The 56,281-nt window shown below is 69.5% G+C and carries 57 protein-coding genes and 1 tRNA gene (2 of these 58 running past the window's edge); 38 read left to right on the top strand and 20 right to left on the bottom strand.

Features of this window, described 5'->3' with window-relative positions:
* Positions 1-413, top strand: the final stretch of a protein-coding gene (locus tag AC21LY_RS03385; RefSeq protein WP_489044903.1) for a steroid 3-ketoacyl-CoA thiolase. The gene continues 748 nt to the left of window position 1, outside the view; only the last 413 of its 1,161 coding nucleotides appear in the window; its start codon lies off the left edge, out of view; its stop codon occupies positions 411-413.
* Between the two features lie 5 nt (positions 414-418).
* On the top strand, positions 419-1,393 hold the full coding sequence (locus tag AC21LY_RS03380; protein WP_489044902.1) for an NAD-dependent epimerase/dehydratase family protein: 975 nt from the start codon (positions 419-421) through the stop codon (positions 1,391-1,393).
* A gap of 89 nt (positions 1,394-1,482) precedes the next feature.
* Here the strand turns inward: AC21LY_RS03380 and AC21LY_RS03375 are convergent, their stop codons facing one another.
* Both AC21LY_RS03375 and AC21LY_RS03370 read right to left on the bottom strand, forming a co-directional pair.
* Entirely contained in the window at positions 1,483-2,388 is a 906-nt protein-coding gene (locus AC21LY_RS03375) for an SDR family oxidoreductase (protein ID WP_489044900.1), read from the bottom strand.
* Between the two features lie 28 nt (positions 2,389-2,416).
* The gene (locus tag AC21LY_RS03370) at positions 2,417-3,214 is read right to left on the bottom strand and encodes an SDR family oxidoreductase (protein WP_489044899.1); all 798 of its coding nucleotides are present in this window, start codon (positions 3,212-3,214) and stop codon (positions 2,417-2,419) included.
* Positions 3,215-3,319: 105 nt separating this feature from the next.
* On the opposite strand from AC21LY_RS03370, the gene AC21LY_RS03365 reads away from it, so the two are divergent.
* Genes AC21LY_RS03365 through AC21LY_RS03350 form a run of 4 tightly spaced genes read left to right on the top strand, consistent with a single transcriptional unit; the run spans position 3,320 to position 6,793 of the window.
* Complete coding sequence (locus AC21LY_RS03365; protein ID WP_489044898.1) at positions 3,320-4,123, top strand: enoyl-CoA hydratase family protein; 804 nt, start codon at positions 3,320-3,322, stop codon at positions 4,121-4,123.
* A complete protein-coding gene (locus AC21LY_RS03360; protein WP_489044896.1) occupies positions 4,120-4,998 on the top strand; it encodes a CoA transferase subunit A in 879 nt (292 codons plus the stop codon). Before AC21LY_RS03365 ends, AC21LY_RS03360 begins: the two co-directional genes overlap by 4 nt.
* The gene (locus AC21LY_RS03355; RefSeq protein ID WP_489044895.1) at positions 4,995-5,738 is read left to right on the top strand and encodes a CoA-transferase subunit beta; all 744 of its coding nucleotides are present in this window, start codon (positions 4,995-4,997) and stop codon (positions 5,736-5,738) included. Before AC21LY_RS03360 ends, AC21LY_RS03355 begins: the two co-directional genes overlap by 4 nt.
* Entirely contained in the window at positions 5,735-6,793 is a 1,059-nt protein-coding gene (locus AC21LY_RS03350; protein WP_489044893.1) for an NAD(P)H-dependent flavin oxidoreductase, read from the top strand. Before AC21LY_RS03355 ends, AC21LY_RS03350 begins: the two co-directional genes overlap by 4 nt.
* A gap of 77 nt (positions 6,794-6,870) precedes the next feature.
* Here AC21LY_RS03350 and AC21LY_RS03345 read toward each other — a convergent pair whose 3' ends face one another.
* The 4 genes from AC21LY_RS03345 to AC21LY_RS03330 are packed head-to-tail and all read right to left on the bottom strand — an operon-like array spanning position 6,871 to position 10,632.
* Positions 6,871-8,034, bottom strand: a complete 1,164-nt coding sequence (locus AC21LY_RS03345) for an acetyl-CoA C-acetyltransferase (protein WP_489044891.1) — start codon at positions 8,032-8,034, stop codon at positions 6,871-6,873.
* Positions 8,031-8,636: a TetR/AcrR family transcriptional regulator gene (locus AC21LY_RS03340; protein ID WP_489044889.1), complete on the bottom strand. Its 606-nt coding sequence runs from the start codon at positions 8,634-8,636 to the stop codon at positions 8,031-8,033. The genes AC21LY_RS03345 and AC21LY_RS03340 overlap by 4 nt, the downstream gene beginning before the upstream one ends.
* 50 nt (positions 8,637-8,686) lie before the next feature.
* A complete protein-coding gene (locus tag AC21LY_RS03335; RefSeq protein WP_489044887.1) occupies positions 8,687-9,475 on the bottom strand; it encodes an SDR family oxidoreductase in 789 nt (262 codons plus the stop codon).
* Positions 9,472-10,632: an acyl-CoA dehydrogenase family protein gene (locus AC21LY_RS03330; RefSeq protein ID WP_489044885.1), complete on the bottom strand. Its 1,161-nt coding sequence runs from the start codon at positions 10,630-10,632 to the stop codon at positions 9,472-9,474. Before AC21LY_RS03330 ends, AC21LY_RS03335 begins: the two co-directional genes overlap by 4 nt.
* Positions 10,633-10,744: 112 nt before the next feature.
* Here AC21LY_RS03330 and AC21LY_RS03325 point away from each other — a divergent pair, with 112 nt between their 5' ends.
* The 6 genes from AC21LY_RS03325 (at position 10,745) to AC21LY_RS03300 (ending at position 17,371) form a co-directional block, all read left to right on the top strand.
* Positions 10,745-12,271, top strand: a complete 1,527-nt coding sequence (locus AC21LY_RS03325) for a FadD3 family acyl-CoA ligase (protein ID WP_489044883.1) — start codon at positions 10,745-10,747, stop codon at positions 12,269-12,271.
* The gene (locus tag AC21LY_RS03320; RefSeq protein WP_489044881.1) at positions 12,268-13,179 is read left to right on the top strand and encodes an enoyl-CoA hydratase; all 912 of its coding nucleotides are present in this window, start codon (positions 12,268-12,270) and stop codon (positions 13,177-13,179) included. The genes AC21LY_RS03325 and AC21LY_RS03320 overlap by 4 nt, the downstream gene beginning before the upstream one ends.
* Positions 13,179-14,339: an acyl-CoA dehydrogenase family protein gene (locus AC21LY_RS03315; RefSeq protein ID WP_489044879.1), complete on the top strand. Its 1,161-nt coding sequence runs from the start codon at positions 13,179-13,181 to the stop codon at positions 14,337-14,339. Before AC21LY_RS03320 ends, AC21LY_RS03315 begins: the two co-directional genes overlap by 1 nt.
* Entirely contained in the window at positions 14,336-15,349 is a 1,014-nt protein-coding gene (locus tag AC21LY_RS03310) for an acyl-CoA dehydrogenase family protein (RefSeq protein ID WP_489044877.1), read from the top strand. Before AC21LY_RS03315 ends, AC21LY_RS03310 begins: the two co-directional genes overlap by 4 nt.
* The gene (locus tag AC21LY_RS03305) at positions 15,346-16,386 is read left to right on the top strand and encodes an acyl-CoA dehydrogenase family protein (RefSeq protein ID WP_489044875.1); all 1,041 of its coding nucleotides are present in this window, start codon (positions 15,346-15,348) and stop codon (positions 16,384-16,386) included. Before AC21LY_RS03310 ends, AC21LY_RS03305 begins: the two co-directional genes overlap by 4 nt.
* Before the next feature lie 70 nt (positions 16,387-16,456).
* Positions 16,457-17,371: an SAM-dependent methyltransferase gene (locus tag AC21LY_RS03300; RefSeq protein ID WP_489044873.1), complete on the top strand. Its 915-nt coding sequence runs from the start codon at positions 16,457-16,459 to the stop codon at positions 17,369-17,371.
* A gap of 1 nt (position 17,372) precedes the next feature.
* On the opposite strand, the gene AC21LY_RS03295 is transcribed toward AC21LY_RS03300, so the two are convergent.
* From AC21LY_RS03295 to hsaA, 5 genes are all read right to left on the bottom strand, one after another.
* On the bottom strand, positions 17,373-17,936 hold the full coding sequence (locus AC21LY_RS03295; RefSeq protein WP_489044871.1) for a peroxidase-related enzyme: 564 nt from the start codon (positions 17,934-17,936) through the stop codon (positions 17,373-17,375).
* 86 nt (positions 17,937-18,022) lie between these two features.
* Positions 18,023-18,583 carry a 3-hydroxy-9,10-secoandrosta-1,3,5(10)-triene-9,17-dione monooxygenase reductase subunit gene (hsaB, locus tag AC21LY_RS03290; protein ID WP_489044869.1) on the bottom strand — a complete coding sequence of 187 codons (561 nt, stop codon included), beginning with the start codon at positions 18,581-18,583 and terminating at the stop codon, positions 18,023-18,025.
* Positions 18,583-19,488, bottom strand: a complete 906-nt coding sequence (gene hsaC, locus AC21LY_RS03285) for an iron-dependent extradiol dioxygenase HsaC (protein WP_489044867.1) — start codon at positions 19,486-19,488, stop codon at positions 18,583-18,585. The genes hsaB and hsaC overlap by 1 nt, the downstream gene beginning before the upstream one ends.
* A 17-nt stretch (positions 19,489-19,505) precedes the next feature.
* Positions 19,506-20,375 (bottom strand): 4,5:9,10-diseco-3-hydroxy-5,9,17-trioxoandrosta-1(10),2-diene-4-oate hydrolase, encoded by an 870-nt coding sequence (gene hsaD, locus AC21LY_RS03280; RefSeq protein ID WP_489044865.1) that lies wholly within the window; start codon positions 20,373-20,375, stop codon positions 19,506-19,508.
* Between the two features lie 2 nt (positions 20,376-20,377).
* On the bottom strand, positions 20,378-21,553 hold the full coding sequence (hsaA, locus tag AC21LY_RS03275) for a 3-hydroxy-9,10-secoandrosta-1,3,5(10)-triene-9,17-dione monooxygenase oxygenase subunit (RefSeq protein ID WP_489044863.1): 1,176 nt from the start codon (positions 21,551-21,553) through the stop codon (positions 20,378-20,380).
* Between the two features lie 160 nt (positions 21,554-21,713).
* Between hsaA and AC21LY_RS03270 the strand changes: the two genes are divergently transcribed.
* From AC21LY_RS03270 to AC21LY_RS03240, 7 genes are all read left to right on the top strand, one after another.
* Positions 21,714-23,195 (top strand): FAD-dependent oxidoreductase, encoded by a 1,482-nt coding sequence (locus AC21LY_RS03270; protein WP_489044861.1) that lies wholly within the window; start codon positions 21,714-21,716, stop codon positions 23,193-23,195.
* 222 nt (positions 23,196-23,417) lie between these two features.
* Positions 23,418-23,840, top strand: a complete 423-nt coding sequence (locus AC21LY_RS03265; protein WP_489044859.1) for a hypothetical protein — start codon at positions 23,418-23,420, stop codon at positions 23,838-23,840.
* Between the two features lie 136 nt (positions 23,841-23,976).
* Entirely contained in the window at positions 23,977-25,698 is a 1,722-nt protein-coding gene (kstD, locus tag AC21LY_RS03260; RefSeq protein ID WP_489044857.1) for a 3-oxosteroid 1-dehydrogenase, read from the top strand.
* On the top strand, positions 25,695-26,870 hold the full coding sequence (locus AC21LY_RS03255; RefSeq protein ID WP_489044855.1) for a 3-ketosteroid-9-alpha-monooxygenase, oxygenase component: 1,176 nt from the start codon (positions 25,695-25,697) through the stop codon (positions 26,868-26,870). Before kstD ends, AC21LY_RS03255 begins: the two co-directional genes overlap by 4 nt.
* Before the next feature lie 4 nt (positions 26,871-26,874).
* Positions 26,875-27,189, top strand: coding sequence for a hypothetical protein (locus AC21LY_RS03250; RefSeq protein ID WP_489044853.1), 315 nt, complete (start codon positions 26,875-26,877; stop codon positions 27,187-27,189).
* A 15-nt stretch (positions 27,190-27,204) separates the two neighbouring features.
* Positions 27,205-28,287 (top strand): 2Fe-2S iron-sulfur cluster-binding protein, encoded by a 1,083-nt coding sequence (locus AC21LY_RS03245; RefSeq protein ID WP_489044851.1) that lies wholly within the window; start codon positions 27,205-27,207, stop codon positions 28,285-28,287.
* An 8-nt stretch (positions 28,288-28,295) separates the two neighbouring features.
* The gene (locus tag AC21LY_RS03240) at positions 28,296-29,153 is read left to right on the top strand and encodes a MaoC/PaaZ C-terminal domain-containing protein (protein WP_489044849.1); all 858 of its coding nucleotides are present in this window, start codon (positions 28,296-28,298) and stop codon (positions 29,151-29,153) included.
* A gap of 158 nt (positions 29,154-29,311) precedes the next feature.
* Here the strand turns inward: AC21LY_RS03240 and AC21LY_RS03235 are convergent, their stop codons facing one another.
* Both AC21LY_RS03235 and AC21LY_RS03230 read right to left on the bottom strand, forming a co-directional pair.
* Entirely contained in the window at positions 29,312-29,728 is a 417-nt protein-coding gene (locus AC21LY_RS03235; protein WP_489044847.1) for a nuclear transport factor 2 family protein, read from the bottom strand.
* A gap of 8 nt (positions 29,729-29,736) precedes the next feature.
* A complete protein-coding gene (locus tag AC21LY_RS03230; RefSeq protein WP_489044845.1) occupies positions 29,737-30,603 on the bottom strand; it encodes a TIGR03619 family F420-dependent LLM class oxidoreductase in 867 nt (288 codons plus the stop codon).
* Positions 30,604-30,702: 99 nt separating this feature from the next.
* Here AC21LY_RS03230 and AC21LY_RS03225 point away from each other — a divergent pair, with 99 nt between their 5' ends.
* Genes AC21LY_RS03225 through AC21LY_RS03205 form a run of 5 tightly spaced genes read left to right on the top strand, consistent with a single transcriptional unit; the run spans position 30,703 to position 36,201 of the window.
* Positions 30,703-32,997: an acyl-CoA dehydrogenase family protein gene (locus AC21LY_RS03225; RefSeq protein WP_489044843.1), complete on the top strand. Its 2,295-nt coding sequence runs from the start codon at positions 30,703-30,705 to the stop codon at positions 32,995-32,997.
* Positions 32,994-33,989 (top strand): bifunctional MaoC family dehydratase N-terminal/OB-fold nucleic acid binding domain-containing protein, encoded by a 996-nt coding sequence (locus AC21LY_RS03220; protein WP_489044841.1) that lies wholly within the window; start codon positions 32,994-32,996, stop codon positions 33,987-33,989. The genes AC21LY_RS03225 and AC21LY_RS03220 overlap by 4 nt, the downstream gene beginning before the upstream one ends.
* Positions 33,986-34,402, top strand: a complete 417-nt coding sequence (locus AC21LY_RS03215; RefSeq protein WP_489044839.1) for a MaoC family dehydratase — start codon at positions 33,986-33,988, stop codon at positions 34,400-34,402. Before AC21LY_RS03220 ends, AC21LY_RS03215 begins: the two co-directional genes overlap by 4 nt.
* Complete coding sequence (locus tag AC21LY_RS03210) at positions 34,399-35,571, top strand: lipid-transfer protein (protein WP_489044837.1); 1,173 nt, start codon at positions 34,399-34,401, stop codon at positions 35,569-35,571. Before AC21LY_RS03215 ends, AC21LY_RS03210 begins: the two co-directional genes overlap by 4 nt.
* Before the next feature lie 3 nt (positions 35,572-35,574).
* Complete coding sequence (locus AC21LY_RS03205; RefSeq protein WP_489044835.1) at positions 35,575-36,201, top strand: PaaI family thioesterase; 627 nt, start codon at positions 35,575-35,577, stop codon at positions 36,199-36,201.
* A gap of 9 nt (positions 36,202-36,210) precedes the next feature.
* On the opposite strand, the gene AC21LY_RS03200 is transcribed toward AC21LY_RS03205, so the two are convergent.
* Together AC21LY_RS03200 and AC21LY_RS03195 are read right to left on the bottom strand one after the other, a co-directional pair.
* Positions 36,211-36,903, bottom strand: a complete 693-nt coding sequence (locus tag AC21LY_RS03200; RefSeq protein WP_489044833.1) for a hypothetical protein — start codon at positions 36,901-36,903, stop codon at positions 36,211-36,213.
* Positions 36,904-37,064: 161 nt separating this feature from the next.
* Positions 37,065-37,547, bottom strand: coding sequence for an SgcJ/EcaC family oxidoreductase (locus tag AC21LY_RS03195; RefSeq protein ID WP_489044831.1), 483 nt, complete (start codon positions 37,545-37,547; stop codon positions 37,065-37,067).
* A 275-nt stretch (positions 37,548-37,822) separates the two neighbouring features.
* Between AC21LY_RS03195 and AC21LY_RS03190 the strand changes: the two genes are divergently transcribed.
* The 8 genes from AC21LY_RS03190 (at position 37,823) to AC21LY_RS03155 (ending at position 46,542) form a co-directional block, all read left to right on the top strand.
* Positions 37,823-38,743 (top strand): SPFH domain-containing protein, encoded by a 921-nt coding sequence (locus AC21LY_RS03190; RefSeq protein ID WP_489044829.1) that lies wholly within the window; start codon positions 37,823-37,825, stop codon positions 38,741-38,743.
* Positions 38,743-38,991 carry a type II toxin-antitoxin system antitoxin gene (locus tag AC21LY_RS03185; protein ID WP_489044827.1) on the top strand — a complete coding sequence of 83 codons (249 nt, stop codon included), beginning with the start codon at positions 38,743-38,745 and terminating at the stop codon, positions 38,989-38,991. The genes AC21LY_RS03190 and AC21LY_RS03185 overlap by 1 nt, the downstream gene beginning before the upstream one ends.
* A gap of 92 nt (positions 38,992-39,083) precedes the next feature.
* Entirely contained in the window at positions 39,084-40,073 is a 990-nt protein-coding gene (locus tag AC21LY_RS03180; RefSeq protein WP_489044825.1) for an ABC transporter substrate-binding protein, read from the top strand.
* A 193-nt stretch (positions 40,074-40,266) separates the two neighbouring features.
* Positions 40,267-40,342: transfer RNA gene (locus AC21LY_RS03175), tRNA-Thr, on the top strand.
* 184 nt (positions 40,343-40,526) lie between these two features.
* Positions 40,527-41,162, top strand: a complete 636-nt coding sequence (locus tag AC21LY_RS03170) for a hypothetical protein (RefSeq protein WP_489044823.1) — start codon at positions 40,527-40,529, stop codon at positions 41,160-41,162.
* Positions 41,163-41,240: 78 nt separating this feature from the next.
* Positions 41,241-42,983, top strand: coding sequence for an Hsp70 family protein (locus AC21LY_RS03165; protein ID WP_489044821.1), 1,743 nt, complete (start codon positions 41,241-41,243; stop codon positions 42,981-42,983).
* A gap of 251 nt (positions 42,984-43,234) precedes the next feature.
* Positions 43,235-44,695 carry a GTPase gene (locus AC21LY_RS03160; RefSeq protein WP_489044819.1) on the top strand — a complete coding sequence of 487 codons (1,461 nt, stop codon included), beginning with the start codon at positions 43,235-43,237 and terminating at the stop codon, positions 44,693-44,695.
* Positions 44,692-46,542, top strand: a complete 1,851-nt coding sequence (locus AC21LY_RS03155; RefSeq protein ID WP_489044817.1) for a dynamin family protein — start codon at positions 44,692-44,694, stop codon at positions 46,540-46,542. Before AC21LY_RS03160 ends, AC21LY_RS03155 begins: the two co-directional genes overlap by 4 nt.
* Positions 46,543-46,556: 14 nt before the next feature.
* Here the strand turns inward: AC21LY_RS03155 and AC21LY_RS03150 are convergent, their stop codons facing one another.
* Together AC21LY_RS03150 and AC21LY_RS03145 are read right to left on the bottom strand one after the other, a co-directional pair.
* Entirely contained in the window at positions 46,557-46,772 is a 216-nt protein-coding gene (locus AC21LY_RS03150; RefSeq protein ID WP_489044815.1) for a hypothetical protein, read from the bottom strand.
* The gene (locus AC21LY_RS03145; protein ID WP_489045413.1) at positions 46,769-46,972 is read right to left on the bottom strand and encodes a hypothetical protein; all 204 of its coding nucleotides are present in this window, start codon (positions 46,970-46,972) and stop codon (positions 46,769-46,771) included. The genes AC21LY_RS03150 and AC21LY_RS03145 overlap by 4 nt, the downstream gene beginning before the upstream one ends.
* Between AC21LY_RS03145 and AC21LY_RS03140 the strand changes: the two genes are divergently transcribed.
* The 4 genes from AC21LY_RS03140 (at position 46,931) to AC21LY_RS03125 (ending at position 51,163) form a co-directional block, all read left to right on the top strand.
* Positions 46,931-47,113, top strand: a complete 183-nt coding sequence (locus tag AC21LY_RS03140) for a hypothetical protein (protein WP_489045436.1) — start codon at positions 46,931-46,933, stop codon at positions 47,111-47,113. The genes AC21LY_RS03145 and AC21LY_RS03140 overlap by 42 nt on opposite strands.
* 462 nt (positions 47,114-47,575) lie before the next feature.
* Complete coding sequence (locus tag AC21LY_RS03135) at positions 47,576-48,100, top strand: RNA polymerase sigma factor (protein WP_489044814.1); 525 nt, start codon at positions 47,576-47,578, stop codon at positions 48,098-48,100.
* Between the two features lie 152 nt (positions 48,101-48,252).
* Positions 48,253-48,654 (top strand): hypothetical protein, encoded by a 402-nt coding sequence (locus tag AC21LY_RS03130; protein ID WP_489044812.1) that lies wholly within the window; start codon positions 48,253-48,255, stop codon positions 48,652-48,654.
* Positions 48,587-51,163, top strand: a complete 2,577-nt coding sequence (locus AC21LY_RS03125) for an Hsp70 family protein (protein WP_489044810.1) — start codon at positions 48,587-48,589, stop codon at positions 51,161-51,163. The genes AC21LY_RS03130 and AC21LY_RS03125 overlap by 68 nt, the downstream gene beginning before the upstream one ends.
* Here the strand turns inward: AC21LY_RS03125 and AC21LY_RS03120 are convergent.
* The 3 genes from AC21LY_RS03120 to AC21LY_RS03110 form a co-directional block, all read right to left on the bottom strand.
* Entirely contained in the window at positions 51,097-52,326 is a 1,230-nt protein-coding gene (locus AC21LY_RS03120) for a 4-hydroxybenzoate 3-monooxygenase (protein WP_489044808.1), read from the bottom strand. The genes AC21LY_RS03125 and AC21LY_RS03120 overlap by 67 nt on opposite strands.
* Before the next feature lie 101 nt (positions 52,327-52,427).
* On the bottom strand, positions 52,428-53,006 hold the full coding sequence (locus tag AC21LY_RS03115; protein ID WP_489044806.1) for a hypothetical protein: 579 nt from the start codon (positions 53,004-53,006) through the stop codon (positions 52,428-52,430).
* Between the two features lie 26 nt (positions 53,007-53,032).
* Positions 53,033-53,998, bottom strand: coding sequence for an arsenic resistance protein (locus AC21LY_RS03110; protein WP_489044804.1), 966 nt, complete (start codon positions 53,996-53,998; stop codon positions 53,033-53,035).
* A gap of 42 nt (positions 53,999-54,040) precedes the next feature.
* On the opposite strand from AC21LY_RS03110, the gene AC21LY_RS03105 reads away from it, so the two are divergent.
* Together AC21LY_RS03105 and AC21LY_RS03100 are read left to right on the top strand one after the other, a co-directional pair.
* On the top strand, positions 54,041-55,285 hold the full coding sequence (locus AC21LY_RS03105) for a PucR family transcriptional regulator (RefSeq protein WP_489044802.1): 1,245 nt from the start codon (positions 54,041-54,043) through the stop codon (positions 55,283-55,285).
* Positions 55,286-55,404: 119 nt separating this feature from the next.
* Positions 55,405-56,281: the 5' portion of a flavin-containing monooxygenase gene (locus tag AC21LY_RS03100; RefSeq protein WP_489044800.1), read on the top strand. The gene runs 617 nt beyond the window's last position; 877 of the gene's 1,494 nt are visible here — the first part of the coding sequence; it begins with the start codon at positions 55,405-55,407; its stop codon lies beyond the right edge, outside the window.

Genomic DNA, 56,281 nt, shown 5'->3' with positions numbered 1-56,281 from the left:
TCCTGCTCATGGATTCGGACCGCGCTGCCGCCCTGGGCCTGACGCCCCGCGCCCGCATCGTCTCCCAGGCCCTCGTGGGCGGGGAGCCCTACTACCACCTCGACGGGCCGATCCGCGCCACGCAACGCGTGCTGGAACGCTCCGGCCGCGCGCTGAGCGACATCGACCTGTTCGAGGTCAACGAGGCATTCGCCTCGGTCGTCATGTCCTGGCAGCAGGTGATCGGCCCCGACCCCGACAAGGTCAACGTCAACGGCGGGGCCATCGCCCTCGGCCATCCCGTCGGCTCCACCGGCGCGCGACTCATCACCACCGCCCTGCACGAGCTGGAGCGCCGGGACGCGTCCACGGCTCTCATCGCGATGTGCTGCGGCGGCGCCATGGCCACCGGCACCATCATCGAGCGGATCTGAGGACGATGCGGGTAGCAGTCACCGGCGCGGCCGGATTCGTCGGCGGGAACCTCCTGCAGCAGCTCGTCGACCAGGGACACGAAGTGGTCGCGATCGACCGGGCCTCGTCACCGCACGCGCCCGAGGGCGTGCAGTGGGTCCGGGCGAACGTACTCGAGCCCGCGGAGATGCGCGCCGCGCTCGACGGCGTGGAGGTGGTCTACCACCTGGTCGCCATGATCACGCTGCGGATGCAGGACGAGGCGGCGTGGCGCCTGAACACCGCCGGCGTCCGCGTCGTGGCCCGGGCCGCTCTGGACTCCGGTGTCCGGAAGATGGTGCACCTGAGCTCGATCCATGCCTTCGACCAGGACCTCGTCGATACCATCGACGAGACCGCGCCGCGGTCCGTCCGCCCGGAGATCCCCGTCTACGACCGGTCCAAATGGGCGGGCGAACAGGAGCTCCGCGCGGTCATCGACGACGGGCTCGACGCCACCATCTGCAACCCGACCGGCGTGTGGGGACCCACCGACCACGGCGCCGCGCTCTCGCGGTTGAACCGGCTCGCGTGCACCGCCGCCAAGGGCAGGATGCCGGCCTTCGTCTCCAAAGCCGGGTTCGACCTCGTCGATGTGCGCGACGTGGCCGCCGGAGTGATGCTCGCGGCGGAGAAGGGCCGCACCGGCGAGAACTACCTGCTCGGTGGGGAGTTCACGCCGATCATCGACGCCATGCGCCTGTCCGCACAGGCCGCCGGTCGTTCCGGGCCGCGCGTGGCGGTCCCGATCGGAGCACTCGCCGCGGTCATGCCGGTCCTCGAGCCGATCGGCGCCCGCCTGGGCTCGGACGTGCTCTCCAAGGCGGCGCTCGGCCCGCTGTTCGCCTCACCTCTCGTCGACATCACGAAGGCCCGCAACGAACTCGGCTACGCGCCGCGGCCGATGGCGACGACCGCCGAGGATCTGGTGCGCTTCCTCGCGGAGACCGGCCGGCTGTAGAGCCGCCCACCCGCTCGGCGTCCCGCCGAGACGCGGCCGGCCGCGCGGCGATCCCCTCCCCGCGCGGCCGGCATCGTCGTCTCCGCCGATCAGGCGCCGTACACCGGCTCCGGAACGACGGCCTCATCGACGAGTCCGCGCATTACAGGCCCCAACTCCGCAGGCGCCCACCGGGCGCCCTTGTCCCGCTGCGGGCCGTGCCGCCACCCCTGCGCGAGAGCGACCTTGCCACCTTCCACCTCGAAGACCCGACCCGTCACACCAGCGGAGTCGACGCTGCCGAGCCACACCACGAGCGGCGAGACGTTCTCCGGTGCCATCGCGTCGAAACCGCCCTCGGGAGCGGCCATGTCGTCAGCGAAGGTCACCTCCGTCATCCGGGTGCGGGCTGCGGGCGCGATGGCGTTCACCGTGATGCCGTAGCGCCCCATCTCGGCCGCGGCCTGGATCGTCAGCTCGGCGATCCCCGCCTTCGCGGCGGCGTAGTTGCCCTGCCCGATACTGCCGAGCAGGCCCGCACCGGAGCTCGTGTTGATCACGCGGGCCTCGGGCTGCCGGCCGGCCTTGGATTCGTCGCGCCAGTAGGCGGCCGCGTGCCGCAGCATCGCGAAATGCCCCTTGAGGTGCACCCGAGTGACGGCGTCCCACTCGGCCTCGGACATGTTCACCAGCATCCGATCCCGGAGGAAGCCGGCGTTGTTCACCAGCACGTCCAGGCCGCCGAACTCGTCGATCGCGCTGCGGACCAGCGCCTGTGCGCCGTCCCAGTCCGCGACGTCGGCCGCGTTCGCGATCGCGCGACCGCCGGCCGCCCGGATCTCGTCCACGACCTGCTGCGCGGGGCCCGACGAGGCGTCGGCACCGTCGAGCCCGACCCCGTAGTCGTTGACGACAACGGCGGCCCCCTCTGCGGCGAAGGCCAGCGCGTGCGCGCGGCCGATACCGCGACCCGCGCCGGTGACGATCACGACGCGACCGTCGACGATTCCTGCCATTGTTGTTCTCCTCGTTCGTGATTCGGATCTACCGGGCGGTGCGATGGGCGTTCGCCGCGGCCAGGAAGGCGGGGCGCTCGCCGCCACCGTGGACGAGCAGCGTCGCGCCCGTGACATAGGAAGCGAGCGGCGAGGCGAGGAAGGCCGCGCACGCGCCGATCTCCTCGGGATCGGCCAGCCGGCCGAGCGGCACCGTCGCACCGATCGCCGCGATACCGGCGTCATCGCCGTAGTGCTGCCCCGCGGCCTCGGTACGCACCATACCCACGTCGAGGGCGTTGACCCGCACGGCCGGAGCCCACTCGACTGCGAGGCTCGCGGTGAGCGAGTCGAGCCCGGCCTTCGCGGCGCCGTAGGCCGCAGTCCCGGGCGACGGCCGGGTCGCGCTCACACTCGAGACGTTGACGATCGCGCCGCGCCCTGCGGCCTGCATGACGGTATTCGCATGCTGGGAGACCAGGAGGGGGGAGAGCAGATTGAGCCCGACGACCTTCTCGTGGAACCGCGGCGAGGCCGTCGCCGCGTCGGAGAAGGGCGCACCGCCGGCATTATTGACCAGGACGTCGAGCCGGCCGTGTCGCTCGGCGACACCGACGATCACCCCTTCGACCTGGCCTGGATCACGGACGTCCGCTGCGACGAACTCGGCGACGGCACCGTCGGCCTCCACCCGGCGCTCGGGCTCCCGGCGCGCGCACACGACCACCGTGGCACCGTGCCGGAGGAAGACCCGGGCGATGCCCGCACCGACTCCCCGGACACCGCCGGTGACGAGCACGACCGCGCCCTCCAGTCCCAGTCCGCGCCCTGCAGGTGCGTTCGACACAAGATTCCCCACTTCCCGTTCCGGCCGGCCCGGCTTCGGTGGTAGCGTACCAAGCACTTGCTAGGTTTAGATCACGTTCTACCTGTCTACCTCGAAGGAGTCGGTGTGTCTTCACCGATCACTACCACCGTCGACGAGCCCGGAATCCACACGATCACCGTCGATGCACCGCCCGTCAACGCCCTCACGGTGCAGGGCTGGTTCGACCTCGCGGACGCGATCACGACGGCCGGCCGCGACCCCTCATGTCACGTCGTCGTGGTGCGCGCGTCGGGGCGTGGCTTCAACGCGGGCGTCGACATCAAGGAGATCGACGCAGCGCAGGCCGCAGGCGACGGCTACGGCGCCCTGATCGGCGCGAACCACGGCTGCGCGGCGGCCTTCTCCGCCGTGTACGACTGCGCGGTCCCTGTGATCGTCGCGGTGAACGGCTTCTGCCTGGGCGGAGGCATCGGCCTCGTCGGCAATGCCGACGTGGTCGTTGCCTCCGAGGACGCGACCTTCGGCCTTCCGGAGGTCGACCGCGGGGCGCTCGGCGCCGCAACACATCTGGCACGGCTGGTTCCCCAGCACCTCATGCGGACTCTCTACTTCACCGCCGGGACCGTGACGGCGCAGCAACTGCACCACTTCGGTTCCGTGTACCGCGTGGTGCCGCGCGCCGAGCTCGACGAGGCAGCACTCGAGGTGGCGCGCGCCATCGCCGCCAAGGACACCCGCGTGATCCGCAGGGCGAAGGAGGCGATCAACGGGATCGATCCGGTGAACGTCCACACCAGCTACCGGTTCGAGCAGGGCTTCACCTTCGAGCTCAACCTCGCCGGCTATTCGGACGAGCACCGTCGGGAGTTCGTCGAGTCCGGCCGCACCGTCAGCGAGGCGAACGACGCACAGCAGGAGAACGTATGACCGACAAGACCATGACCGCCGAGCAGGTGGTCGCCGGGCTCGAGGACGGCATGACGCTGGGCATCGGCGGCTGGGGCTCGCGTCGCAAGCCGATGGCACTGGTGCGCGCCATCCTCCGCTCGGACCTCGAAGATCTCACCGTCGTCTCCTACGGCGGACCCGACGTGGGGCTGCTGGCCGCCGCCGGAAAGATCCGGAAGCTGATCTTCGGCTTCGTCACGCTCGACACCGTGCCGATCGACCCGAACTTCGCGCGCGCCAGGCAGTCCGGCGCGATCGAGGTCAGGGAATGGGACGAGGGCATGTTCGCCGCCGGCCTCAAGGCCGCGGTGCAGCGCCTGCCCTTCCTGCCGATCCGCGCGGGCCTCGGCTCATCGGTCATGGACCTCGATTCCGATCTGCGCACCGTCGTCTCGCCCTACTCGGACGGCGAGGAACTCGTCGCCGTGCCCGCTCTGCGGCTCGATGCGGCGCTGGTGCACATGAACCGCGCGGACGCCCGTGGCAACGCGCAGTACCTGGGCCCCGACCCGTATTTCGACGACGATTTCGCCCTCGCCGCCGACCGGTGCTACGTCTCGTGCGAGCGCATCGTGCCGACCGAGGACCTGGTCGGGGGCGGACCGGTCCAGTCCCTCATCATCAATCGCAGTGCCGTCACCGGCGTGGTGGAGACTCCGCACGGTGCGCACTTCACCTCCGCCGTCCCGGACTACGGGCGCGACGAGAAGTTCCAGCGGCACTACGCCGCGAGCGCCAAGGATCCCGCCGCGTGGGCCGCGTTCGAGGAGCGCTTCCTGAGCGGGGACGAGGCGCACTACCAGGCGCAGGTGGCCGCGTGGGCCGCGGAACCGGCTGAGCAGGAGAAGAAATGACCGACGTCACCCGTGCCGAGGTCTGCGTGACCGCGATCGCCGACCTGTTCCGCGGCGACGGCGAGATCACCGCCAGCCCGATGGGCCTGATCCCGTCGCTGGGCGGGCGGCTCGCCCGGCTCACGGTCGCTCCCGATCTGCTGCTCTCCGACGGCGAGGCGTACCTGATCGCCGACGCGGCGAACCCGTCGGCGGGCATCGAGGGCTGGCAGCCCTTCAAGAAAGTGCTCAACGTCGTCGTACCGAACGGCAAGCGCCACGTGATCATGGGCGCCAGCCAGATCGACCGGTACGGCAACCAGAACATCTCCGCGATCGGGGAGCACCGCGCTCCGACTCGCCAATTGCTCGGCGTGCGCGGCGGTCCCGGCAACACCGTCAACAACCGGACCTCGTACTGGATCCCCAAGCACTCGACGCGCGTCTTCGTGGAGTCGGTCGACGTGGTGAGTGGCGTGGGTTACGACCGCGCCCGCGCGGCCGGCCCGTCCGCGTCCCGGTTCCACGACATCCACCGCGTGGTCACCGATCTCGCCGTCCTCGGCTTCGGCGACGACGGTGCCATGACCCTGCTGTCGGTACACCCCGGCGTCACCGAAGAGCAGGTACGCGCGGCCACCGGCTTCGAGCTCGTGGGTGCCGATGTGCCCACGACCAGGGTGCCCACCGCCCAGGAACTCGAGTTGATCCGCACCGTGGTGGACCCGAAGAACCTCCGGAGCAAGGAGGTTCCGGCGTGACCCTGCGGACACGGTTCACCGATCTGGTCGGGGTCGAGCATCCCGTGGTGCAGACGGGCATGGGCTGGGTGTCGGGCGCCCACCTGACCTCCGCCACCGCGAATGCGGGCGGCCTCGGCATCCTCGCCTCCGCCACGATGACCTATCCCGAGCTCGAGAAGGCCATCCGGAAGACGAAGGAGCGCACCGACAAGCCCTTCGGCGTGAACCTCCGTGCCGATGCGGAGGACGCACAACGACGAGTGGATCTCCTCGTCCGCGAGGGCGTGAAGGTGGCCTCGTTCGCGCTCGCCCCCCGGCGGGAGATGATCGCGGAGCTCAAGGATGCAGGGCTCGTCGTGATCCCATCCGTGGGCGCGGCCCGGCACGCGGAGAAGGTCGCGGCGTGGGGCGCCGACGCGGTGATCGTGCAGGGCGGCGAGGGCGGCGGCCACACGGGTGGTGTCGCCACCACCCTGTTGCTGCCGTCGGTCCTCGACGCGGTCGACATCCCCGTGCTCGCCGCCGGCGGCTTCTTCGACGGCCGGGGCCTGGCCGCGGCACTCGCGTACGGCGCCTCCGGTGTCGCCATGGGCACCCGCTTCCTGCTCACCCGCGACAGCCGGGTCCCCGAATCCGTCAAGGCCGAGTACCTCCAGCGCGGGCTCGGCGACACCGTGGTCACCACCAAGGTCGACGGGATGCCCCACCGTGTCCTGCGTACTGCGCTGGTGGATGCTCTCGAGCGCTCACACGGCGTGGCCACCCTGGCGCACGCGGCGCGCAACACCGTGCGTTTCCAGGCGCTGACGGGCGTCTCGTGGAAGGGGCTGATCGCCGAGGGGCTCGCCCTGAAGAAGGGCGGCGATCGCACCTGGAGCCAGCTCATGATGTCGGCGAACACGCCGATGCTGTTGCGCGCCGGGCTCGTCGAGGGCAACACCGATGCCGGTGTCCTCGCATCGGGACAGGTCGCCGGGATCATCGACGACCTGCCGACGGTGGCGGAGCTCATCGAAGGCATCGTGGCCGACGCGGAGGCGCGGCTCGACGAGCTGGCCGGATTGCGGGCCTGACCCGTCACCCGTGACTCGACAGCGGTGGCCCAGCTCGACGAGGGGCCTATCGCTGTTGAGTCACAAGGGGCGGCGAGTCACAGGCGCTCGATGACGGTCACGTTGGCCGTGCCGCCGCCCTCGCACATGGTCTGCAGGCCGTAGCGGCCGCCGCGCCGCTCCAGTTCGTGCAGCAGGGTGGTCATCAGCTTCGCCCCGGTGGCGCCCAGCGGGTGCCCCAGCGCGATGCCGCCACCGTTGACGTTGACCTTCTCGTGCGGGATGCCCAGCTCGTCCATCCACGCCAGCGGCACGGAGGCGAAGGCCTCGTTGCATTCGAAGAGATCGATGTCGTCCACCGTCAAGCCCGTCTTCCGCAGCGCGTGCTGCGTCGCGGGGATGGGTCCGGTCAGCATCCACACCGGGTCCGCCGCGCGGACGGAGAGGTGATGGATCCGCGCTCGGGGCCGCAGGCCGTGGCGGGCCACGAAATCGGCGGACGCCACCATGACCGCCGCCGCTCCATCGGCGATCTGGCTCGCCACCGCCGCAGTGATCGCGGAGCCCTCCGCGAGCGGGGCGAGGCCGGCCATCTTCTCCAGTGTCGTTCCCCGACGGGGTGTCTCATCGACCGCGAGGCCGCCGACCGGGGCGATCTCCGCCTCGAACCTGCCTGCGTCGATCGCGGCCGACGCCCGCTCGTGGCTGGCCAGCGCGAACTCCTCCATCCGCGACCGGGAGATGCCCCACTTCGTGGCGATCATGTCGGCGCTGGTGAACTGGGACACCTCGACGTCGCCGTACCGCTCGCGCCAGCCGACCGAACCGGAGAACGGATCGTCGAAGCCGTATTCGCGTCCTGCGAGCATCGCCGCACTGATCGGGATCGCGCTCATGTTCTGCACGCCGGCGGCGACCACCGCGTCGGCGGTCCCGGACAGGACGGCCTGCGCCGCGAAGTGGACCGCCTGCTGGCTGGAACCGCACTGCCGGTCGACGGTGACGCCCGGAACGTGTTCCGGCAGTCCGGCGGCGAGCCACGAGGTGCGGGCGATGTTGCCCGACTGCGGGCCGATGGTGTCACAGCAGCCCATGATCACGTCGTCGACGAACTCGGGATCCACACCGGAGCGCAGGACGGACGCGCGCAGGACGTGCGCGCCGAGGTCGGCGGAGTGCACCGCCGCCAGCGAGCCACCGCGCTTGCCGGAGGGGGTGCGCACCGCATCGAGGATGTATGCGCCGGGGGCGAGGTCTGTCATGTCTGCTCCTTCTCGGGGCTGGCGATCCCGTGCTCGAGGATCGTGAGGTACTGGTCTGCGACCGTGCCCACGGGCAGGTGCCCGCCGGGCCGGTACCAGCGGACCGCGACCCAGACGGTGTCGCGGAGGAAACGGTAGGTGACGTCGACGTCGAGATCCGCTCGGAAGTCACCGGATTCGATGCCGCGGGTGAGGATGCCGCGCCACATGGCGCGGAACTCCTGCAGGAAATCTGCGATGTAGGCGAAGCGCTCCAGCGTCGCGAGCCCGCGGGCCTCCGCCTGGTAGATGGCGACGGCGTCGGGACTCGTGTCGATCGCGGAGAACGAGGCGATGACGCAGCCGCGCAGCTGTTCCCGCGGCGCGCCCGCGGCGGCGAGGACGGCGCGGTACTCGCCGAAGAGCCTGTCGAGGAAGTCCCGCAGGATCTCGTCGAGCATCGACTCCTTGGAGTCGAAATGGTGGTACAGACTGCCCGAGAGGATGCCCGCTGCATCGGCGATGTCGCGCACCGTCGTCGCGCGGTAACCGTTCTCGGCGAACAGCTTCGCGCTCAGGGCCAGGACCTCCGCGCGCCGCGCGGACGGGTCCGGCTTAGGCATGCTGACTGCTCACCGAGACCACCTCCAAAGTCATGTGGGGAGGGTGGGGACTACGCATGCTGACTGCTCACCGAGACCACCTCGCCGGTCATATAAGAACTGTAGTCGGAGGCCAGGAAGACGATCACGTTCGCGACCTCCCACGGCTCGGCGGCGCGACCGAAGACCTCGCGGCGGGAGAGCTCGTCCAGCAGTTCGTCCGAGGTGACCTTCGCGAGGAAGGCGTGCATGGCGATGCTCGGCGAGACGGCGTTGATCCGCACGCCGTGCGGCGCGGCGTCGACGGCGGAGCAACGGGTGAGCGCCATGACACCCGCCTTGGCTGCGGCGTAGTGTGCCTGTTCGGCCTGCGCGCGCCAGCCGATCACGGACGCGTTGTTGACGATGACGCCGCCCCCGCCCTGCGCGATGAACCGGTTGATCGCGGCGCGGGTGGCGCGGAAGGTCCCGGTGAGAGTCACGTCCAGCACGCGGGACCACTGTTCGTCGGTCATGTCCTGGACGGCGACGCTGCCGCCGAGGCCGGCGTTGTTGACCAGCACGTCGATCCGGCCGTAGCGCTCGGCAGCACCGTCGAGCAGGGCCTGGACCTGTTCCTCGACGGTGACGTCGCAGGCGATCGCGTGCACCCGGTCGCCGAACTCGGCGGCGAGCTCGTCGCGCTTCTCCCCCAGACGGCGCTCGTGCCAGTCGGAGATCACCACGCCGGCGCCCTCTTCGAGGCAACGGCGGGCGGTCGCGGAGCCGATACCGGTGCCGGCGGCCGCGGTGACGACGACGACCTTCCCCTCGACGAGGTTGCGGCCCTGGGGGTACGGCGGTGCGGGAAGGGCGGTCATGGGCGGGCCTCTCTGGGCAGGCCGAGCACGCGCTCGGCGAGGATGTTGCGCTGGATCTCGTTGGAGCCGCCGTAGATCGTGTCGGCTCGGGTGAAGAGGTGAAGACGCTGCCAGTCGTCCAGTTCGGGGTCGGCGAGCAGCCCGGCGGCGCCGCGCACCGTCATCGCTATCTCGCCGAGCCTGCGGTGCCAATTGGCCCACAACAGCTTGGCGATCTCGGCGGTGCCGGCTTGCTCAGAGCCGAGGGTGCGGAGCGCGTGTGCCCGCATGACGTCGAGTTCGGTCCAGGCCCGGCGCAGGGCGTCGGCCACGTCGGGGCGGTCGGTGGCGCCGGAGTCGAGGGCGAGGTCGGTGAGCGCCTGCAGCTCGCGGCGGAAGCCGATCTGCTGGCCGAGGGTGGCGACCCCTCGTTCGAAGGCGAGCGTCCCCATCGCGACGCGCCAGCCCTCGCCGGGGGTTCCGACGACGTTGGCGGCGGCGGTGCGGGCACCGTCGAAGAAGACCTCGTTGAACTCCGAAGTGCCGGTGAGCTGCACGATCGGCCGGACCTCGACGCCCGGCTGGTCCATGGGGACGAGCAGGTACGACAGCCCCTTGTGCCGGGCGGAACCGGGCTCGGTGCGGGCGACGACGAAGCACCAGTCGGCCGCGTGCGCGAGCGAGGTCCAGACCTTCTGCCCGGACACGACCCACTCGTCGCCCTCGAGGCGCGCGGTGGTGCTGACGTTCGCGAGGTCGGAGCCGGCGCCGGGCTCGGAGTAGCCCTGGCACCACAGCTCGCGGACGTCGCGGATCGCGGGCAGGAAGCGGGCCTTCTGCTCGTCGGTGCCGAAGGCGATCAGCGTGGGGCCCAGCAGTTCCTGGCCGAGGTGGGAGACCTTGGCAGGTGCGCCGGCGCGGGCGTACTCCTCGTGGAAGATCACCTGCTGCGCGATACTCGCTCCACCGCCGCCGTTCTCTGCCGGCCAGCCGATGCAGTTCAGGCCCGCTGCGGCCAGGTGCCGCTCCCAGGCGATGCGCTCGTCGAAGAACTCGTGCTCTCGCCCGGGCCCGCCCGCACCGCGGAGCGCGGCGAACTCGCCGGACAGGTTGGTCGCGAGCCAATCGCGCACCCGCGCCCGGAATTCCGCGTCCGTCTCGCCGCTCGCCGTGGCCACGGCACTCCCTTCGCCATCTACCAAGCAAGTGCTTGGTGGAATCAGGTTACACAGACTCGCCCCGCACTGTAACGTGTTCTACCAAGCACTTGCTAGGCAGAAGGGTTTGCGCATGTCACGCACCATCGCAGCGGCTCTGCGCGAGGCCGCGGAGCGGTTCGGCGAGCACCCCTGCGTCGTCGACGGGGACCTGCGGATCAGCTACCGGAATCTGCATGAGCGGGTCCGGGGCGTAGCCCGGGCACTGCTCGCCGAGGGGATCCGGCGGGGCGACCGAGTGGCGATCTGCGCGCCGAACAGCCACGAGTGGATCGAGGCGGCCCTCGGCGCCGCCTACATCGGCGCCGTCCTCGTCCCCGTCAATACTCGGTACACCGGCCCGGAGATCGTCGACCTGCTGGTACGCACCCGCGCGCGGGCCTTCGTGGTCGCCGGACCGTTCCTCGGTGTCGACCGCCTCGAGCTGGTCACCTCGACCCACGGCGGGCTCCCGGCCGATATCGCCTGCATCCTCCAGCTCCCCGAGTGGGACGAGGTGCCCGCCCGCGGCGCGAGGGTCCGGGACGGCGAGCTCGACGAGGCCGTCGCCGCGGTGACGCCCGACGATCCGTCGGACATCTTCTTCACCTCGGGCACGTCGGGCCGGAGCAAAGGGGCGATGAGCACCCATGCGCAGACTCTCGCGAACGCCGCGAACTGGGCCGAGCTGGTGGGCGTCACTGACGCCGACCGCTACCTGATCCTGAGCCCCTTCTTCCACATCTTCGGCTACAAGGCCGGCGTCCTGGCCGCCCTGCAGAGCGGAGCCACCATCTACCCCGCCCAGACCTTCGACGTCACGGCGGCCTTCGAACTCATCCAGCGGGAACGGATCTCGGTCTTGCCCGGCGTGCCGACGGTGCACCAGATGATGCTCGACCACCCCGACCGCGAGCGGTACGACCTCTCGAGCCTGCGCGCCGCGACCACGGGCGCCGCCACCATCCCCGTCGTCCTGATCGATCGCATGCGCGCCGAACTGTACGAACGCGTGCTGACGGCGTACGGCCTCTCCGAGGCCCCGGTCGTGACCATGTGCCGCGCCGACGACGACCCCGAGGTGATCGCCACGACCTCCGGACGCGCCGTGCGCGATATGGAGGTACGGATCGCGGACGACGGCGAGATCCTGGTGCGCGGGCCGAACGTGATCAGCGAATACTTCGAGGATCCCGAGGCGACGGCGAAGGCCTTCGACGCCGACGGGTGGTTCCACACCGGCGACGCCGGATCGATGGACGACGCGGGGAACCTGCGGATCACCGACCGCATCAAGGACATGTTCACCAACGGCGGCTTCAACGTCTACCCGGCGGAGATCGAACAGGTCATCGCGCGGATCCCGGGTGTCGCGGAGAGCGCCGTCGTCGGCGTGCCCGAGCCCCGTCTCGGCGAGGTCGGCAAGGCCTTCGTCGTGCTCACCGCAGGGCGCGAGCTGACCGACGACGCCGTGATCGACCACTGCCGGGAGTTCCTGGCCAACTTCAAAGTCCCCCGCAGCGTGGAGTTCGTGAGCGAGCTACCGCGCAACGCGACCGGAAAGGTGCTCAAGCGCGTCCTGCGCGGTGAGCCCGAGCCTGCAGCAGGAGAGAAGCGATGACCGACAACACGCCCGACCCCGATTCGACCCCCGGCACGGAGGTGGTGACCTACGAGGTCCGCGGCCCCGTGGCCGTGGTCACGATGAACCGGCCCGAGTACCGCAACGCGCAGAACTCGGCGATGACCTACGCCCTGGACGCCGCCTTCGTGCGTGCGGTCGAAGACCCGGCGGTCAAGGTGATCGTGCTGGCGGGCAACGGGAAGCACTTCTCCGCCGGCCATGACATCGGCACACCGGGCCGCGACGTGGACCAGCATTTCGAGAACCGGGCCGTGCTGTGGTGGGACCATGTGGGCCGCGAGGGCGGCGACCAGCGCTTCGCGCGCGAGTCCGAGGTGTACCTCGGGATGTGCCGGCGGTGGCGGGAGATCCCGAAGCCGGTGATCGCCTCGGTGCAGGGCGCCTGCATCGCCGGCGCACTGATGCTCGCGTGGAGCTGCGACCTCATCGTGGCCTCGGACGACGCCTTCTTCTCGGATCCGGTGGTGCGCATGGGCATCCCCGGTGTGGAGTACTTCGCACACCCGTGGGTGATGGGCCCGCGTGCTGCGAAGGAGTTCCTGTTCACCGGTGACCGGTTCTCGGCGAAGCAGGCCAAGGAGTGGGGCATGGTCAATCGCGTCGTACCCCGTGCGGAGCTCGAGGAGGAGACCCTGGCCCTGGCCGAGCGGATCGCGGACATGCCGAGTTTCGGCCTGGCCCTGACCAAGAAGGCCGTCAACCAGTGCGAGGACCTCATGGGCATGCGGGCCGGCATGGACTCGGTCTTCGGCTTGCACCACTTCGCGCACGCGCACAACGCGGAGGTCTCGGGCGGCGATTCACTGGGTGGTCAGAGCGCCAAGTCGATGGCCTCCGGCGCACGCAGCGCGGCCGGTGACGCCGCGGCGGGGAAGGCCGAGTAGTGGACCTGGAATTCGACGACGCCACCGTCGCCTTCCGCGATGAGGTGCGCGCCTGGCTCGCCGCGAACGTGCCGGCCGAGCCGCTGCCCTCCTTCGACACCGCCGAGGGCTTCGCCGCGCACCGCGCGTGGGAGGCGAAGCTCGCCGACGCCGGCCTCGCCGCCGTCTCCTGGCCCGCCGAGTACGGCGGCCGGGACGCGACGCTGCTCCAGTGGGTCGTCTTCGAGGAGGAGTACTACGCCGCGGGCGCGCCGCTGCGGGTGAACCAGAACGGCCTGTTCATGTTGGCGCCCACGCTGTTCAGTCACGGCACCGACGAGCAGCGCACGCGGATTCTGCCCGCGATGGCCCGCTCGGAACGGGTGTGGGCACAGGCGTGGTCGGAGCCGGAGGCGGGCAGCGACATCGCCTCGCTCCGCTCGACCGCAACGCGCGTCGACGGCGGCTGGAAGCTCTCGGGCCAGAAGACGTGGAGCTCGCGCGCGGCCTTCGCCGACGGCGCCTTCGGCCTGTTCCGCAGCGAGCCCGGATCGGAACGGCACCGCGGTCTGACCTACCTGATGTTCGACCTGCGCGCGCCCGGCGTCACGGTGCGTCCCATCCCGCAGCTCGACGGTGAGCCCGGCTTCGCCGAGATCTTCCTGGACGACGTCTTCGTACCGGACGCCGACGTGATCGGCGAACCCGGCCAGGGCTGGCGCGTCGCGATGACCACGGCCAACAACGAGCGCGGCCTGTCGCTGCGCAGCCCCGGCCGGTTCCTCTCGGCCGCGGATGCGCTCGTCGATCTGTGGGAACGTGAGGACGCCGATACGGCGAGCGCGGCGGCACAGCGCGTCGCCGACGCGTGGATCGGCGCGCGCGCCTATCAGCTGTACACCTTCGGCACCGTCACCCGCCTCCAGGACGGCGGCGAGCTCGGCCCGGAATCGAGTGTGAACAAGCTCTTCTGGAGTCGTCTCGACGTGGAGCTGCACGAGACCGCCCTGGATCTCCTGGGTGCTCGCGCCGAGCTGGTGGGCGACGCCGCCCCCGACGCCGGAAGCTGGCCGGCAGGCTACCTGTTCTCGCTGGCGGGACCCATCTACGGCGGCACCGATCAGATCCAGCGCAATACCATCGCCGAGCGTCTCCTCGGCCTACCCCGGGGAGCCCGATGAGATTCGCACCGTCGCAGGAGAACCGGGCCTTCGCCGAGGCGCTGGACGATCTGCTCTCGCAGGCCGGTGTCGTGGCAGCGGCGCGCGCCTGGGCCGGCGGGGACAGCGCCCCCGGCCGGAAGGTCTGGGCCGCGCTCGCCGACCTCGGCGTCAGTGGGCTCACCGTCGCCGAGGAGCACGAGGGCGCCGGCGGCGACGCCATGGATCTCGCGGTGGCGCTGCAGGCACTGGGCTATCACGGCGTGCCCGGCCCGGCGGTGGAGTCGATCGCCGTCCTCCCTGCGCTGCTCACGGATCCCCGACCGCTGGAGGCCCTCGCGGGCGGGGCGATCGGCACCGTCGCCCTGCCTCCACGCACCCCGTTCCTGCTCGACGCGGACGTCGCGGACCTGCGCTTCGTCGTCGCGCCCGACGGCACCGTCGGCGAGGTGGACGCACCGTCGACCGGCCCACTCGCCTCGATCGACCGCACGCGCCGCCTGTTCCCCCTGGAATTGAACACCGTTACGGAGAGAGAAACCGCAGGTCGGGATCTCCATAACGGTGTTCAATCGGGGCAGGTGTGGGGGGCGTTCGGTGTGGCGGCGCAGTTGCTCGGCGCCGGGAGGCGGCTGCTGGACGACACCGTCGAGTACGCGAAGGCCCGCTCGCAGTACGGCAGGACCATCGGCGAGTACCAGGCGATCAAGCATCTCCTCGCCGATGTGGCGACGCGGCTGGAGCTGGCCGCCCCACTGCTGCACGGGGCGGCGGTGGCGCTGTCGGAGAACAACGCCCGGGGTGTGAACCTCGACCCTGTCCGGGACGTGGCGGCCGCCCGCGTCGCCGCCGCGGACGCCGCATACCTCGCCGCCCGTACCGCGCTGCAGGTGCACGGTGCGATCGGCTACACGGCGGAGTACGACCTGGGCCTGTGGATCACCAAGGTCCGGGCGCTGCAGTCGGCGTGGGGGACCCAGGCCGAGCATCGCGCCACCGTTCTGGACGCGATCCGGAAGGCCGCACGATGAATTCGGAACTGGACGATCTGGCGGACGCGGTCCGGAGCGTGATCGACCGACGTTGGTTGCCCGCGGCGCTGCGGACCGCGATCGACAGCCCCGAGGGCTTCGACCGCGGCCTGTGGTCGGTGCTGTGCGAGCAGGTCGGGGTCGCCGCCCTGGGGGTGCCCGAGGCGTACGACGGCGTCGGCGCCGGGGTGCGTGCGTTGCAGGTGGTCGCCGAGGAGCTGGGGCGGCACCTGATCCCATCGCCCTTCCTGGGCTCCGCGGTCCTCGCGACCGTCCTCCTCGCGGAGACGGACGAGGGCGATCTGCTGACCGGACTCGCACGCGGCGAGCGGATCGCCGCCGTCGCCTTCGCGGGAGAGGACTTCACCGAGCGGCCGATCACCGTCACCGGCGGACGACTCTCCGGCACCGCACGTTTCGTGCTCGACGGAGATCTCGCCGACGACCTCCTCGTCGTCGCCGGCGACGAGTTGTACCTCGTCGACGGTGCCGCCGCGAGCCGTCGGCACACCCCGTCGATGGACCCGACGCGACGGTTCGCCGAGGTCACCGTCGACGATGCACCCGCGCGGCGGCTGCGCGACGGGGCCCGTGCCGCGCTGGCGCGGGCGCTCGATGCGAGTTGCGCGGTGCTCGCCGCGGAGCAGGCCGGCGGGGCGGCGCGGGCGCTGGAGATCACCGTCGACTACACCCGCTCCCGCGTGCAGTTCGGACGGCCGATCGGCTCGTTCCAGGCGCTCAAGCACCGCATGGCGGACATGCTCGTGCTCGTGGAGTCGGCTCGCTCCGCGGCCCTCGCGGCGGGCGAGGCGTTCGACCGGAACGATGCGGACGCGGCACTGGCGGTCGCGACGGCGAAGAGCTATTGCTCCGAGGCGTTCGGCAGCGTCGCCGCCGAGATGATCCAACTGCACGGCGGCATCGGCATCACCTGGGAGCACGACGCGCACCTGTACTTCAAGCGGGCGCACTCGTCGTCGCAACTCTTCGGCGATCCTGCTCATCACCTGGCGCGACGGGCGCTGACCCACTCCTGAAACTCGTTCTTGGCAGGAGTCTCGAACCGTTGTATTTTGGTAGACGAACTACTTATGTGGGGAGATGCTGATGCCGAGCAACGCACGTACCGAGGGCGACACCTGGACGATCACCACGAGCGTCGGCTTCACCGCGCTGCTCGTCGCCGCGGCGCGAGCGGTCGAGAGCGAGCGCAGCGACGCCCTCGCCCGGGACCCGCTCGCCCGCGTCTTCCTCGACGCCGCGGGCGAGCCGCGCGCGATCGCACTGGCTGACGCCGGCACCGATGCGGGCAGTCCGATGGCGGCGACCCGGCACCTCGGCGTCCGCACCCGGTTCTTCGACGACGTGGTGCGGGACGCCGTCGCGATCGGCATCCACCAGGTCGTGATTCTCGCCGCCGGACTCGACTCCCGGGCGTACCGGCTCGACCTGCCGGCGGGCACCGTCGTCTACGAACTCGACCAGCCGGAGGTCCTGGCCTTCAAGGAGGAGGCGCTCGCCGCGCACGGGGCGAGCCCCGCAGCCGGGCTGCGGCACGTCCCCGTCGACCTGCGCGACGACTGGCCGGCCGCGCTGCGGTCCAGGGGATTCGACGGTGCCGCACCCACCGTCTGGCTGGTGGAGGGGCTGCTCCCCTACCTCCCCGCCGCGGCGCAGGCCCTGCTTTTCGAGCGGATCGTGGACCTCTCCGCGCAGGGCAGCCGCGTGGCCGTCGAAGGCCAGAGCGGGCCGCTCGACCTCGACGGCTTCCGCGCAGTCACCGAGAAGTACTCGCGGGCAGGCAATCCGCTCGGCGACTTCGACGTGACCGCGCTGTTCGTCGCCGACGAGGACCGCGCGGACCCTGCGGAGTTCCTGGCGACACACGGCTGGACCGTGGAGCATGCGGGCGACCCGGTGGAGCTGGGCCGCCGCTACGGCGTGTTGGGCAGCGTCTCCGCGGACGTCGATCTTCTCTCCCGCGCGATCGGCTACTTCACCGCCTCGCTCCCCAGCCGCTGAGTCAGCGTGCGACGGAGTGGTATTCGGGGTTGGGCCGCATGTCGATCGCCGAGGCCAGCCGGTTGGTCATGTTGAAGAAGGCCGCGGTGTTGGCGATGTCGTAGATGTCGCGATCGGTGAAGCCCACGTCGCGCAGCCGCTGCCGGTCCGGCTCGTCGAGCTTCGACGGTGCCTCCGTGATCTTCTCGGCGAACTCGAGCATGGCCCGCTGCTTCGGCGACAGCTCCGCGGCCCGGAAGTTCATCACGAGCATCTCGCCGAGCGCCGGGTCGGCGGAGAGCTCCCGCACGGCGGCGCCGTGGGCGGTGAGGCAGTAGAAGCACTTGTTGATCGAGGAGACCACCACCGCGATCATCTCGCGCTCCAGCTTGCTCAGGCCGCAATCGCCGAGCATGAGGTCGTTGTAGGTATCGCTGAACGCGCGAAGCTTGACCTCGTCGAAGGTGAGCGACTGCAGGACGTTCGGCACCATGCCCAGCTTCTCGCGACAGATGTCGAAGTACTTCCGCGTGCTCTCGCTCAGCTCTCCCGCGGGCAGATCCAGCGCAGTGATCCGGTCTGTCATACCTACTTCTCCTCCTCGACGACGCTCCCCTCCTGACTACCAGGCATCCGGAGACGCTCGGGCCCCTTCGACGAGATCGGGCGCCGTCAGATCCAGTCGTCGCCGACGGGCCAGGTGAGGAACGAGTCGAGCGAGAGGGCCCGCGGGATGGCCTCGCCGGAGTCGGTCACGGTCTGGGTGTAGCGGCCCTTGTAGAACAGCAGGGGCCGCCCTGCGTTCGGGGCGCTGAGTTCGAGCACCCGGCCGATCACGATGTGGTGGTCGCCGCCCTCGTGGACGGTCTCGACGGCGCAGTCGATCCAGCTCAGGGCACCGTCGAGCAGGGGCGAGCCGGTCCGCGAGGGCTTCCAGCCGACCGCACCGAACTTGTCCGGGTGCCGGGAGCCGAAGACCGAGCTGACATCCTGCTGCCCCTCGCCGAGGACGTTCACGGCGAACCTGCCGGTGCGCTCAATGGTGCGCCAGGCCCCCGAGGTCTTCATGGGACAGAAGAGCACGAGCGGCGGGTCGAGCGAGAGCGCCGAGAAGGACTGACAGGCGAAGCCGACGGGGCCCTCGTCGTCCGCCGCGGTCACGACGGTGACGCCCGTGCAGAAGTGCCCCATGGCGGTCCGGTAGTCGAGCGGTTCGATCACGGGAGCGGTCATCACTGCTCCTTGAAGCCGATGGAGAAGTCGTGGCCCCAGAGGCTGACCGCGGTGGATTCGCGGGCGATCCAGTCGTCGTTCTCGACTTCGAGACCCTCGCAACCGAACTCGATGTCGAAACCGCCGGGGGTCTTCATGTAGAAGGACAGCATCTTGTCGTTGATGTGCCGGCCGAGGGTGGCGGACATCGTGACCTTCCTACGGTTCGCGCGGTCGAGGCACAGCCCGACGTCGTCGGAGTTCTCCACCTCGACCATGAGGTGGACGATCCCCGTCGGGTTGGGCAGCGGGAGGAAGGCCAGCGCGTGGTGGCGGGGGTTGCAGCCGTAGAACCGCAGCCAGGCGGGGTCACCGTCGGCGGGGCGGCCGACCATCTGCGGGGGCAGGCGCATCGAGTCGCGCAGCTTGAAGCCGAGCACACCCTGGTAGAAGTCCTGCGCCGCAGCGTCGTCCGTGCAGGTGAGCACGACGTGCCCGAGCCCCTGCTCGCCGGTGACGAACTTGTGCCCGTACGGGCTGACGAACCGGCGGCCCAGGTACTGGGCGCCGTGGAAGGCCTCGAGCGTGTTGCCGGACGGATCCTGGAACCGGATGAGCCCCTCGACGCGGCGCTCGGCCCTCTCGTCCTTGGTGCCCTCCTCAAAGGAGACGCCCGCGGCGGTGAGGGTGTCGCGGAGTTCCTGCAGCCCGATCGCGTCGGTGACCTCCCACCCGGAGGCCAGGAGCCGGTCCTTCTCGCCGGGGACGATCACCAGGCGCGCCGCGAAATCGTCCATGCGCAGGTAGAGGGAGTCCGGATCATTGCCGGTCCCCTCCATCATCCCGAGCACCTTCAGGCCGTACTCGCGCCAGGCCGCCATATCGGTGGCCTCGATGCGCATGTACCCGAGCGCCTTGATCGCCATGTACCTGTTACTCCCTTTCAGCCGGCCAGGAAATCGGCCGTGAGCCGGTTGAACTCGTCGAACTTCTCCAGCTGTGCCCAGTGGCCGCACTGGCCGAAGACGTGCAGCTGCGCGCGCGGGATCTGCTTGAGCGCGAGGAGGGCACCGTCGAGCGGGTTGACCCGGTCCTCGCGGCCCCAGATCATCAGGACGGGCTGGCGCAGCTTGTACGCGTCGCGCCAGAGCATGCCCTTCTCGTAGTCCGCGGAGGCGAAGGACTTGCCCATGGCCTTGAACGCGGCGATCGCCTCCGGGTCGAGAGCGAGCTCGAAGCGCTCCTCGATCAGCTCGGGCGTGATCATCTTCTGGTCGAAGACCATGATCCGCAGGAAGTCCTCGAGCCGCTCCCTGCTGGGCGCGGCGTAGAACCTCTGCAGGGTGCGCAGGCCCTCGGTGGGATCGGGCGCGAAGGTGTTCACGCTGAGGCCGCCCGGGCCCATGAGCACGAGGCGGCCCGCGCGCTCCGGGAAGTCGAGGGCGAACCGCACCGCGGTGCCGCCGCCGAGCGAATTGCCCACCAGGTGCACGCGTCCGTCGATGCCGAGGGCGTCGAGCAGCCCGGCGAGCGCCGGCGCGCTGTGCACGAAGTACTGCGGGTGCTCGGTCGGCTTGTCGGACCGGCCGAAGCCCGGCTGGTCGACGGCGAGCACGTGGAAGCGCTGCGCCAGCACCGGGATATTGCGCCCGAAATTGCTCCACGAGGACACACCCGGACCGCTGCCGTGCAGCAGGACGACGGTGCCGTTGGCCAGGTTCTCCTCGCCCGCCTCGTGGTAGTGCAGCGTGAGACCGGCTGCCGTGGTGGCGAACTTCCCCTCCTTGAGGACGTCCACTTCCGTATCGGGCATGACTAGACCATCCCGTCCATGACCGGCAGGCCGAACTCGCCGGTGCCGAACATCTTGTAGGCGCGCTCGGGATCGTTGGCGGCGTGCACGCGGCCCGCGTGGGCGTCGCGCCAGAACCGCTGGATCGGCGTGCCCTCGGCCAGCGCGCGGCCACCGGAGTTCTCGAACATGCGGTCCACGGCGAAGATCGCGCGCTCGGTGCCGCGCACCTGGTCACGCCGCACCTTGAGGCGCAGGTTGAACGGGATCTTCTCGCCAGCCTTGACCAGCGCGTACTCCTCGTTGATGTTGGAGATCAGCTGGAGCCAGGCGGCGTCGATCTCACTGCCCGCCTCGGCGACCCGGACCATGGCGAACGGATCCTCCTTCGTGCTCTCACCCGCGTAGGCGGCACGCACCCGATTGCGCTGGTGCTCGACGTGGGCGTCGTAGGCGCCCTGTGCCATGCCGATGATGGGCGCGGTGATGGTGGACGGATGCACCGAGCCGAAGGGCAGCTTGTACAGGGGGCTGGTGTTGACCTCCTGGCCGGGCCCCTTGCACTTGCTGACCAACTGGAAGCTGAGCGCACGGTGCGCAGGGACGAAGACGTCCTCGACCACGATGTCGTTACTGCCCGTGCCGCGGAGGCCGACGGTGCGCCAGACGTCGTTGATGGTGTAATCGCTGATCGGTACGAGGTAGGTGAGGAAATCGACCGGCTTGCCGTCCTTGAACGCCGGGCCGCCGAGCAGCGCCCAGGTGCCGTGGTCGCAGCCGGAGGAGAAGCTCCATTTGCCGGAGAGGCGGTAGCCGCCCTCGACGACCTCGGAGCGGCCCATCGGGGCGTACGAGGAGGAGATCAGCGTGTCCTGATCCTCGCCCCACACCTCCTGCTGGGCGCGATCGTCGAAGAGCGCGACGTTCCAGGGGTGGATACCGAGGATCGAGGAGACCCAGCCGGTGGAGCCGCAGGCGCTCGCGAGCATCTTGACGGCGGTGTAGAAGTGCACCGGATCGGCCTCGAAGCCACCGTAGCGCTTGGGCTGCAACAACCGGAAGAAGCCGCTCTTCTGCAGGGCCTTGATCGACTCGGCCGGGATCCGGCGCGCATCCTCCGTCTCCTGTGCCCGGTCGCGGAGCGTGGGCAGCAGTTCCGCCACTTCCGCCAGCACCGCGTCGACGCTCTGATCGCTCATCTTTCCTCGCCTTCGTCGAGACCCTCCGGCGGACACCGAAGCCTGCCGCTGGACCGATACTAGAACACGTTCTCATTTTCCGGCGCGAAACGCTACATCATAGGTTCCGATCGCCCTATCTTGCTGATGTAACCGGTTATGAGACCGAGCGAGGAGAGCCATGCCCGAGCACCGCCGTCCCGTCCCGTCCGCCGAGGTTCCGTCGTGGGACCTCGACGCCGACGTCGTGATCGCCGGATACGGCATAGCCGGCGTCTGCGCCGCGATCGAGGCCGCCCGCGCCGGCGTAGATGTGCTGGTCCTCGACCGCGCCGGCGGATGGGGCGGCGCGGCCGCCCTGTCCGGCGGGTGGATCTATCTCGGCGGTGGCACCTCGCTGCAACGCGCACTCGGTTTCGCGGACGACGCCGAGAACATGGAGGCGTTCATGACCGCGGCACTGGGCCCGGGCGTCGACGCCGCCAAGATCCACGCCTATGCGCACGGCAGCGTCGAGCACTACGACTGGCTCGTGAGCTGCGGCGTGGTCTTCAAAGAGGAGTTCTGGGGCGAACCGGGCTGGGAGGTCCCGCACGACGAGGGCCTCGGCTACTCCGGTGGCGAGAACGCCGCCCCGTTCACCGAGATCGCCGCTCCGGCGCCCCGCGGTCACGTGCCGCAGATGACCGACAAGCGGACCGGGGTGCGCGGCGCCGGCTACATGCTGATGAAGCCCCTGGTCGAGACCGCGGAGGAGCTCGGGATCCGCGCCGAGTACGACATCCGCGCCCGAGCACTCGTGACCGCGCCCGACGGCACCGTCGAAGGCCTCGTAGCGCGGCGCTTCGGCACGGACCTGTACGTACGGGCCCGACGGGGCGTCGTCCTCGCGACCGGTAGCTTCGCCTACAACTCCGAGATGATCGAGACCTACGCACCGCGGCTCGTCGGGCGCCCCGCGGCCGCGATCGAGGAGCACGATGGGGCCGGCATCCTCATGGCGCAGGCGGCGGGCGCCGCCTTGGCCCACATGGACGCCACCGAGGTCGCGTTCTTCGGCGACCCGCAGCTGATGGCCCGCGGCATCCTCGTCAACGGCCGAGGCCAGCGGTTCATCGCGGAGGACACCTACGGCGGGCGGATCGGACAGGCCGTCCTGATCCAGCAGGACAACACCGCGTACCTGGTCATGGACCTGCAGGCGCACGAGGAGGCACTCGCGACGGAGACCTCGACGCCCTACTTCCGACAGCCGCCGACCTGGGCGGCGGAGACCGTGGCAGAACTCGAATCCGACATGGGGCTGCCCGCCGGGGCCCTGACCGGCACCGTCGAGACGTACAACCGGCACGCCGCGCACGGCGTCGACCCGCTTCTCGGCAAGCAGCCGCGGTGGGTCCGCCCGCTGACCGGCCCTGTGGCGGCCTGGGACATGCGCGGGTTCACCGCGGGCTTCACCCTCGGAGGGTTGCGCACGGACGTCGACTCGCGGGTGCTGCACGTCGACGGTGCACCCATCCCCGGCCTGTTCGCCGCGGGCCGCTGTACCTCGGGCGTGTGCGCCGGCGGGTACGCGAGCGGGACCAGCCTCGGAGACGGGAGCTTCTTCGGCCGTCGAGCCGGCGCCTGTGCCGCAACCTTCGGATCCGAATATTTGCGATAACTATCGAGGGTACGACGTCGTCGACCACCCGACTCCCCCTCACGCACTCGCACATGAATGATTCGCCTTAGCGCATCTGGATCGGCATCCAGAATCACCTGTGCGTCAATCACACTCGGTCATCGACCTATGGACCCGAACGAGGCGCCGGGCTGCGAGGATGAGGGGCATGACTGCCACACCGTCCGCCGCGACCGCGACCGACCGGAGCGGGTGGGAACCATGACCCACCGAGCGCAGAAGTCGGGCTCGGCCCGCCTCAGCGGCTTCACCGGACGCGTCCTCGCCATCGCCGCCGCCGCGGCACTGTGCGTCGCGGCGATCGCCGTCACCGTGAGCATGTGGAGCGGCCCGGCGACCGAGCCTCGACCCGTTCTGGCACCGTCGGGCTCGGTTCCGTCGACCCGGCTCGCGCCGGCCGGCACGTCCTCGACGACGACGCCGACGAGTTCCACAGCCGTGAGCACCGCGCCGCCGCCGAGCTCAGCCCCACCAGCGACGAGTTCGGTCGAGCCCACCACCCCCGTGCGCACCGCCGCACCACCGGCCGCCACGACCCCGCCGGCGCCTCGATGCACACCGCAGCCGAAGTGGGTCTTCCGTCCCAGCACCGGCACGTACGAACGGATCACCATCCCCTGCTGATTCCCGTCGATGCCGGATCACCGCCGAATCCTGGCGAGTGGAACCTGTTCTAGTCTATGCTGCAGTCATAGTGCGTACCTGCTGACTATTGCCGCAGGTGGGACTAGAGAACTTGTTCCATCAACAAGGAGAGTCGATGACGGCGGAAACCACCGAGTACGACGTGATCGTGGTGGGGAGCGGCGCGGCCGGGATGACCGCCGCCCTGAAGGCCGCGGACAGCGGGCTCAGCGTCCTGATCGTCGAGAAGGCGGCGCACTACGGCGGGTCCACCGCCCGCTCCGGCGGCGGCGTCTGGGTGCCCGGCAACGAGGCACTGGTCAAGGCCGGGGTCAAGGACAGCCCCGACGAGGCCCGCAAATACCTGCACGCGATCATCGGGGACGTGGTTCCGGCCGAGCGGATCGACACCTACATCGACCGTGGCCCCGAGGTCATCTCGATGGTGCACCGGATGAGCCCGCTGGAACTGACCTGGGTGCCGGGGTACTCGGACTACTACCCCGAGGCGCCGGGCGGCCGGGCGCACGGCCGCTCCTGCGAGCCTAAGCCCTTCGATGGCAAGCTACTCGGTGAGGAACTGAAGAACCTCGAGCCGGACTACACCAAGGCCCCCATGAACCTGGTGGTCACGCAGGCCGACTTCAAGTGGCTGAACCTGATCATGCGCCACCCGAAGGGGCCCCTGCGCGCACTGCGGGTCGCCGGCCGCTACTACGGCGCCCGGGTTCGCGGCAAGCACCTGCTCGGCCGCGGCCAGGCACTGATCGCGGCGCTGCGCGTCGGCCTGCAGCGCGCGAACGTCCAGCTGTGGCTGAACACCCCCCTCGTCGGGCTCACCGAGGAGGACGGCCGGGTCACGGGCGTCACCGTCGAGCGGGACGGCACGCAGGTGCACCTCACCGCCCGGCGCGGCGTGATCCTGGCGGCCGGCGGCTTCGAGTCCAGCGAGTCGATGCGCGCCCAGTACCAGCGTCAGCCCATCGGCACGGAGTGGACCAACGGCGTGCCGGCCAACACCGGCGACGCGATCCGCGCGGGCGCGGCCGTGGGCGGCGCCCTCGAGTTCATGGACGACGCCTGGTGGGGCCCGTCCATCCAGCTGCCGAAGATGGCCTGGTTCGCCCTGTCCGAGCGCTCTCTGCCCGGCAGCGTCATGGTGAACACCGCGGGCGAGCGGTTCGTCAACGAGTCCGCCCCCTACGTCGAGGCCGTGCACGCGATGTACGGCGGCGAGTACGGCCAGGGTGAGGGCCCCGGCGAGAACGTGCCCTGCTGGCTGGTCTTCGACCAGCGCTACCGCAACCGGTACATGTTCGCCGGCCAGCCTCCGCGCCAGCCGCTACCGAAACGCTGGTTCGAGTCCGGTTGCATGGTCCGGGCGAACAGCCTCGCGGAACTGGCCGAGAAGATGGGCGTGCCGGCCGAGGCGCTGACCGCCACCGTCGAGAGGTTCAACGGATTCGCCCGGACCGGGCGCGACGAGGACTTCCACCGCGGCGAGAGCGCCTACGACCACTACTACGGGGACCCGCGGAACAAGCCGAATCCCAGTCTGGCGGAATTGGCCACCGGGCCGTTCTACGCTGCCCGTATGGTCCCCGGCGATCTGGGCACGAAGGGCGGCCTGCGCACCGATGTCGCGGGCCGGGTCCAGCGCGTGGACGGCACCGTCATCGACGGCCTGTACGCCGCCGGCAACACCAGCTCGCCCGTCATGGGCCACACCTACGCGGGTCCCGGCGCCACCATCGGTCCCGCCATGGTCTTCGCCTACCTCGCCGTCGAGGACATGGCACGCAAGGAATCAGCCCCCGCGGCGGTGGCCCCCGCCCGCGCGGAAGAGGAGATCGCATGAGCAGCACCACCGAAGCGGCGGCCCGCCTGATCGACAGCGGCACCGCACCCACTCGGTACGCCCGCGGCTGGCACTGCCTGGGGCTGCTGAAGGACTTCGCCGACGGGAAGCCCCACGCCGTCGAGGCCTTCGGCACCAAGCTGGTGGTCTTCGCCGGCGAGGACGGCGTCGTTAACGTGCTCGACGGGTACTGCCGGCACATGGGCGGCGACCTGACGCAGGGCACCGTCAAGGGCAACGAGATCGCCTGCCCCTTCCACGACTGGCGCTGGGGCGGCGACGGCAAGTGCAAGGCCATCCCGTACGCCAAGCGCGTGCCGCTGCGTGCCCGCACCCGCACCTGGCCGACCATGATCGAGAACGACCAGCTCTTCGTCTGGCACGACGCGGAGGGCTCCAAGCCTCCGGAGGAGCTCGCCATCCCGAAGATCGACGGTGACGTCGACGGACCGGAGTGGTCGAACTGGGTGTGGAACGAGATCGTCATCGAGGGCAGCAACTGCCGCGAGATCGTCGACAACGTGGTCGACATGCCGCACTTCTTCTACATCCACTACGGCCTGCCCACGTACTTCAAGAACGTCTTCGACGGGCACATCGCCTCGCAGTACCTGGACACCAAGGGCCGCAACGATGTCACCGATATCGGGCTCTCCGGCGGCGACGACGTACTGCTCAAATCGGAGGCCCACTACTTCGGGCCGTCGTACATGATCAACTACCTGCACAACGACTACAAGGGCTTCCAGATCGAGAACATCCTGATCAACTGCCACTACCCGATCGACCAGAACTCGTTCAAACTCATGTACGGCGTGAAGGTCAAGAAGCTCCCCGGCTTCGACGACGAGAAGTCCGACTACCTGGCCGGCAAGTTCGCCAAGAACGTGGGACTGGGCTTCCTGCAGGACGTGGAGATCTGGAAGAACAAGACCCGGATCGACAACCCGCTGCTCTGCGAGGAGGACGGCCCCGTCTACCAGCTGCGCCGCTGGTACGAGCAATTCTACGTCGATGCCGCCGAGGTCTCCGAGGACATGACGCAGCGCTTCGAGTTCGAGATCGACACCACCCACGCCGTCGAGGCGTGGGAGGCGGAGGTCGCGGAGAACATCGCCCGCCAGCAGGCCGAGAAAGCCACTGCCGCCGATGTTTCCGGCGCGGGGGCATGACCCGATGACGGTGACCATGTTCGGCGAGCCGGTCACCCGGCCGGCCACGGTGGCCGACCGTGAGGGCTTCCTCACCGACGGCTTCACCCCGCTGGACTGCGGCACCTGCGGCGTCGCGGTGCAGGTCCGCAAGAACAGCCGCGAGCAGACCTCGATCCAGTGGTGCGGTTCCGCACGCGAGTGCGCGGTCTTCGCGGCCGACGGTGCCGGATCCGCACTGCACGCCACCTGCCCGCGGCTGATGGAATCGATCACGCGCGCCGCCAAACGGGGCGAGATCCCCGTTCCGACGAGTGACGCCTCGTCGGACACCGACTAGGAGAGTGACGAAGAAGTGAGCATCCACCGACTGCTCGTCGCCAAGGTGGTCGCGGAGACGCACGACGCGCACTCCATCGAGTTCGAGGTGCCGGCCGAACTGGCGTCGGCCTTCACCTACAAGCCGGGCCAGTTCCTCACCCTGCGTGTCCCGAGCGAGCGGACCGGATCCGTGGCCCGGTGCTATTCGCTGTGCAGTGCACCGCACGACGACGGTCCGTTGCGCGTGGCCGTCAAGCGGACCGCCGACGGCTACGCATCGAACTGGCTGTGCGACAACGCCACTCCCGGCATGGAGATCGACGTGCTGGTGCCCGCGGGCATCTTCACGCCGAAGTCCGTGGACGTGGACATGCTGCTCTTCGCCGGCGGCAGCGGGGTCACGCCGATCCTGTCGATCCTGCGCTCGGTGCTGGAGACCGGCACCGGATCGGTGGCTCTGATCTACGCCAATCGCGATGCGCAGTCGGTGATCTTCGCCTCCACGCTCGCCGAGTTGACGCGGACGTACCCGGAGCGGCTCGTGGTGGTGCACTGGCTCGAATCGGTGCAAGGCCTGCCTTCTGCTGCGAACCTCGCCGCGCTCGCCGCGCCCTACGCCTCCCGCGAGGTCTTCGTCTGCGGCCCCGGCCCGTTCATGGACGCCGTCTCGGAGGCGATGACCGCGCTCGGCAAGGGACGCCGCGAGGTGCACATCGAGAAGTTCCGCTCCCTGCCGCGCAACCCCTTCGAGGTGGAGGCCGCGCAGGAGGAGGCGGAGGAGAAGGCCGCGATCGCCGAGGCGGAGGCCCCGTCGGCCGACGACGCTCCCGCGCCCGCGGACGACGGGGGCACCGTCACCGTGGAACTGGACGGGACGACCACCGAGCTCGCGTGGCCCGCTGAGAAGAAGCTTCTGGACGTCATGCTCGAAGCCGGTATCGATGCGCCGTACTCGTGTCGCGAGGGCGCGTGCAGCGCCTGTGCGTGCCGTCTCGTCGACGGGAAGGTCGAGCTCGCCCACAACGAGGTGCTCGATCAGGAGGACCTCGACGACGGGCTCATCCTCGCCTGCCAGTCACAGCGCCGCAGTACCGCGGTGCACATCACCTACGAATAGGGAGATCCATGCCCATCGACCCATCGGTCGCGATCGGCGCCGATCTCGGCACCGCCGAGTTCTCGTGGAGCGTATCGGATGTGCTGCTCTATCAGCTGGCCCTGGGCGCGGGCGCCGATCCGCTCGCCGCCCGCGAGCTTCGGTACGCCACGGAGCAGGACACCGTGGTGCTGCCGACCTTCGCGACGGTGGCGCAGAACTTCCACGCCACGGAGCCGCCGACGGTCTCCTTCCCTGGCATCGAGATCGACCTCGCCAAGGTGGTGCACGGCAGCCAGTCGGTGACGGCGCACCGTCCGCTACCCGTCACCGGAACCGCCACCGCGCGTACCCGGATCAGCGACGTGCACGACAAGGGCAAGGCCGCCGTGATCTGGCAGGAGACGGAGGTCGTCGACGAGGCCGGCGCGCCGCTGTGGACCGCTCGCTCCTCCATCTTCGCCCGCGGAGAGGGGGGCTTCGGCGGCGAGCGCGGACCGTCGGAGAGGGTGGCGTTGCCCGACCACGAGGCCGACGTGACGGTGGAGGTCCCGACCCTGCCGCAGCAGGCACTGCTGTACCGGTTGTGCGGCGACCGCAATCCGCTGCACTCCGATCCCGCCTTCGCCCGGGCCGCCGGCTTCGACGCGCCGATCCTGCACGGCCTGTGCACCTACGGGATCGTCGCCAAGGCTGTCACCGACGCCGTGCTCGACGGGGACGCCTCCGCTGTGGGCTCGTGGTCGGCCAAGTTCGCCGGGATCATGCTGCCGGGCGAGACACTGCGCGTGCGGATCTGGCACGACGGCGATCGTGAGCTGGTGACCGCGGAGTCCGTGGAGCGCGGCGCACCGGTGCTCGCCGACGCGGTGTTCACAGCGCGGTAACCGCTTTCTGCGGCCATGCGCGGGACGCATGGACACGAACGCGCAGTCCAGGGGCATGTTTTGAGAAGAGGGGTATGCGAATCACGCATCCCCTCGGTCTCGGCTCACTGTGCGACGTCACCTCGCCGGCGCTGCACCGCCCCTCGTCGCCCCTCCGATCAGGCGCCGACCGCGCGGGCCGTCGCCATGGCGCGGTCGACCTCCCAGAACGCGCGGAGCGCCACGATCTTGCCCGCATCGTCGACCCGATAGGTGAAGACGCCCTCCGCATCGATGACGTGTCCGCCGATGACGGTGCGGATGAGGCCGGTGAAGGCCACCTCGCTCCCGCAGGCGAAACCGTCGTCGAAGAGGAACTCGAGCGAGTCGGCGACGCCGATCGTCTTGTCGTAGAACGCCGCGATCTCCTCGCGGCCGTGGTGCCCCTTGCCCTCGGGATCGAAGCCGGAGGGGCCCACCGGGTCCTCGACAACACCGTCGGCGGCGAACAGGGAGAGCCATTCCTCCTTGCGGTGACCGCTGGCAGCGGCCTGGGAGGCACGGCCGGCCAGGACGGCGGGGTGATCGTCTTTCATGAGGCCTCCTAGAACTTGCTGATCACGGAGTCGGCGTAGCGCCGGAGGTGGTCGATCTTGGGTTGCAACGGCTCGGTGTCCGGTCCGAGCTGATAGGGCAGGCGGAAGCCGACGATGACATCGGTGACCCCCTTGTCCTCGAGCCGTTTGATGCCGTCGACCGTATAGGCGTCCAGCGAGATCACGTGGATCTCGAACTCCTTCTTGTCGTGCTCGGCGCGCAGCGCGTCGATCCGGGCGAGCATCCGGTCGAGCTCCTCGCCGTCGCCGCCGGCGTGCATCCAGCCGTCGCACAGCCGCACCGCGCGGCGCAGCGCGGCGTCCGCGTGGCCACCCACCAGGATGGGCAGCGGCTCCGAGGGCACCGGCGCGATCTTGATCGACGGGATGTCGAAGAACTCGCCGTGATACTCGAAGTACTCCCCTGTCGACAGGCCCCTGATGATCTCGATGCACTCGTCCATCCGCTTGCCGCGCCGCTCGAAGGGCACGCCCATGATCTCGAAGTCCTCGGGCCACGGGCTGATCCCGACGCCCAGCGAGAACCTGTTCCCGCTCATCGACGCGAGCGAGGTTGCCTGCTTCGCGACGAGCACCGGCGGGCGGATCGGCAGCTTGAGCACGAACGGGGTGAAGCGGAGGGTCGTCGTCGACGCCGCGAGCGCGGAGGCGAGCACGAAAGTCTCGACGAATTCCTTGCCGTCCAGGAACTCCCTGCTCCCGTCCGGGGTGTACGGGTACGTCGAGTCGGAGACCTCGGGGTACGCGATGCTGTCGGCGACGCACATGCTGTGGTACCCGGCCTCCTCCGCAGCCCGGGCGAGCGGAACGTAGTACGACGGATCCGTCATCGCCTCGGCGTACGTGAATCGCATGGTCACCCTTTCCTCGAACTGCTTGCGGGCGTTCATCCCACTTGCTAAAAATAGAACACGTTTCACCGTTTGTACGCGGTATCGAGATCAGGAGTGCGCGTGGACTTCCGTCCGGACGAGAACCAGGTGGCCGTGGCCGGCCTTGCGGCCGACGTGCTCGGGCACGCCGCCGCGCGCAGTACGGGAGGTTCCGGCGGCGGGCTCACCCCCGACGACGGTGCCTGGCGCGCGACCTGGGCGGATCTCGCCCGGGCGGATCTGCTCGGCCTTCCCGCCCCGGAGGATCTCGGCGGTGCGGGGCTCGGCGTGGAGGAGGTCGCCGCGGTGCTCACCGAGGCCGGCCGTCTCGCCGTCGCCGCCCCGGTCCTGCCCGGTCTCGCACTGGGCATCCTGCCGGTCGCCGCGCTCGGGACGGCCGCCCAGCGCGAGGCACTGCTCCCCGCGGCCCTGACCGGCGAGGAGCTGATCGTCGGCGCGCTGAGCGAGGCTGGGGCCGCGGTCCCCGTCCGCCCCGCCACCCGCGCCGCGCGCACGGCGAGCGGCTGGACTCTGACGGGGCGGAAGGTCGCCGTGGGCTACGCACAGCACGCGGGGCGTCTCCTGGTCAGCGCCGCCACCGACGACGGGCCGGCCGTCTTCGTCGTACCGGCGTCCGCCCCCGGCGTCACCGTGGTCCCCAGCCCCTCCTCGACCGGCGCGCCGGAGGGCACCGTCGACCTGGCGGGCGTCGAGGTCCCCGCCGACGCCGTGCTGGGCGGGTCGACGGACGGCACCGTCGCGCAGGCGGTGCGGGAGTACGCCCTGGCCGGCGCGGCAGCGGTCGCCGACGGTGCGCTCGCCGGGGCGCTGGCGCTCACCGTCGACCACCTGCGCAAGCGGGAGCAGTTCGGGCGACCACTCGGCGCCTTCCAGGCCGTGGCGCAGCAGATCGCGGATGTCTACATCGCCTCGCGCACCGTACATCTCGTCGCCGTCTCCGCAGCGTGGCGGGTCGGCACCGGCTCTCCCGCCGACGAGGCGACCGCGCTCGCGGCGCACTGGCTGGCCGCGGAGGCACCGTCGGCGGTACGGACCTGCCATCACCTGCACGGCGGCATCGGCGTGGACGCGACCTACCCGCTGCACCGCTTCTCCTCCACGATCAAGGATCTGGCGCGGTTCGTCGGCGGAGTCCCGCAGACGCTGCGCGGTCTCGCCACCGCGCACAGCAACGACGTCACCGGTGCGGACGAGTCCGGGAGATTCCTGACGCTCACGGCGGCGCAGCGCGCCCTGCAGGCCGAGCTGCGCGACTACTTCTCGACCCTGATGACGCCCGAGGAGCGCACCGCGATGCTGGTGCAGCGGCACGGCGACGTCTTCCGAGACGTGGTGCTGCGCATGGGACGCGACGACCGGCTCGGCGTCGGCTGGCCGGTGGAGTACGGCGGCAAGGGCTTCGGACCCATCGAGCAGTACCTGTTCGTCAACGAGGCCGCTCGTGCCGACGTGCAACTGCCCTCGGTGACACTGCAGACCGTGGGACCGACGCTGCAGGCCTTCGGCACCGAGGAGCAGAAGGCGAGGTTCCTGCCGAAGATCCTCTCGGGCGAGGTGCATTTCGCCATCGGCTACACCGAACCGGAGGCGGGCACCGACCTCGCCTCGCTGCGCACCACCGCCGTTCGCGACGGTGACCACTACGTGGTGAACGGACAGAAGATCTTCACCACCGGCGGCCACGACGCCGACTACGTGTGGATCGCCGTCCGCACCGACCCCGATGCGCCCAAGCACAAGGGCATCTCGATCCTCATACTCGACACGAGGGATCCCGGCTACAGCTGGACGCCGATCATCACGGCGGACGGCGCGCATCACGTGAACGCCACGTACTACAACGACGTCCGGGTACCGATGGACATGCTGGTCGGCGTCGAGAACGAGGGATGGAAGCTGATCACCACACAGCTCAATCACGAGCGTGTCATGCTCGGGCCGTCCGGCCGCATCGGCTCTCTGTACGACCGGGTGGCCGCCTGGGCGCGGGAGAAGGGCCTGCTGGACGACCCCGACGTGGCGGGCGCGCTGGCGCGGGTGCGGGCGGCGGAACTGGTCAACGAGCTGCTGAACTGGCAGGTCGCGGCCGCCGAGGCCGGCGGCCCGGTCGACGTGGCCGATGCCTCCGCCACCAAGGTCTTCGGCTCCGACCGGATCCAGGGGCTCACCGCGCTGCTCGAGGAAACGGTCGGGACGCATGGAGATCCGGCGGATCCCGCGACGGCGGAGCTGCTGCACTGGCTCGACGTTCAGGCAAAACGCCACCTGGTGCTGACCTTCGGTGGTGGCGTCAACGAGATCCAGCGCGAACTCATCGCCCTCATGGGCCTGCAGCTGCCACGGGTGCCCCGGTGAGCGCCTCAGGACAGGAGGACGCGACCACCGCAGCCGTCCTCGCCGCGGCGGAACGGATCCGTGCCCTCGGTGACTCCACCCCACGCGCCGGGCGGGACCCGGTGAACCAGCCGATGATCAACAACTGGACCGAGGCCATCGGCGACACCAACCCGCTGTACTCCGATCCCGCGTTCGCGGCGCAGTCGATCTTCGGCGGGCCGGTGGCGCCGCCCGCGATGGCGCAGGTCTGGTCGATGCGCGGGCTGCGCGGCGAGCGCGCCGATGACGATCCGCTGGGCCTGATGACCGCAGCGCTCGACGATCTCGGTTACACGTCCGTGGTCGCCACCAACTCGGATCAGACCTACCACCGGCCCCTGCGGCCCGGCGAGGAGATCACCGCGTCGTCGCGGCTAGAGGACGTGGTGGGACCCAAGAAGACCGGGCTCGGCGAGGGCTGGTTCTTCACGACGCGCACGCTGTGGCGGGTGGGCGAGGAGGTGGTGGCCGAGATGGTCTTCCGCATCCTAAAATTCCGCCCTCCGTCGGCTGATGCGCCCGAGGCCGTCGCACCCGACGCGGGACCGAGCGGACGGATCATCGACGCCTCCGCCTACGCGGGCGGCGTACTGCGACCGGTGATCTCCCGAGACACCGCCTTCTACTGGGAGGGCGCGAAGACCGGTGAGCTGCGGATCCAGCGCTGGGGCGAGACCCTGCGGCACCCACCCGGGCCGATGGACCCGGGCGGCGACCTGTCGCTGACCCCCGACTACATCGTCTCCCCCGGCACGGGCACGGTCTTCAGCTTCGTGGTGCACCACCACCCGAAGGTCCCAGGCAAGCGCCTGCCCTTCGTCGTGGCGCTCGTGGAACTCGACGAGGGCGTGCGCGTGCTCGGAGAGCTCATCGACGTGGATCCCGCGACCGTCGAGATCGGCATGCCCGTCCGCAGTGTCTTCCTCCGCGTCGATGATGATCTGACCCTGCCCGCCTGGGAGGCACGATGAGTCACCCCACCACCCTGCGCACGGAGGCGGTCACCGTCGGTACCCCGCTGCCGCCCATGACGATCCACGCGAGCACCACCTTCGTGGCGACCACCGCGATCGCGACCCGCGACTTCCAGGACGTGCACCACGACCGCGATGCGGCGCACGCGCGCGGGAGCAAGGACATCTTCGTCAACATCCTCACCGACAACGGCCTGGTCCAGAAGTACGTGACCGACTGGGCGGGCCCGGAGGCCTTCGTGCGAAACATCTCCATCCGGCTCGGCGCCCCCTGCTACGCAGGCGACACGCTCCATTTCTCGGGCACCGTCACCGCGGTCGACGGTGCCGCCGTCACCGTCGCCGTGACGGCGAAGGGGGCTCTGGGGGATCACATCTCCGGCACCGCGACCGTGGTGCTGCCGGCATGAGCGGGCTGAGCGGCAGAGCCGCGATCGCCGGCATCGGGGCCACCGAGTTCTCCAAGGACTCCGGTCGCAGCGAACTCCGCCTGGCGGTGGAGTGCGTGCGCGCGGCCCTCGACGACGCCGGCCTCGCTCCGCGGGACGTCGACGGCCTGGTGACCTTCACCATGGACACCAACTCCGAGATCGCCGTGGCCCGCGAGCTGCGGATCCCCGAGCTGACCTTCTTCAGCCGCATCAACTTCGGCGGCGGCGCCGCGGCGGCCACGGTGCAGCAGGCCGCGATGGCGGTGGCGACCGGCGTCGCCGACGTGGTCGTCGCCTACCGCGCCTTCAACGAACGCTCCGGGCATCGCTTCGGTCAGGTATCGAACGCTGCTGCGCAGCAGGTCAACACGAACGGCATCGACAACGCCTTCCACTACCCCGCCGGGATCGCCACCCCGGCGGCCACGGTCGCGATGGCGGCGCGGCGCTACATGCACGACTTCGGCGCCACGAGCGAGGATTTCGGCCGGGTCGCGGTTCTCGACCGGGCGCGGGCCGCCACCAACCCCGCCGCCTGGTTCTACGGTAAACCGATCACTCTGGAGGAGCACCAGGCGTCGCGGTACGTCGCGGAGCCACTGCACCTGTTGGACTGCTGCCAGGAGTCGGACGGCGGTGTGGCACTGGTGATCACGAGCGTCGAACGCGCCCGTGACCTGAAGCGGACCCCCGCCGTGATCGCCGCCGCCGCGCAGGGCAGCGGACCCGATCAGTACGTCATGACCAGCTACTACCGCGACGGCCTCACCGGCCTGCCCGAGATGGGCGTCGTCGCCGGACAGCTGTGGGCGCAGGCCTCGATGGCCGCGTCGGACATGGATCTGGCGGTGCTCTACGACCACTTCACCCCCTACGTGCTCATGCAGCTCGAGGAGCTCGGCTTCTGCGGGCGGGGCGAGGCACCGTCGTACCTGGCGGACGGAACCTGCGAGCTCGACGGAGCCCTCCCCCTCAATCCGCACGGCGGGCAGCTGGGTGAGGCCTACATCCACGGGATGAACGGCATCGCCGAGGCCGTGCGGCAGCTGCGGGGCACAGCGGCGAACCAGGTCGCCGGGGCGGAGCGGGTCGTGGTCACCGCCGGGACCGGGGTTCCGACCAGCGGTTTGGTACTGAGTAAAGTCTGAGGAATGAGCGAGTCGGATTCGGACAAGGTGGACCTGCGGAGCGAGATCCCCCGCTTTCGGCCTGCGACGCCGCCGCCCTCGTTCGGCGATTTCGTCGAGAACATGCGCCGGTTGCAGGACCTCGCGGTGAGTGTCGACGCCCCTGAGGACGTGTACGCGGAGGCTCGCGACCGCGCGGCGGAACTGGTCGAGCTGCTCGCTCCCCATGCGGCGCGCGAGGGCAAGGGTCCGGCGAACCGCAGCATGATGCTGCCCGGACGCGGCAGCCTCCTCATGCCGCCCTTCCGGATCGAGAAGTTCGACGAGGAGTCGGTCGTGGCGCGGGGAGTCCTGCGTCGTTACCACCTCGGCGGCGGCGGGGTGGCGCACGGCGGCGTACTGCCGCTCATCTTCGACGACAACTTCGGCAACGTGGTCTACGCCGCGAAGCGACCCATCAGCCGCACCGCCTATCTGCATGTGAACTACCGCAAGGTGACTCCGCTCGACGTGCCCCTGGTCATTGAGGGCCACGTCGACCGCGTCGACGGACGCAAGACCTTCGTCACCGCCCGCCTCACCGAGGAGGACGGGACGCTGCTCGCCGACGGCGAGGGCCTGATGGTGCAGTTGCTCCCCGGGCAGCCCTGAGGCCGGGCGCTACTTGCGCCCCAGCGCGGCGTCCATGCCACTCACGTCACTGATCTTCCAGTCCTGCTTGGAGTCGATCGTGAGCGTGTAGGTGGCGGTGGAGGGGATCCCCTCCGGCCGCTGCGTGCTCTTGGTGATCATGTTCAGGAAGACGTTGACCATGATCAGGCCGTCCTTGTCGGATGTGACGATGGTGCCGAGCGGAGTCGCGGTGGACTGCCACTGCAGGGGCACGACGATCTGCTCGAACTGGGTAGACGCCTCCCGGAGCTGGTTCGCCAGCTCGTCGGTGGTGTTCGCGGTGAGCGCGGTACGCCACCCGGCCAAGTTCTGGTAGTCGATCGTGGCCGCGCCGATCGCGTACTTCTTCGCGACGTCCTGGGCGCGGGCGTTCGTCTCCTGCGTCCGGGTGACGGCAGCCAGTTGGTCGCGCGCGTCGTCCCGGGCCGAGGCCGCCGACTGCCAGAGGATCCCGAAGGCCGTGGTGGCGACGGCGAGGAGCACGACGACCGCCGCGAGGGTGAGCATGAGCGGGGTGACGACGATGCCGCGGGGGGCCGCCTGCTTGTCGACGGGGGCCTTCGTCGCCGTGGCCGCAGACTTCGTGGTGGACTTCGCCTTCGCCGCGATCTTCCGCGTGACCTCCGGCTCCTCGGTGATCTCGTCGGCCGTCTCGTCGATCTCGGGCTCGGTTACCGCCATGGTGCTATCCCTCTCCCGCAGCGCCGTCGGAAAAGCCCAGGCAGGACAGCTCGACGCTCACGATCTCGTGAGCAGAACTGTAACACGTTCCACTTTACGCGGGAACGGATCGAGCGGGAATGCCCGAGCCGCGCGTCAGCGCACCCGGAACCGAGCGGAGGCTACCCGGCGCGGCGCTGGTGCGCGGCTGGATCGTCGAAGACGGCCGTCGACTGCGCGGCGGCGATGCGCCAGGCCCCGTCGTCCTTGGACAGCACGTAGAGAGGGGCCGCGTCGGGCACAGCGGGGTGCGGCGCACCGTCGGGCCCCAGCGGCCGGACCCGGACACTGACCGCGGCGACGTCCGGGCGGATGAACAACACCCGCTCCACCACGTAGTCGGCGGCGCCGCGCGCCATCGAACCGTGGACCGTGCGCGCCAGGAAGGCGTCGATCGCGGCGCGGCCGTGGAGGCGGCGGCCGTGCGCCGTGGTCCAGACCGCGTCATCGCGGAACAGTGAGCGCACGCGCGGGACGCTGCCGGCGCGTTGCGCCTCGAGCACCTCGGCGACGAAGTCCACGATCGCCGCGGCATCGCCCGGGGCGCCGTCGCCCAGGAAGTCCGGAAGGGCGCGGGAGTGGGCCCGCGCGAGGTCGTCAGCCATGCCTCAAGACTCGTCTATCAACCCCGGTCGAGGTCAAGCCTTCGATTCAGGGCGATTCGATCGCGTCGCCGTCGACGCGCCGGTAGTACAGCTCGTTGACCAGGCGCGTCAGCAGCAGGACACCCGTCACCATCAGCAGGAAGCTCATGACGCGGAACGCTATTGCCGCCTCCGGGCGCCGGGAAGGGGCGTTGACGGAACTCTGACGCGTCCTTGACGCCGCGAACGAAAAACTGATATCACTTAGATAAGTGATATCAGAATAAGGAGGGGTGATGACAGCCATCGTTCAACCCGAGGACACCCAGGTCGCGATCACGGAACGAGCGGCGTGGCACGCCGGGGCGGGCGCGGCAGTGGGGGTCTTCTTCGGCTTCCTCGCGCTCGTCGCGGGGGCCGTCGGCATCGTCGTGCTGTCGATCGCGACGCAGACGCCCGTTCTGATCGTGCTCAGCGTGCTCCTGGTCATCGCGGCCTTGCTGCTGCTCAGCATGATCGTGGTCGTGGCCCCCGGGCACACTCTCGTCGTGCAGCTCTTCGGCCGGTACGTCGGCACCGTGCGCAGCCAGGGCCTCGGCCTCGTCCTGCCGCTCACCACCCGGCAGCGGGTCTCCGTGCGCGTGCACAACTTCGAGACCGCGGAGCTCAAGGTCAACGATTCGACGGGCAATCCCGTGAACATCGCGTCGATCATCGTCTGGCAGGTCGCCGATACCGCCCGCGCCACGTTCGCGGTCGAGGACTACGAGGAGTTCATCGTCTCCCAGGCCGAGTCCGCGCTGCGGCACGTGACCACCAGCCACCCGTACGACGCCGACGACGCCGTCGCCGACGCGACCTCGCTGCGCGGCTCGACCGATCAGGTGGCCGCGGAGCTCGCCGAGCAGGTCGCCGCCCGCGTCGAGCTGGCCGGCCTCGAGATCCTCGAGGCACGCATCTCCGCGCTCGCCTACGCGCCCGAGATCGCGCAGGCCATGCTCCAGCGGCAGCAGGCGTCCGCGCTACTCGCGGCACGCTCGAAGATCGTGGAAGGCGCGGTCGGGCTCGTGGAGAGCGCGCTGACCCGGCTCGAGGCCAACGGCATCGTCGAACTCGATGACGAGCGGCGGGCCGCGATGGTCTCGAACCTGCTGGTGGTGCTGTGCTCCGACAGCCGGACCACGCCCGTGGTGAACACGGGGAGCCTGTACAGCTAGTGGGACCGACCGACTCCCCGGACGCCGGGAGCGACCGTCCGGAGCGGGGCCGTAAGGCGGTCCCGCTCCGGATCGACCCCGAGGTGTACCGCGCCCTCGCGAAATGGGCCGCCGACGATCTGCGCAGCGTCAACGCGCAGATCGAATTCCTGCTGCGCAGGGCGCTCGACGATGCCGGACGGATGCCGGCGAAGGCGCGTCCGATGCGGAGGCCCGGTCGGCCGCCGGCGAACCCGGATCAGTCCTGACCACTGTTGGCAATCCAAGTAAGGTCAGCGTAACCTTCCCTCGCGGTCGTCGCGATTCCCGCGGCGCACGCGGGAGGAAGGACCCGAAACTCATGAAGCTCTCCCTGGCGCGCGCAGCAGTGGTCGCGCTCACGCTCGGCGCGCTCACCGCGTGCGGCAGCGGCGCACCGTCGGACACGACGACGAGTCGCGCCGCCGGCGACGGGTTCCCGCGAACCATCGAGCAGGCGATGGGCAGCACAACGATCCCGAGCCGGCCCCAACGCGTCGCAGCCCTGGATGCCTCCTTCGCCGACGCGACGCTGATGCTCGACACCAAGCTGGTCGCGTTCACCGAGTACAACACCCTGGGCGACAAGCTGCCGGACTACCTCGGGGCGTCGGCAACGAACTACGGCGCGGATGCTGTCAGCGTCGGCAAGCTGGCGTCGCCCTCGCTGGAGAAGATCCTCGTGACCAAACCCGACCTCATCGTGAGCGCGAAGGTCCGGCACGCCAAGGAGTACGCGCAGCTCACCGGCATCGCACCGACTGTCTTCAGTGAGACCACCGGCCCCACCTGGAAGGACAACATCCGGCTGCTGGCGAAGGCCCTCGGCAAGGAGGATCTCGCCGAGCGGCGTCTGGCCGAGTACGAGACGCAGGCTCGCCGCGTCGGGGATGCTGTGAAGGCCAAGTCCGGGCCCGACACCACCATCTCCGTGGTTCGCTTCCTGGACGGTCCCACGCGCCTCTACGCGAAGAAGTCCTTCTCCGGCATCGTGCTGCAGGACGCCGGTCTGGCGCGGCCGGCGTCGCAGAACATCGACGAGTTCATGACCGAGATCAGCGCCGAACGCATCCCGTCCGCCGACGGTACGAAGATCTTCGTGACCACCAACGGCGACAAGGGCGTCGACTCGCTCAACACCTTCCGTCAGAACCCGCTGTGGGCACCGCTCGCGCCGAAGAGCGTCGAGGTCAAGGACGCCGAATGGATGAGCGCCGTGAGCGTGCAGGGTGCCTATCACATCCTCGCCGACATCGCGAAGGCCTTCGACGTGCCCGGTCCCGCGTTCCCCGAGTGGCTCTCGGGGAAGTAGGCCGAGGCGACGGTGCGGACACGCTGGACGCCGATGCGCCGATCGCACGATTCGTACTGTCGCTATGTCACTGTGACCACTGGCGACAAACCGGACGTCACAGTGCGAGACAGCCCCGTTGAGCGGTGAATTTGGTGGGCGCCGGGGCGGTCAGTACACTTGGTCCTCGGTCCTGCACCCCGTGCGGGGTCACGCCGCCTTAGCTCAGTCGGTAGAGCGCTTCACTCGTAATGAAAAGGTCGGGGGTTCGATTCCCCCAGGCGGCTCCAAATTCTGCAGGTCAGGCCGGGTACTTCACCCGGGCCTGACCTGCTCTCGTTTCACGACCGCCGGCACCGGGCGGTGGTTCAACGGGCCGCCTCCCGGCGATCCCTCGGCATTGCCGTAGTCAATCCGCACGGGACAAGTCGATCCGCCCGGGAACAAACGGCTGCACCCGTTCATCAGAGAACCATGACGCAAGAACCGATGGATCTGAACGGTGACGGCTACGCCGAGACGCTGGCCGTGGACACCGATGGAGATGGGTACGCCGAGACGCTGGCGATCGATACCAACGGCGACGGTTACGCCGAGTTCGTCCAGGTCGATACGAATCGCGACGGCTACGGCGAGACGGGGCTGATCGACACGAACGGTGACGGATACTACGAGACGTACATCGTGGATGCCGACGGTGACGGCACAACCGAGACGATGCTCAGCGACACCGACGGTGACGGGTACGCCGAAACTCCGGTCGGTACCGCGAGCGCTCCCACGTACTCGACCCCCGACAGCTCAGCCACGCCTACGGCGGGGGCACCTGCCGCCGAAACGCCGGCGCCGTCGGACACCGTGGCCGACACGCTCTACGGGCTGCTGGAAGATGCCTACGCACGCGACGAGAAGGCCCTGGCGGACTTCCAATCGGACTACGAGAACTCCGGCCCCCACGACGCCCTCACCCAGAACGCCTACTACAACGCGCTGCTGGACCACCAGATCCAGGACACGCACACGGCCGACGTGATTCTCGGCCTCGACCGGGACTCTGATCACGACGGGACCTACGACGGCCTCGACCCGCATCCCTTCACGTACGACTGACGGCATCGAGCCCCGAACAGGAGAACGACGATGGCAGATTCCTGGTCTCTTAGCATCGATTTCGGGACGTCCAATACCGTGGCAGCGGTTCGTGACGGACAGGCCGCGCCACAGACGGTCCGACTGGGTGAGAAGGGCGACCTCCTGCCGTCCGCGGTGTGCTACATCGACGGTGAGTTGATCGTCGGGGCCGCAGCGGTCCGGTCGGCGGCGTTCGCGCCGGAGGGCTTCGAAGCGTCGCCCAAGACGCTGCTGGGCCGCAACACCGCCCGGCTCGGCGACGCCGAACTTGACACGGTGGATCTGGCCGCAGCGGTCCTGCGTGAGGTGCTGGCCAAGGCCCACGCCCGCGCCAATCGGGACTTCGGCGCAGTCGTGCTGACGCACCCCGAGGCGTGGGGCAGACACCGGCGCGATCGGCTGCGGCGCGCCGCGCTGGCGGCCGGAGTGCCCGATTCGACCCTGACCTTGCTCGTCGAGGCACAGGCGGCTGCTCGCTACTACACCCACGAACGCACCGATCTGCCCATAGGGTCCCGGATCGGGGTTTTCGACTTCGGAGCCGGTACCTGTGACGTCGCCCTGCTCGAGCGCACATCGACCGGGTTCCGAGTGGTGGACAGCCACGCCGCCATCGATCTCGGCGGCGACAACTTCGATGAGGCCATCACCACGTGGCTGGCTGGTCAGTACGACGATGCGGGAGTACTGGAGCGGCTCGACGCGGCCGACCGGCTCGCTCTCGCCGATCGGATCCGCGAGGCGAAGGAGGATCTGTCGTCGGCCCCGGTCACGCGGATCCCTGTGCCCGGCGCAGGGTTCAAGGTCCTCACTCGGGACGAGTACGACCGGCTGATCGCCGCCGACGTCGGCCGGGCTGTGGGGCTCGCTCGACGAGTCCTCTCCTCTGGTGGAACCGATCCTCGCTCGGTGACCCTGTATTTGACCGGGGGCAGTAGCCTGACCCCACTGGTCCATTCGGAACTCGCCGGAATCGCCCAGATCGGGCACCTGTCGGTGGACCCGAAGACCGTGGTCGCGACCGGAGCGCTCTACACCCCGGCCGCACCGGTCGGCGACATTCCGGCCACACCGCCCCGCGACATTCCAGCCGCACCGGCCCGCGGCCCGGTGCCGGTGCTGCCCGGCGCACGAGCGGGTTCGGACGAACCACCGAGCCCACCGCGGCCGACGCCGCGTCCGGCTCCGCCTGTACCTCCCGAAGGGCGCCCAGCCGGACACGTGGCGCCAAGACCGGAGCAGAAGCGATCCGATCAGGCGCCCGTGGCCGACGGCCCACCGACGAACAGCGATGTCCCCGTCACCACACCCCCGCGGCCCGCGCCCGCACCTCCGCACACCGGCAACAAGCGAAAGTTCCCCATCGCTGCCGGCGGCCTGGCCGCCCTGGTCATCGGGCTCGGGACGCTCGTCGCGAACGGGGTGCTGGGCAACAGCTCGTCCAGCTCGTCCACCACGACGGCTACGCGAACGACATTCGCGACGACGACCTCGACCGCGTCGATCGAGGCCGGCTACACCCGATGCGGCACCGTCAGCTATCCGGCGGGCACCAGCGGAAGCCTCACCTTCGCATCAGGAACGACCGGACTTGTCGCGTTCCAAGGGAATCTCACGTGTGTCGAGGCCGAGGACGTCGTGGGAGAATTCGTGAAAGCCGCAGCGAACTCCAGCAACGTGCAGACCTCCGTCGGCAGGTGGTCGTGCTCACACAGTTACCCCTACCTCGTGCAGACCGAGCGGATATTGAGCGTCTGTACGCGTGGCTCCAATGACCGGATCCACGTGTACAAGCAATGAGGAATCGCCGTGCGCCCGACCGCCGGGGGTAGTAGGTCGACAGGATCCGTGACGAAGCTCGTCGACTCCGGCGGCGGACGAGCACAGACCGCTTACGATTCGACTGCGGGAGCCGCCTCGCCCCGCGAATGCGACGTCGTCCGCCGGGGCCGAAACAAGGGGGCCGGTCGAGGGATGATGACCTCGGGGAGCGTGGGTGCGCCGGACCGTGGCGTGCGGCATCGTCGGGTCGTGGAAACGACGGCCACCGTATGACCGGCGATCGAACCGCGCTCCGGGCCCGGTTGGAGGAACTGCTCGCCGAGGTGGCGCCGTACCTGAGCACCGATGCCGAACGGGACGTCATCCGGTCGGCCCGTGCCAGGCTGGACGGTGACCTGACCGTGGCCCTCCTCGGCCGGGTCAGTTCCGGCAAGTCGACGCTGCTCAACGCGCTGGTCGGAGACCGCGTCGCTGTGACCGACGCCGGTGAGTGCACAAGGATCGCGACGCTCTACCGGCACGGGTTGCAGGCACACACCGATGTGATCGGGCTGGACGGTACCCGGCAAGTCCTGCCCGGTGTGACCCTCACCGACTATGAGCGCCCTGCCGACGAGATCGACTTCGCGATCGCCTACCACCACTCGCGGGTACTCGCGACCGAATACCGCGTCATCGACACACCGGGGATCAGTTCCGGGTCGGAGGATCCCGCCGCGCAGCGCGCCACCGAACGGGCGATCCTCGGCTCCGGCGGCGAACTTCCGAAGGCGGATGTCACCCTCTTCATGACCCCCGCGACCGGGCCGCGCGAGGACGAATCGGAGTTTCTGCGGTCGATGGGCGCCAACCGGCACAACACCATCTTCCTGTTGCACCACGCCGACCAGGTGGGGTCCGGCGCGTGGGGCGACGAGGACCCGTTCGAGGTCGCAGCCGGGCTGGCCACGAAACTCGCCGTCCGGCACTCCGCTGTCACCGGGGCGGTCCTGCCGGTAGCTGCCCTGTTGGCCGAAACCGCGATCCTGGGCGTGACCGAAACCCAGGCCAAGGACCTGGCCGCTCTCGCCGACCGCGATGACTTCGCCATGGACGTCTTCGCCATGGACGACCTCCTGCAGAACGGTGACGGTGATCCGTGCGTCCACGCCTCCGTGACCGACCTGCACCAACGACTTTCGGACTACGGCCTCCGACACGGGCGCGCCGTCGCCGGTGACGGAGCCGCCGCGCTCAACGACTGGCTGTTGCGCCGCTCGGGACTGCCGGACGTCCGTGCGGCGATCAGGTCCCGGTTCCAGCGGTACAGCTCTGCGATGAAGGCCATCGCGGTGCTCGACGATGTCCGCCGGCTGGCCGGCGGTTCGGCGCACCGACGCGACATCCTCGACGCACTCGATGATGCCGAGCAGAGCGACGAACTGCACATGCTTCGCGCCTTCGATGCACTGGACACCCTGAGCACCTGGCGGCCTACACACCCGTTGGTCACCGAACTCGACCACGTGTGCACAGCGGCGACCGCGCCGGCCCTACTCCGGATGCCCGGCGACACACCGCCCGATGAGTTGGTGAACGCGGCGCTCGATCGGCAACGGGACTGCCAACGACGGAAGGCGTCCGCGCTCGCCGCGCCGGAACAACTCGCACTCCGCGTACTCGAACGCAGCTATCAGCTCGTCGTGACGTCGATCCGTGCCGAACGCGCCACCTCGGAGGGCAGCACATGACTATGACGAACCGCGACCGGAACGCCGAGGCCATGGAGATCCTCGATCGGAGCCAGCAGTTCCTGGAGGCGGTGAAACAAGTATCGACGGTCGCTCGGATGCGCGAGATCCGGGCTCTGCCGACCCCGCCGCCGACGGTGGTGGTGATCGGAGAGGTGAAGCGCGGGAAGAGCTCACTGGTCAACGCACTCACGGGAACGAGCTGGGCTCCCGTGGGGGTGGAGATCACGACGTCCGCCTACATCCGGTTCGAGCCGCCGTTCGGCGGTATCGCGCCGGGCACCGTCCAACTCGAGTTCCTCGACGACCCGTCCGCTCCGGCGGCCAGCCGCGCCGTCGACGGCGACCGCTACCTCATTCCGCGACGGTGGATGACGATCCCGCAGGCCGAACTCGCGGACTGGGTGAGCGTGGACGGTGCGCACGTGCGGGAGTCCGACGCGAACAAGCCGCTCGGCGCGGTCGTGGCCCTCGATCCGGTGAACGCGCCCGGGATCGCGCTGGTCGACACCCCGGGCGTGAACGGGCTGGATCCGGCGCACGCGGAAACCACGCTCCGGGCGACGAAGGGCGAGAGCGTCCTGCTGATGGTGTGCGACGCGAACGCGCCGATCTCGCGCCCGGAACTCGATTTCCTCGCCGGCATCACCACCGACGCTTCGGCGGTCGTGCTGGCGGTCACCAAGATCGACCAGGCACGGACCACGTTCGCGCAGATCATCGATGAGAACCGCGCGCTCCTGGCGGAGTATGCGCCGCGTTTCGCAGGGATCGAGATCGTCGGGGTGTCGAGCGTGTACGCCCAGCAGGCAGCGACGGCCGATCCGGCGCGGCGAGCCAAGGCGATGGAGCGGTCGGGTATCCCTCAGCTGTCGGCCAGGCTCGCCGTCCTCCTGGGAGATCCGCGCCGGTCGCTCACCGTACGGGCGGCGCAGGCCGCGAATCAAGGCATTGAGGCTGCGAAGGGACAGTGGGCGGTTCGCCGGGCGACCCTGGAGCAGGCGCCCGCGGTCGACGCGGACATGACCCGCGAAGCCGCCAGACTCGACGAACTCCGCGCGCGCCAGCGGGATTGGGCTCCGACGCTCAGTAGCAGACTGCAGGCGCTGCAGATCGACACCGACAACGACATCCGGCTACGGCTGGATCAGCTGCGAGCGACGTGGAACCAACAGATCGACCGAATCGGGCTCCAGACGCTGAGCCGGTCCGGGCAGGCCCTGGTCGCGCAGATGACCGCCGACATCGAGGCGATGGCCAAGGCCATCACGGACGACTTCCGCGCCGGCCTGCAGGCGATCGCCATCCCCCTACTCGAGGAGGCGCAGATCAGGTCCGAGTTGATCGACGGCGCGTTCCGCGAGGTTGACTACTCGCTGCGTTCACACGCCGAGTACGCCCCCGGCAAAGGACTGATCGACCCGGCGACGTTGAGCGCCGCGATGTCGGGCGGGCCGCTGCTGGCGCTCGGCTCGGCGGTCGGCATCATGATTCCAGGTGGGCCGCTGGTGGCGGGCGCGCTGTGGGCCGCGGTGGTCGTCGGCTTCAAGGCGACCAGGGGCGGTAAGGAGGCCCTGCACCGGTGGCTCAACGAGTCCGTACGCACCGCACGCGAGGATCTGCAGAACCAGGTGCGCACGGTCATGGTGCAGGTGCCGCACGAACTCCGAACGACCTACAGTCGGCGCCTGGAGGACAACATCGCGGAGGCGAAGAAGCTCCTGGACCAGGCACGCGAAGCCGAGGCTTCGAACGAGACCCGCCAGGCCGAGCTGAGCAAACTGAACCGGTCGATCGCCAAGGCCGAGGAGCTCCAGGGGCAGCTGCGCCCGCACCTGAGGTGGTAGGGGGTCCTCCGGCATCACCCCACGGTCGGGGAGCGAGGCCCGATCCGGGGCACCACTGGAGGGCCGTGATGCTCGGTCTGATCGCCGGGGGTCGACGGTGCCCGCTGAACGGGCGTGGCCGGAGTCACCTCGGTACATTCAGGGTCGCCCGCCAAGACCAGCGCGGCCCCGGCGATCAGCGCGACGAGGCCGGAGGCGACACCGGCGAGCAGCGTCTGAGATCGGGTCATCGGTTCGGATTCCTCTCCTGATCGGAGTCGGCGTACCGCCACACGCTCACCTGCGGCTCACGCAGCACAACGACGCCATCGCACCACCCGGGACGGATCACGGAAGCGATCCTCTTGTGCCGCGCAGGGTCGTCCGTCGGTTCCGTCGCCCTCGCGTCGTGTCGTTCCGCATCGAAGACGGTGCCGACCGGGACATCGATCAGCTCGACACCCGACCGCGCCAGTACCTGCTCGACATGGGCGCTGACCTCCGGGCTACGGCTGAGATCGTGCACCCCGATCAACCCCTCGACGAGTCGGCGATCCGGTGCTCCCTGACCGGTGTCACGGGTCTGCGGTGACCCCGTCGGCGATTCCGGGGCCGACGATGCCGGCGGTCCCGCCTGGGGCGGACGCAAGGGCAGAGGCTGAGGCCAGGAGGGCACCGCGGTGGGTTGCCGGACCGTGGCAGCCGCGATGCAGTAGCCACAGACCGCAGCGCCGACGAACACCGCGAGGACCAGCAGCAGTCGAACCACGAATTCCATCGCACATCCGTCCCCTCGCCCTACGTCCGCCCCCGTGTTGTCGAGAAACGAACTGATCGAACACTTGGAGTCGCGCTGACCGGATATTGTTCCCAGTCGCCCGAAAAGGACTAAAGGGATATTTCTTATAAACCGGTCGAACCGGCCACAATACGGGTATTCAGTGCGGCGAGGATCGGTCCTCTCGATATTGCCGGACGACGACACTCACCCGCCCTATGCTGGGAAGAACCTGAGTCATCGGGGTACCGCGGCCTACAGGAAGCTGGGTCGGAATTGGACGACGAACGTGACCTGATCCAACGGGTACGCACCGGTGACGAGCGTGCCTTCGCCGACCTCGTTGAGCGCAGTCGCGGAGTCACCTGGGCCGTGTGTCTCCGAATCACGGGCAATGCTCATGATGCCGAGGACGCCTTGCAAGACACCCTGGCCGCGGCGTGGACCAATATCCATCACTTCCGCGGCGACTCGCGGTTCTCGACCTGGCTGTTCCGCATCGCCACCAATGCGGCCCTCGCGGTAGTCCGCCGTCGAGAGGTGACCGACGAGCCCGTCGACGGCCCGTCGACCGAGCGCGACCCGGGAGATCGCATCGCTGATCGCGACCGGGTGCAGTCGGCCCTCACCCGACTACCCGAGTCCTTCCGCACTGCGCTCGTGCTGCGCGTCTACGGAGACCTGTCCTATGCCGAGATCGCCGCCCACCAGGGCGTTCCGATCCAGACGGTGAAAAGCCGCATCTCCCGCGCCCGGGCCATGATGAGCGAACTGCTCGCGCCCCCGGACATGACTCGATGAGTACTGTTGCAGTCCGCACTCCGCCGTCATTTTCATCGATGAGCGATCGCTCGGGAACAAAACCCGTGGCTTCCGACTCATACCTCCGAACGGCGTGACCGTCACGCCGACGGCAACGACCGCCGCACAGCGGCTGATCGGGGGCGGCGAGAGTGGACGTACCAGCGGACGACTCGGACGACCGAACATGGTGGCGGGCACTGCTCGACGGCTACGACCGGGCTCTCGACGTCCCGCCTGAAATCTGGAGCCGAGCGGTAGTGACGGCCTTCGACGCGGATCCGACCCAGCACCGGGACCTGATCCCCGATGACGAGTACGCCGATTGGAGCGACGAGGGCACCGTCGAGCCCGTTGCGGACGACCGTCCTGACGGCGAGTGGGACGGCACTTCCGAACCGCACCCGGCCACCGACCACCACGAACCACCAGCTTCCGGTCACGTCACGATCAGCGGCGACGACATCGAGAGCGAGCTCTGGAGCGATGCCGCCGTCACCGACGAGTACATGGATTTCACCGACGATACCGAGCAGTCGGGCGACGGCACATGACCCGGCATCCGTCGTCGACGTAACGAACGCACTGCGTGAAGGACCTGCTTTGAGCGACGAATGGATGTTGAGCATCGATTTCGGAACGTCGAACACGGCTGCGGCGGTGCGCCACGGAGACGCCGAGCCGAGCACCGTCCGGCTGGGAACGAGCAGTGACTTCGTCCCGTCGGCGGTCTGTTTCGACGACGGTGTCCTCCTCGTGGGGGCAGCGGCTGCACGCTCAGCGCTGATCTCGCCGGACGGATACGAGGCCTCCCCCAAATCGCTCCTCGGCCAGGCCACCAAGGACCTCACGGGAACCGAGTTCGACACGGTCGAGCTGGTCGCGGCGGTGCTGCGCGACGTCGTGACGAAAGCACAGGCGCGTGCTCATCATGCGTTCGACAGCGTCGTCATCACCCACCCGGAGCAGTGGGGCAGACGACGGCGGGACCGATTGCGGAGTGCGGCCTTGTCCGCCGGCATTCGTGAGGATGGACTCAGGCTGCTGGTCGAGGCCCAAGCGGCCGCCCGCTTCTACACGGAGAGGCAGCCGGACCTTCCGGTGGGGGCTCGCATCGGGGTGTTCGATTTCGGTGCCGGCACGTGCGACGTCGCCCTGCTTGAGCGAGCACCCGCCGGCTTCACCGTGCTGGCGAGTGACGCCGCGATCGACCTTGGCGGCAACAACTTCGACGAGGCGATCGCCGCGTGGCTCCAGACCCAGTACGACGACCCCGCAGCGTTGGCACGACTCGGCGCCGCCGACCGACTGACCCTGGCCGACCGGATCCGCGAGGCGAAGGAGGACCTGTCCTCGAGCCCGCGCACGTTGATCGCCGTGCCGGGAGGTGGGGGAAAAGTGCTGACGCGCGAGGAGTACCACGGCTTGATCGCCGGCGACGTCGCCCGCCTGGTCGAGCTCACCCGTCACGTCCTGTCCTTCGACGGTGCCGATCCGACCGCCGTCACTCTGTACCTCACGGGTGGCGCCAGCCACACCCCCCTCGTACACAGCGAACTCGCCAGAATCACCACAGTCGGCACCATGCCGGTGGACCCGAAGACCGTCGTCGCGCTCGGCGCGCTCCTCGCGCCGACCGAATCGGTGGAACCGTCCGGGCCGGCGACGCGGACCCCGGGCGGAGCCGCAGAATCAGCCGCCGAAATCTCCGATCCGCAGTACATCCCCAGTGCGGCACAGTCACCCGACAACGACAGGTTCGCATCTGTGCGCGCCGCGGTCGCATCCGCCGCAGACCTCGACCTGCACCGAGCACGTCCTGCGCTGCGACGGCTCATCGCCGACCACACCGCCCGGTTCGGGCCATCGCATCCCGTCGTGCTGATCGCACGGGAACGACTCGCAAACCTGCACACCCACCAGAAGGACGAGGCCATCGCCGAGTACCGCAAGCTGTTGCCCGAGATGCACAGGGTTCTGGGCCCGAACGACGAGGACACGTTGCGAGCGGAAGCGAACTTCATCGAACGGGCGCAGTGGCAGAGGGAGCCGGTACTCCGCGCGCTATCGGACGGAGTCGACGCCGCAGCCCGATGCGCGACCCCGGGTGATCTTCCGTGGTTGCTGCCGATGATCGAATCACGGTACGGCGCCGATCATCCGCTACTCGCGGAAGCACGCGAAGCGGCCGACGAGGCGCGTCGGCGCGCCGAGTTGGATCAGATGCTCGCGGACTTCATCGAGCGGAATCCGTCCACCCAGAGCGCCTCGCAAGCCCCCAGCGCACCGGTCCAGACGACGCTGGCGTTCGGGCAGCTCAACCAAGCCGAGGACGTCGTCGTCGACACGGCGGGCACCGTCTTCGTCGCGGACACGGGGAACAACCGTGTCCTCGCGCTGGCGGTCGGCGACAGGCAGCCGGTCGTCGTACCGTTCGGGAAGCTTCGTGCTCCACGGGCCCTGGCGTTCGATCCGAGTACCGGCACGCTGTACGTCAGCAGTCAACGCTCCCTCAACCAATTACTGTCGTACCGCCCCGAGAACGGCGCCGCACGGGTGCGCGCGGGCTGCTACCTCGCCACCACCTCCGACACGAGAGGGGTCGCGGTCGACGGCAGCGGCACGGTGTACTCAAGCCGCTGGAACGATGGCGTGCATCGGATTCCGCGCAGTGCGGTGCAGTCCGTCCTTCTTCCCTTCGGCTCGAGACTTCTGGACAGCGTGGCAGCTGATGCGGCGGGCGCCGTCTACGCCATCGAGAACGGGACCTGGCGGGTGCTCAGACTGAAGTTCGGCGCAGCCCATCCGGAGGAGCTGCCGTTCGACGGCGCCGCCTCCGGGGGCATCGCAGTGGATCCGTCCGGCGCCGTCTACGTATCCGACTCGGGAGGTGGTCGGGTCTTGAAGCTGTCGCCGGGCGCGGGGGAGCCGGAGGTGCTGCCGTTCCACGACCTACTCTCACCGGCGGGAATCGCCGTCGACGCGGCGGGGGCCATTTACGTCGCGGATCGGGGGAACAACCGCGTCGTGAAGTTGTCTCCCGGCTCGGGCCAGCCGGTGTAGCCCTCGGCGAGGTAGGTCGAGCCCGCCTCCGAGGCGACCAGGGTGTGCAGCTCGCCGAGTTGGCGCTGCTCGTCGAAGTCATCGGCACCGGCCTGCGTGTGCAGCATCGTGGTCATCCAGTAGGAGAAGTGCTGCGCCTTCCACACCCGCGCCAGCGCGCGGTCGGTGTACGAGTCGAGGGCGGCACCGTCGGATCTGGTGAGCGCGAGCTCGATGACCTCGGCGAGCACCCGGACATCGGCCAGCGCGAGGTTGAGGCCCTTCGCGCCGGTGGGCGGGACGGTGTGCGCGGCGTCGCCCGCGAGCAGGAGGTTGCCGTGCCGCATCGGGGTCTGGACGAAGCTGCGGAACGGCAGCACCGTGCGCTCGAGCACCGGGCCCTCCTGCAGGCGGAAGCCGTCGGAGCCGGACAGGCGGGTGCGCAACTGCTCCCAGATCCGCTCGTCGGACCAGGTCGCGGCGTCCTCCGCGGGGTCGCACTGGAAGTACATGCGCTGGACGGTATCGGTGCGCTGGCTGATCAGCGCGAAGCCGCCGGGGCCGCGGGCGTAGATGAGCTCGGGCGCACTGGGCGGGGCCTGCACCATGACCCCGAACCAGGCGAACGGGTACTCCTTGCCCAGCCGCGTGGCCCTGGCGACCAGCGACCGGCAGATGCTCCGCGAGCCGTCGGCGCCCACCACCAGCTCGCCTGTCACGCGATGCCGGCGGCCCTCGGCATCGTCGTACTCCACGACCGGGGTGCCCAGGACGTCCGCGACCGTGGTTCCGGCGACGCCGTACCGCACGTCGCCGCCGTCGCGCACCCGCGCACGGTGCAGGTCGATGAAGACATCGGTCTGCGGGTACAGCCAGCACGACGCCCCGACCAGCCTCTGGAAGTCGATGCGGTGGTTCTCCCCGCCGAACCGCAGGGAGATGCCTTCATGCTCGTGGCCGTCGCGGAGCACTCGATCCGAGACGCCCGACTCGACCAGCAACCGGACACTGTCCCGCTCCAGAATTCCGGCGCGGTGCGTGGTCTCGATCCGCTCGACGGTCCGGTTGTCCAGGACGACGGTGTCGATCCCCGCCACGTGCAGCAGGTGCGAGAGCATCAGCCCGGCCGGGCCGCCGCCCACGATGACGACCTCGGTGGTGGTACTGGTGGCGATCGCTGCCATGGTGATCCGTCCTGCCGGTCAAGTGATCCGATGGGCTTCACCGTACGAGTCGTGGGCCTCGCCCGTAGGTCGTTCTACCTCGACAAGCGCCTGGTAGAAGCTCAGTCGATGAGGACGAACCACCAGTCGTCGGACAGCCGCCGGCCACGCACCTCGCCGCCGAATTCCGGCGAGCTACCGTCCGGCCGGTATTCGAGGGTCGTGACACTGAAGGAACCACCGAAGACGTAGAAGGTGACGGCCCCGTCGGCCTTATCGGTGCTGTACACCTCCTGCGAACCGACTCGCCGGTTGTCCTGGTCGCGAAATTCCGCCCGGGGGTCGGCCAGGGCAGTGCGCGCAGCTTCAGTGAGCCGGGGCTCGTCGAACGCCCAGCGCGCCTTCTGCGGCAGGCCGGTGAACACCGAGGCCAGCGCGAGCAGGCCGATCGCCGGGATGACCAGTAGGTGCCAGGCGAACCGTCGACGACGGAAAGCCCAGGTCACGAGGTAGACGAGCCACGCCACGATGAGAACGACACCACCGAGGAAGCTGAACAACCACCAGCCCAGACCCGCACCGATGGTGTGCGCCCAGGACCAGGCCAGGACGTCGAGGGCGACCAGGACGGCGAGCCCCGTGCCGACACGCTCGAGGAGAATCGGCCGCCGCTCAGTAGCCTGACCTGAATCCGCACTCATCAAGACAGGATAACGATCGCCGAAGACTACGCGATCAGCCGCGGTATCAGGCGGACGAACAGCACCATCACCACCAGTTCGACGAGGGTCTGCGTCACGACGACGAGCGGCGCCAGCGCATACGCGGAGGGCAGGGCGAGGACTAGCGGCAGGATCACGAGCGAGTTGCGGGTCACGCCGCTGAAGACGACGCTCCGGCGGCTCGGCACGTCCAACCGGACGAGCCGGGCCGCCGCCGCGCCCACCGGCGCCATCACCGCCGCGAACAGCACGAAAACGGGGATCGCGAGCAGCAGCGAGGAGAGCCGATCACGGACGCCGGCGATCTGGGAGGTCACCACGACGGCCAGCGTCAGCACCATGATCGGGACCATCGCGCCGGTCACCACCTCCGCGACCACCGCGCCGCGGCGCGTCCGTGCCGCAGCCCACTGCGTCGCCCCCGCGAGCAGCAGGGGCACCACGATGACGAAGCAGAAGGCCAGGACGATGGGCCGGTAGTCGAAGCCGCGCACGACATCCGCGCCGACGAACAGCCACAGGTACACCGGCAGCAGGACCATCTGCGCCGGCATCAGCACCGGCGCGGCCGCGAGCAGCCGGTCCTGCGCGCCGCCGGCGAGACCGCTGAACACGATCACGTAGTCCACGCACGGCGTGAGCAGTACGAACAGCACCCCGACGAGCAGCGCCCGGTCGTGCGCCACCACCCGCGATACGGCGAACACCACGACCGGCACCGCGAGGAAGTTCACCGCCAGCACCGTGCCGAGGAAACGCCAGTCCCGCAGTGCCTCCGCCAGCCGCGCGAACGGGATGCCCAGGAAGGTCGCGTAGAGCAGCACCGCGAGCGCCGGGGTGACGACGTCCCCGGCGGGGCCCGCCACCGTCGGGACCGAGAGCCCGAGGAAGGCCCCGAAAACCAGCCCGGCCAGGTACAACGGGACCTGATGGACCTCCGCCCACCGGGACGCCGCCCGTATTCGCGTCACGGGCACACCCTAGATCCGGCAGCGGGTCAGTAGGGTTCCCCCATGGACACGCCGACGGATGAGGACTGGCCCGAGCCCTCGAGCCGGGTGAAGGAGCTGATCCGGCGCGCCGCGGAGGTCGCCAGCGACGCTCCCGAGGAATGGGTGACCGCGCTGCACGAAGCCACGCTCACCGGCATCATCCTCGCCCCGATCTCCTCGGACCCGAGCCTCGCGGAACTGGTCCGCAACTCCGACACCGCCGTCCTGCTGCACTGGGCCACGCACAACCTGGCGCACCCCGGTCGCCGGGTGCCGCCGAACGCCGATTCCGCGGACACCCTCGCCGTCTCCCGCGACCTCGTCCGACGGGGCCTCGACCTGCAGGGGATCGATGCCTACCGCAAGGGACTCAACTCGGCGTGGACGCTGTGGATGCGGCTGTGCTTCGAGCTCACCGACGATGCCGCCGAGCTGCGCGAGCTGCTGGACGTCTCGTGGACATCCATCTCGACCTACGTCGACGACACCATCGACGCGATCACGATCCGCATGGCCGGCGAACGGGAACAGCTGACCACGGGGACCAACGCGGATCGGCTGGCCGCGGTCACCCTGATCCTCGAAGGCGCCCCGATCACCCGGTCGCGCGCCGAACAGAAGCTGGGGTACCGGCTGACCGGGCCGCACACCGCGGCCGTCATCTGGACCACCGGCGACGTCCGCGACCTGGACGCCGCGGCGCACGCCCTGGCCGGGCGCGCGGGCACCCCGCGGCCGCTGACCGTGGTCGCGAGCGCCTCGGCGCTGTGGCTGTGGCTGCCCGGCACCGTCGTCCTCGATTCCGGTGACCTGGCCCGCGAACTGGCCGATCACCCCGAGGTGCGCGTGGCCATCGGTCGACCTGGCGCCGACCTGGACGGGTTCCGCCGCAGCCATCTCGACGCGACGACCACACAACGCCTGATGACGCGCCTGCGCACCCGCCGGCGGGTCGCGCGGTACGACGACATCGCGCTGATCTCGCTGGTCACGCGCGATACCGGGAAGGCCGACGAGTTCGTCCGCGACACCCTCGGCGACCTGCTGAGCGCCGACCAGGAGACGCGGGAGACCGTCGCCGCGTACGTCGAGGAGCAGTTCAACACCTCCCGCACCGCCGAACGCCTCTACACCCATCGCAACACCGTGATCCGCCGCCTGACCAGGGCGGACGAGCTGCTCCCTCGCCCCCTCGCCGACAACCCCACCGGGGTGGCCGTGGCACTGGACGTGCTGCGCTGGCTCGGCCCCGAGAGCAGCGCGTGACGATGTGCACCAGATCACCCGGCATCCGGGTGCAATCTGTGCTGGTCGCGAACGACCGTCGCACGAGAAAGTAGGTCATCGGTTCGAACACCCCGAACCACGTGGACCAGGAGACAAGCATGACGAACACCACCCCCGAGCACCTCGACATCATCGTCATCGGTGCCGGCATCTCCGGCATCGGCGCCGGTCACTACATCACCACCGAGCTGCCCGGGAAGTCCTTCGCAATCCTCGAGGGCCGGTCGACCTTCGGCGGCACGTGGGACCTGTTCAAGTACCCCGGCATCCGCTCGGACTCCGACCTGCACACCTTCGGCTACGAGTTCAAGCCCTGGGAGGCGAAGGACTCCATCGCCGACGCGCACATGATCCTCGACTACCTGCAGGAGACGATGGAGGAGAACAACCTCGTCGACAAGGTGCGCTACGACCACCGGGTGGTCTCCGCGGACTGGTCGAGCGAGGACGGCCGGTGGACCGTGCAGGTCGACCACGCCGGCGAGCGGATCGTGCTCACCGCGAGCTGGGTGCTCTTCGGCAGCGGCTACTACGACTACGAGCAGGGCTTCACCCCCGAGTTCGCGGGCCGCGAGAAGTTCACCGGGCAGATCGTCCACCCGCAGTTCTGGCCCGAGGATCTGGACTACTCCGGCAAGAAGGTCGTGGTGATCGGTTCCGGCGCGACCGCGGTGACCCTGATCCCCTCGCTCCTGACCAGCGAGAAGCCGGCGGCCCACGTCACCATGCTGCAGCGCACCCCGAGCTACATCATGCCGGTGCCGAAGCAGGATCCGCTCGCGAACCTGCTGCACCGCGCGCTCGGCCACAAGCTGGGGCACGAGATCTCCCGCAAGCGGTTCATCTGGCAGCAGCGCGGCGTCTACGTCTTCGCGCAGCGCTTCCCCGACCTCGCGCGCAAGATCATCCGGCGCGAGAATGCCAAGCGGCTCCCCGAGGGCTACCCGGTGGACGTGCACTTCAACCCGCCGTACA

It is taken from the genome of Tsukamurella sp. II2bb, assembly GCF_057815145.1.
This window is presented reverse-complemented; position numbering and strand designations above follow the sequence as displayed.

Coding starts and splice junctions, on each gene's coding strand:
- AC21LY_RS03270 (WP_489044861.1), top strand. CDS start 21,714: ATGCCCGAGCACCGCCGTCCCGTCCCGTCCGCCGAGGTTCCGTCGTGG.
- hsaA (WP_489044863.1), bottom strand. CDS start 21,553: ATGAGCGATCAGAGCGTCGACGCGGTGCTGGCGGAAGTGGCGGAACTG.
- AC21LY_RS03195 (WP_489044831.1), bottom strand. CDS start 37,547: ATGGCTGACGACCTCGCGCGGGCCCACTCCCGCGCCCTTCCGGACTTC.
- AC21LY_RS03250 (WP_489044853.1), top strand. CDS start 26,875: ATGACGGTGACCATGTTCGGCGAGCCGGTCACCCGGCCGGCCACGGTG.
- AC21LY_RS03190 (WP_489044829.1), top strand. CDS start 37,823: ATGACAGCCATCGTTCAACCCGAGGACACCCAGGTCGCGATCACGGAA.
- AC21LY_RS03155 (WP_489044817.1), top strand. CDS start 44,692: ATGACTATGACGAACCGCGACCGGAACGCCGAGGCCATGGAGATCCTC.
- hsaC (WP_489044867.1), bottom strand. CDS start 19,488: ATGGCGATCAAGGCGCTCGGGTACATGCGCATCGAGGCCACCGATATG.
- AC21LY_RS03235 (WP_489044847.1), bottom strand. CDS start 29,728: ATGAAAGACGATCACCCCGCCGTCCTGGCCGGCCGTGCCTCCCAGGCC.
- AC21LY_RS03170 (WP_489044823.1), top strand. CDS start 40,527: ATGACGCAAGAACCGATGGATCTGAACGGTGACGGCTACGCCGAGACG.
- AC21LY_RS03240 (WP_489044849.1), top strand. CDS start 28,296: ATGCCCATCGACCCATCGGTCGCGATCGGCGCCGATCTCGGCACCGCC.
- AC21LY_RS03150 (WP_489044815.1), bottom strand. CDS start 46,772: ATGACCCGATCTCAGACGCTGCTCGCCGGTGTCGCCTCCGGCCTCGTC.
- AC21LY_RS03345 (WP_489044891.1), bottom strand. CDS start 8,034: ATGACAGACCTCGCCCCCGGCGCATACATCCTCGATGCGGTGCGCACC.
- AC21LY_RS03255 (WP_489044855.1), top strand. CDS start 25,695: ATGAGCAGCACCACCGAAGCGGCGGCCCGCCTGATCGACAGCGGCACC.
- AC21LY_RS03125 (WP_489044810.1), top strand. CDS start 48,587: ATGCCGCCGTCACCGACGAGTACATGGATTTCACCGACGATACCGAGC.
- AC21LY_RS03120 (WP_489044808.1), bottom strand. CDS start 52,326: ATGGCAGCGATCGCCACCAGTACCACCACCGAGGTCGTCATCGTGGGC.
- AC21LY_RS03265 (WP_489044859.1), top strand. CDS start 23,418: ATGACCCACCGAGCGCAGAAGTCGGGCTCGGCCCGCCTCAGCGGCTTC.
- AC21LY_RS03205 (WP_489044835.1), top strand. CDS start 35,575: ATGAGCGAGTCGGATTCGGACAAGGTGGACCTGCGGAGCGAGATCCCC.
- AC21LY_RS03180 (WP_489044825.1), top strand. CDS start 39,084: ATGAAGCTCTCCCTGGCGCGCGCAGCAGTGGTCGCGCTCACGCTCGGC.
- AC21LY_RS03375 (WP_489044900.1), bottom strand. CDS start 2,388: ATGGCAGGAATCGTCGACGGTCGCGTCGTGATCGTCACCGGCGCGGGT.
- AC21LY_RS03360 (WP_489044896.1), top strand. CDS start 4,120: ATGACCGACAAGACCATGACCGCCGAGCAGGTGGTCGCCGGGCTCGAG.
- AC21LY_RS03105 (WP_489044802.1), top strand. CDS start 54,041: ATGGACACGCCGACGGATGAGGACTGGCCCGAGCCCTCGAGCCGGGTG.
- AC21LY_RS03320 (WP_489044881.1), top strand. CDS start 12,268: ATGACCGACAACACGCCCGACCCCGATTCGACCCCCGGCACGGAGGTG.
- hsaD (WP_489044865.1), bottom strand. CDS start 20,375: ATGCCCGATACGGAAGTGGACGTCCTCAAGGAGGGGAAGTTCGCCACC.
- AC21LY_RS03340 (WP_489044889.1), bottom strand. CDS start 8,636: ATGCCTAAGCCGGACCCGTCCGCGCGGCGCGCGGAGGTCCTGGCCCTG.
- AC21LY_RS03325 (WP_489044883.1), top strand. CDS start 10,745: ATGTCACGCACCATCGCAGCGGCTCTGCGCGAGGCCGCGGAGCGGTTC.
- AC21LY_RS03160 (WP_489044819.1), top strand. CDS start 43,235: ATGACCGGCGATCGAACCGCGCTCCGGGCCCGGTTGGAGGAACTGCTC.
- AC21LY_RS03305 (WP_489044875.1), top strand. CDS start 15,346: ATGAATTCGGAACTGGACGATCTGGCGGACGCGGTCCGGAGCGTGATC.
- AC21LY_RS03310 (WP_489044877.1), top strand. CDS start 14,336: ATGAGATTCGCACCGTCGCAGGAGAACCGGGCCTTCGCCGAGGCGCTG.
- AC21LY_RS03335 (WP_489044887.1), bottom strand. CDS start 9,475: ATGACCGCCCTTCCCGCACCGCCGTACCCCCAGGGCCGCAACCTCGTC.
- AC21LY_RS03215 (WP_489044839.1), top strand. CDS start 33,986: ATGAGTCACCCCACCACCCTGCGCACGGAGGCGGTCACCGTCGGTACC.
- AC21LY_RS03115 (WP_489044806.1), bottom strand. CDS start 53,006: ATGAGTGCGGATTCAGGTCAGGCTACTGAGCGGCGGCCGATTCTCCTC.
- AC21LY_RS03230 (WP_489044845.1), bottom strand. CDS start 30,603: ATGCGATTCACGTACGCCGAGGCGATGACGGATCCGTCGTACTACGTT.
- AC21LY_RS03210 (WP_489044837.1), top strand. CDS start 34,399: ATGAGCGGGCTGAGCGGCAGAGCCGCGATCGCCGGCATCGGGGCCACC.
- AC21LY_RS03300 (WP_489044873.1), top strand. CDS start 16,457: ATGCCGAGCAACGCACGTACCGAGGGCGACACCTGGACGATCACCACG.
- AC21LY_RS03295 (WP_489044871.1), bottom strand. CDS start 17,936: ATGACAGACCGGATCACTGCGCTGGATCTGCCCGCGGGAGAGCTGAGC.
- AC21LY_RS03200 (WP_489044833.1), bottom strand. CDS start 36,903: ATGGCGGTAACCGAGCCCGAGATCGACGAGACGGCCGACGAGATCACC.
- hsaB (WP_489044869.1), bottom strand. CDS start 18,583: ATGACCGCTCCCGTGATCGAACCGCTCGACTACCGGACCGCCATGGGG.
- kstD (WP_489044857.1), top strand. CDS start 23,977: ATGACGGCGGAAACCACCGAGTACGACGTGATCGTGGTGGGGAGCGGC.
- AC21LY_RS03355 (WP_489044895.1), top strand. CDS start 4,995: ATGACCGACGTCACCCGTGCCGAGGTCTGCGTGACCGCGATCGCCGAC.
- AC21LY_RS03380 (WP_489044902.1), top strand. CDS start 419: ATGCGGGTAGCAGTCACCGGCGCGGCCGGATTCGTCGGCGGGAACCTC.